Consider the following 57,027-nt stretch of genomic DNA (forward strand, 5'->3'; position numbering starts at 1 on the left):
GACGGACAATGCTCAGACCGAGCGTCATCGCGTTGTTGCTCCACAGTCCCTCGCCCGCGAGGACATCCCTCCACGATCCGTCGCCGAGCATCACCTCGCGCTTCTCGGCCTCCGGGCCGGGGCCCGAGTGGGGGAACAGGCCGCTGCCGGAACGGGGCGTGCGCAGATGGTCGGTGTGCAGATCACGGCGCCGGGGCAGGCCGCCCCGTTCGACCACGAGCACGCTGCGGCCCGACTCGGCGAGGGCCTGCGCCGCGATGCCGCCGCCGGCGCCCGAACCGATCACGATCGCGTCGTACTGCGCGGCGAGCGTCTCCGGCGCGGCGAACGAGGCATGGTCCAGCAGGAGCGGCTCCTGACGCTCGGGATCGGGGGCGGACCAGGCCTCGACGTACGGGGCGAGGTCGGGGCCGGCGACGTCGGCGGTGAGGCCCCGGGCGTAGAGGAGGTCGCCGACGACCGCCCGTAGGGCCTGCTCCGAGGCCGGATCCCCGGGGGAGCTGTGCAGGACGGCGTCGCGCCAGCCCACAGGCGCCGACGCATCGAGCTCGACGAGTCGCGCGGCGAGCGCGTCCAGGAGGTCGGGTCTGACCAGGGAGGGGTCCAGAGCGGTCGGGATGCGCGAGGTCAGAGCTGCGGGCGTGGAGCGGCGGAGGTCCATGGAGATCAGACTAGGTGCTGCGGGACATGCGCTTGCCGTGCCGAGCAGCCGGTGGGGCTGCCGGGCCGGCTGCTCCCGCACCACGCACGCGACGACGCGCTGCCAGCATGCGCTGCCACTTCGCGCTGCCAGCATGCGCTGCGCCGTCGCGCCGACACCGGGGGAGCTCGGGAACGCGACTACGATGGCGCGATGACCGTCTGCCACCACCCTCGTCGTGCTCACTGATCCGATGACGCCGAGAGGGCTGACGGCCGATGAGCAGTTCTACCGCTGGCCACCGGTCAAGGGCGTCCTGTCGGTGGCGCTCCTGCTGGGGGCGGGCTTCCTCGCCCGCGAGATCGACGATCTGACGCTGGTCCTGGCGGTGGAGTGCGTGCTGCTGGTCGGGGCGGTCTACGTCTGGGCGACGACACTGTCGGGCTTCGTCCGGGATCTTCGACCGCCCGTCGGGCCCGGCAGGGTGATCACCGTGGCCTCGCGGCCTCGTCGCGCGGCCATAGCGCTCTCGTGGACGGGCCTCGTCCTCACGGCCCTCGCCATGCCGGCGGCCGGGGCGGCCCTCGCCGGCCCCGCGCCCGCCACCGTGATCGCCCCGCTGCTCGCGGTGGCCCTGTCAGGTCTGGGCGTCGCCACGGCGTTCCCCGGCCTCAGCCGACGCCGTTCGGCGCAGGCGGGCGGGATCGGCGTCTCGACGCGGGGCGTGCACGCGCTCTCCGTGGAGCACCATCATGCGGCAGCGCTGGCGCTGCCCGCGCGCGCCGAGGAGCGCCGCAGCGAGCAGGAGATCGCCAGGCAGCTCGAGCGCCTCGACGCGTCGCTCGGGCCGGGCGTGCACTGGCATCCCGGGGCGCGGGAGGCTGTCACGCGGTGGATGGTCGACGGGTTCCTGCCGAGCGTCGAGGAGACCCGCACCCTGCACCTGGATCCCGCGTGGTCGCCGGATCCGCGCAGCCACGAACCCACTCGGGTCCAGCGGTGGAGCCGTTTCGCGATCAACGTCTGGGCCGCGGCCGTCGTGGCCGGGTTCGGCGCCATCCTCTACGGGGCGCTGATCCAGGAGGGGACGCTGCGGGACGGCAACTGGTTCGTGCTGGTGGTGTTCGGCTGGATGCCGGTGGTGGGAGTCCCGATCTTCGTGGTCCAGGCGGTCCGTGCCGTGCGTCGGGTGCGGCACGACGCCGGGCTGAGCGCGAAGGGATGGTTCGACGTGCTGCACGGCCGCGGGCTCATCCCCTTCGATCAGATCACGGGCCTCCGGGCGACCACGGACGGGCTGGACGTGCGGCTGCTGACAGGCACGCTGACGTATCCGCCGCGCGAGGACACCCTCGCGTGCGCCCGTCGTGCGTCGCGCACGTACGGCGTGGACTACGAGCGGCGCCATCCGGTCGCGTGAGCGCAGTCGCGGCGCTCGCCGACCATCTCGCGCGGGGAATGCCGCACGGGCGAGGGTCTGGACGGATCACGCGGGCGCGGACGGCTCCGGCGTGTGCTTGCGCGCCACGCGCACGGTCTCGGTGATCCGTGCCAGGGGGATGAACCCGACCAGGCAGATCGCCGCGAGGATCAGGTAGTGCCAGGTGAAGCCGAGCTGCGTGATCACGATCCCGGAGACGGCTGAGGCGAAGATGCCGGAGACGCCCAGGGCGACCCCGATCATGATCCCCAGCGCCGTCCCCGCCGCCTTCGGCACGGAGTCCACCAGCAGGGCGTACACGACGGGGAAGGGCGCATTGCGGAACAGTCCCCACACGAGCAGGATGATCCATGCCGTGGTCAGGTCGTGGATGAAGATCATCGCCAGCAGGCTCCCGACCCATCCGATGATGAGGAAGGCGATGGCGAACTTCCGCCCGAGCCGGTCCGAGAGGGTGCCCCACACCACCTGGCCGATCCACCCGGTCAGCCCCGACGCACCGGAGACCAGGATCGCGTCGGAGACGTCCATGCCGAGGCCCCGCAGCTGAGTGGTCAAGAAGGTGACGACTCCGGCCTCGCCCCAGAGGAAGAGGAAGCACAGCACGACGGCCCAGCGGACGTTCTTGTGCCTCAGCGCCTCCTTCACCGGTGCCCAGAAGCTGCCGTCGCTGCGCGTGGACAGCTCCTCCAGCGGCGGCGTCAGGTCCATCTCCTCGATCTTGCGGTACACGGTGGCCTGGTGCTTCTTCCGTCCCAGGAACGCTTGGCCGATGATGATCGGGATCCCGAGCATCGGGATCACCAGGAAGGCGGCGCTCCAGTGCGCCGAGCCGAGCACGATGGCGATGAGGGCACCGGCCAGGAACTGTCCGATCGGGAATCCGGTGTGGTGGACGCCCACCGCGAAGCCGCGGTGCTCCTTGGGCCACCATTCGGCGACCATGGCCACGTTCACCGGTTCGGAGCCGCCGCGGCTGACGCCCATGGGGATGCGCAGCAGCAGGAAGGCGATGAAGCTCCCGGCCAGTCCGAAGGTCAGTGCGCCGCCGATGATCGCGAAGAGCATCGCGACGTTCCAGGTCCAGGAGCGGCGGTACCCCGTGCCGATGCGGTCCGAGATGTATCCGAAGATGATCCCTCCGGCGACCAGGCCGGCGAAGTAGACCGAGTTGATGAGCCCGGCTTCCTGCGCGGTGAGCCCGAACTGCTCGGAGACCTGCGGCAGCACGGCCGGAAGGATCTGATGGTCGACCGACGTCATGAGAATCGCGGTGGTGGTCAGGAGCAGCATCCACCAGGAGATCGCCGGGGCCCGGGGAACCAGACGGTGCGTGCCGGGGTTCACCCCGGCCTCAGGGGGCACGTCCCGCGCGGCGGACGGCGATGGAGACGAGGTCGACGGGGAGGAAGAATCCGGGCGGGACGATTCTGGGCGGGACATGGGAGCTCCTTCGCTGCCTGTGTCGAGCACAGCGGACGATCGCGCTGCTCTGCTCTGAGCAGTCTGACGTGCGCCGGAGAGGTCTTCAACGGGCGACCGCAGGATGATCGGAAGCCAGGGATCCTATAGGCGACTGCCTGCTCGGGCGGTCGGTGATCGGTCTCGCGGAGGAGCCGGATGCCGCGTGAAGGCACGTGTCGTCTGCATGGATGGTGCGGTCGACCTATCGAAAGCTCGCGCGGTGCGCTTGACATCACACGCCGTCCCTATAGGATCCATGAGTCGTGTCGTGGGGCACAGCGACACCACAGCGTGATCACGGGGCCGAAGACGGCCTCCGACCCTCCACGGCGCGCCCTCGACCACTGCAGTCCGGGAACGGACCGCGTCCGCGGCGCAGCACTGCACCGCGGCACCCTGTCTACGAAGGAGTATTCGGCCGATGACGTCCACCACCCGCGCGACCCGCCCCGCGCGGAAGTACCGCGCAGTGCGCAACATGCGCTACCTGATCCTGGGATGGCTGCTCCTCGCAGGTCTCCTGAACTACCTCGACCGCAGCTCCATCTCCATCGCGGCGCCGTTCATGATGGAGGAGCTGGGGCTCACCAACACCGACATCGGTCTGATGGGTGCGGTGTTCTCCTGGACCTACGCGTTCTGCCAGCTGCCGGCCGGATATCTGATCGACAAGGTCGGCCCGCGGCGCATGTACTTCATCGCGATGGGCATGTGGTCGGTCGCCACCGCGCTCATGGCGTTCGGCCACACCATGGCCCACTTCCTGACCTTCCGCGTGCTGCTGGGCATCGGCGAGTCCCCGAACTCGCCGAACTCCAGCAAGATCACCACGCAGTGGTTCCCCCGCGAGGAGCGGGGCCAGGCCGCCGGCATCTGGGACTCCGGCTCGAAGTGGGGATCGGCGATCGCACCGCCGGTGCTCACCCTGCTCACGCTGACGTTCGGCTGGCGCGCGATGTTCCTGATCATCGGCGCGGCGGGCGTCCTCCTCGCGGTCGCGTTCTGGGCGTTCTACCGGGCGCCGGAGGATTCCAAGCACCTCTCGGACGACGAGTACCGGCACATCCTCGCCGGGCGGGACGATGCCACCGACGAGCCCGTGAAGATTCCCTGGCTGACGTTCTTCACCTATCCCCAGACCTGGGGCCTGATGCTCGGGTTCTTCAGCACGATCTGGATCTGGAACATCTTCCTGACCTTCCTGCCCCTGTTCCTCCAGAACACCCTGGGGGTCTCGATCGCGAGCACGGGCTGGGTCGCTGCGGTGCCCTACCTCGCCGCAGCGCTCGGTGCGATCTTCGCCGGCCGCGTCACGGTGGTGCTGGCCCGGAAGTACAAGCTCAGCTCCATGCTCTCCAAGAAGGTGATCCTGGTGGGCGGCTGCGTGGCGCTCGGCGTGCTTCTGTGCATCGTGCCCTTCGTCCACAACCTCGCCCTCGCCCTGATCGTGCTGAGCCTCGCCCTCGCGATCGTGGCGGCCGCTCAGGCGCAGTCCTGGGCGATCTCCTCGGACATCGTGCCGGACTCCCATGCGGCACGCTTCGGCGGCATCATGAACTTCGGCGGGTACTTCGGCGGTGCCCTGGCTCCCATCGTCACCGGCGTGGTCGTCGATGCGACCGGTTCATACACCCCGTCGTTCCTGGTCGCCGGCGTCATCGCCGCCCTCGGAGGTGTCTGCTACGGGCTGCTGGTGCGCAAGCCCATCGCGTAGTCAGCGTGCGGTGCGCCAGGGCGTACCGTATCGACGTGCAGCTCTCCCTCGCCCTCGGCGCGGTGCCGTTCGCGGACGGCGACAGGGGAGTCGGCGTCCGCCTCGCCGCCGCCCTCGGGGTGCTGATGCTGGGGGCGATCATCTGGGCCAGCACCCTCGCGGGGTTCCACCGGGATCTGCGGGATCCCCGCCGGCTGGACGACGCGGTGATCGTCGCGCACCGTCCTCGTCAGCTCGCGATCATCGTGTCGTGGGTCGCGATGGCGCTGACGGTGATCTCCCTGATCGCCTTCGGCATCAGCGCTTCGGCGCAGGCGCAGGGAGGGCTGGCCGCGTCGTTGCTGCTCACCGTGCTGGTCGCTCTCCCGGTGGCGACCGCACTGCCCGGTCTGAGCCGCCGGTACGCGGAGGGCGCGGGCGTCATCGCCGTCTCGCCGGCGGGGCTCACCATCGCCACTGCTCGCGGCGACGCCCCGGAGCCGGTGCCGTGGTCGCGGGTCGGCACCGTGAGGCCGTCACGATCTGCCGCGTGCTCCCTGGTGAATGTCGGCTGCGGGGTGCGCGACGCGCCCGACGGGCTCGGTGCACGGGTGCGCTGGCGCCCCGGAGCGCAGCGGGCCGTCGCGCGGTGGGCAGCGGAGGGCTTCGTCCCCACGGCGGCGGAGGTCCGTGCGCTGGACCTCGAGTCGAGCTGGTCCCGGACCCGGACGCGCTCCCGCGCTCGCGCGGCGGCCGGCGGGCCGGCCTTGCGGCGCTGGCCTGGGCGCTGCTCGCCTGCCTGCTGATGGTGGTCGGCTTCCTGGCCGTGATCGTGCAGGGGGACGAGTCGTGGTGGGTGGGCCTGCTGCTGGTGTGGGCCCCGGTGCTCGGTGCGGTGATCCTCGCCCCGCGGCTGTGGCGGGAGCTGCGCACCGGCCAGAGGCGCTGCGCGACGATCACCTCGCAGGGCTGGTTCGACCTGCTGCACGGTCAGGGCCTGGTGCGCTGGGAGCACATCGAGAGGATCGAGCTGCACCAGCGGCACACGGTCGTGCTCACCCGGGGCAGTGCTCCGCCCTTCCGGGACCGCGACCTCGGCAACCGACTGAACCACCGCCTCGAGGACGCGATGCGCAGCTCCCCTCGACCACTCCCGAGCGCCGGCCCGCTGTTCCGTGAGATCGGACCGCACCACCTCCCGTACCGACCCGAGTCCAGAGCGTTCGACCTGGTGGATCACGCTGCGGAGGTCGGAGGCATCGACGTCCGGCGCCCGCCGACATTCGAGGAGATGCGCGGCCCACGGCGCTGACGGACACCGACCTGGAGCTCCGCGACCGGGGCTGATCGCGCGGTCACGGGCGGGGGCAGGGCGTCAAGCGATGCCGAGTGCGGCCTCGGTGCACGGGTCAGCATCGACCGTCGCGCCCTCGATGTGGATATCGCCCTCGGCGGTGATCCGCAGCGTCGCGCCGTGCTCGTCCACGGTCTCCAGGACGGTGCTCGAGTCGTGCTCCGTGACGCCGTCGATCTGCTCGAAGCCGTAGCCGAGGATCGTCGAGTTCACGGTCGCGATCCGGGAGTCCCAGCCGGCGTCATCCGACGGGACCGGCAGCGCGGTCTCCGGCGCCCAGGTGCCCGGAGCGAAGAGGCAGGCATCCTCCGAGGAGGCCACCGTGCGCGTCTCCTCCACCAGCTCCCAGGACGTGCCATCCACTGCCAGGATGCTCGCGAGCTCGGTGGCCAGGTCGTCGTAGTGCGAGGCGGCGCCCTCGGCCGGAAGCGGGACGGAGCCGCCGCATGCGGTCAACGGCAGCAGCACCCCGAGGAGGGCCATGGCGGGGGAGAGTCGGCGGCCGGCGCGACGGAGCACGGGTCCTCCTGGAGGGTGGGTCCTGCCCCATGGCCGATCGCCCCGGGTGCTGTGCGCCCCACGGTATCCCGCGCCCGTGCGGTTCCTGGAGGAGGGGTGCACGGGGCGCCGGCTCGGAGCGGAACCCCGGACGTCCTGACCTCTGGCCCGCAGGTCCTCAGAGCGTCAGTTGCAGGTGTCGCACACGCCGGTGTAGGGCAGCGCGTAGAAGCAGTCCGGGCAGATCGTGAGCTGCTCCTCGCCCTTGGCGGGGACACGCTCGGTGGTCTGCACCGTGGAGAGGTTGAAGCCCTGGACCTTCGGATCCTCACGATCCTCCGGAGCCAGGCCCTCACGGAAGGTCACGTAGCCGGGATGGATGTACATCAGCGGCCGACCGCCCTTGTCCTGCACGGTGAGGCTGCCGTTGGACTGCGTGCGGTAGAAGGTGTGGGCACCGACGCGGTCGAAGCTCTCCCCGAGGATGCTGACGTCGGCGGCGGACCAGTCGGAGTTCCAGGCGAGCGCCTCGTCACGGGTCATCCGGCGACGGGTCGAGGAGAGAGTGTTCATGCCTCCAGTAGAGCACGCGTGTAAACCCCGGCCCGTCGACCTGAGACCGACGAATTGACGGAACGCGATCGGCGTGCCGCCCAGAATTGCCTGGTCAGACCGTTGCGGCGAGCTGGGCGGCGAGGAGCGTCACGAGCAGGGTCGTGACGTGGAGGACCCCGCGGGGACGACGCTCGGCCACCGTGACCCGCAGCGACGGAACAGCAGGCCGGAGGCGAGTCCCGCCACGGAGACCGTCGGCGTCACCGGGCTGTTCCCAGGGTCAGGGTGACGAGCGCTGCACCGAGGAGAGGCCTGATCCACGGCCGGGCCCTTCCGAGCAGCGCAGTGGTGAACGCCCGGGGCAGAAGGCCTCTACCTCCGGCGATGTGATGATCGCCCCGGCGGCAAGCGCGGCAAGCGCGGCAAGCGCGGCAAGCGCGAAAGGGCGTTGCGGCACGGGCCGACGGACGGACGCCGCAGCGGCCCGCCCGGGGGCGAACAACGTCACGACCGAGTGCAGGGCGTAACGCACTAAAAAGGGTGTACATAGGTGTGTGTGCAGAAAGGGTGCGCTCAGAAAGGGGTGTGCGCTCAGAGAGGGGTGTACAGACACCTGGTCCACGACCCGCGATCCGGGTGGGGTGCCTCGCGAGCATCGGTGGCGGGGAGCGGCTCTGCGCGCTCAACGGCCCGCGTAGGTCGCTGTCACCACGGAAGTGTCCTCCGGCTCGCTTCCGCAGCGTCGCAGGAAGGTGGCTGCGCGGCACGAACGACTGAGGCGTGCACCACTCGTGCAGTCATCCCTCAGGTCGTCTGTCGGACCGTGCTCGTATCTTTCTTCTACAGGCCCCACGCGGTAGTTGTTCCCCGTTCCGATCACGGAGCGGACGCCGACGCTCATTGCCGAACTTCGGCGGTTCCAGAGCACACGCAGCTGCACAAGGCCTCTCTTTCCCGCAATAGCCCTGGCACGCCTGTGTCCACGGGTCTTCGTCCCCTCTCCAGAATGGAGTGCAGCTGTGAACAGCAATGCGCCGTCACCCCAGGATCCGGGTTCTCCGGACCAAAATTTTGCGCCGAGCTTCGGTGGTGCGCCCTATGGGCAGCCGGATCAGGGCATCCCGGGGGCCCCGCCGGTCCCGCCCGCCGGTAAGCGCGGGAAGAAGAAGTTCATCGCGGCCGGCTGCGGCTGCCTCGCCTTGCTCGCGATCGGCCTGGCCAGCTGCAGTGCAGTGGTCCTCTCCGCCAGCGGTGGCTCCGATGACGACGAGCCGGCCCCGACCGTCTCGGTCGAGGCGGAACCCGCCGTCGAGCAGGTGGAGGAAACCTCCGAGGAGGTCGTCGAGGAGGATGACCCCGCAGAGGACGCCGCGGCAGAGGACGCGCCTGCAGAGGAGCAGCCGGCCGACGACGCCCCCGCGAAGGACGAGCAGGCCGAGGAGGAGGCTCCCGCGGAGGGCGACGTGCCTGCGGAGCACACCTCCGCGCTGAACAGCGCCCAGAGCTACTCCGACCTGATGCACATGTCGAAGGCGGGCCTGTTCGACCAGCTCACCTCGGAGTACGCCGACAAGTTCTCCGACGAGGCCGCGCAGTACGCCGTGGACAACGTCGACGCGGACTGGAACGCGAATGCCCTGGCATCGGCCGAGAGCTACTCGGAGACCCTGTACATGTCCAAGCAGGGCGTCTACGACCAGCTCACATCGGAGTACGGCGAGCAGTTCCTGCCCGAGGAGGCGCAGTACGCGATCGACACGATCGAGGCGGACTGGAACGAGAATGCTCTGCAGAGCGCGCGCAACTACCGGGACTCGATGGACATGTCACCGGAGGCGATCCGCGACCAGCTGACCTCCGACTACGGAGAGCAGTTCACGCAGGAGCAGGCCGACTATGCAATCGAGCATCTCGACGACTGATCAGCCGCGCCCGTGAGCGGCGCACCGAGAACGCGGGGTCCGTGCCCAGGCACGGGCCCCGCGTTCTCGGCCGGATGTCAGGCGAAGGAGCTGACGAACTCCTCGACCTCCGTGCTGACCTCCGCGTCCATGTCCTCATCGGAGATGGTCGCGGTGCCGTCGCCGTCCTGCGGGCCGTAATCGCCGAAGCTCGCGTGGCTCGCCCCCTGGATCTCGACCATCGCCGCGTCGTCGGGCAGGAGGCTGCGGGCCTCGGAGATCTTCGTCGGGGTCGACAGGCCGTCCTCGCTGCCGGCGAGGCTCAGCACCGGCAGGCCGTGAGCCGAGAGATCGGTCGCGCAGTAGGAGCCCAGCAGCAGGAGGGCATCGGCCTCCGCGGCGACCTGGCAGGCACGCACACCGCCCAGGGAGTGACCGCCCACGATCCAGGTGCCGACCTCGGGAAGATCCCCGGTGAAGGTGTCGAGGCCGCGCCGATCCAGCAGCGCCAGGTGCAGCCACGGCTTGACGATCACCACGGTCATGCTCTGCTCGGTCACCAGCTCCGCGAGCCGTGCGGCATAGGCGTCGGGCTCGACCTTCGCGCCCGGGTAGAACACGAGGCCGGTCGCGGAGGGCCCGCCCGCCGCGGGCTCAAGGATCAACGAGGAGCTCGACTCGGTCACCTCGACACCGGGATCCCCGAAGACCTCCTCGAGGGGCTCGGGTTCGGCCTCCATGATCCCGGTGCGGCTCCAGACCACGAGTGCGGCGGCGACGAGCACCACGAGCGCGAGTAGCACGATGAGCAGGCGGGACGCCCAGCGGCGGGCCTGACGGGCGGTGATCATGGACCCACGGTAGGGCACCGGTGAGCTGCCGACGCCGCGCTGCCGCCCCGCCCGACGAGTCCCGTCCGCCCTCTCAGCCCTCGTCCCCGGAGCCCACGGGCAGCGACGGGTCCGGCAGGTAGACCGTGCCGCCGGACTCGCGGAACTCGCGGGACTTCGCGTCCATACCCGCCCGGATGAGTTCCGCCTGCGCGATCTCGCTCTGTGCAGCGGCGTCGCCGTAGGTGTCGCGGATGTCCTGCGACAGGCGCATCGAGCAGAACTTCGGGCCGCACATCGAGCAGAAGTGCGCCGTCTTCGCAGGCTCTGCCGGGAGCGTCTCGTCGTGGTACTCCTCGGCGAGCTGCGGGTCCAGGGACAGTCCGAACTGGTCCCGCCACCGGAACTCGAAGCGGGCCTTGGACAGAGCGTTGTCGCGGGCCAGGGCGCCCGGGTGCCCCTTGGCGACGTCGGCCGCATGAGCGGCGATCTTGTAGGTGATCACGCCGGTCTTCACATCGTCGCGGTTCGGCAGCCCGAGGTGCTCCTTCGGAGTGACGTAGCAGAGCATCGCGGTGCCGTAGCGAGCGATCTCCGTCGCCCCGATGGCGGACGTGATGTGGTCGTAGCCCGGCGCGATGTCGGTGACCAGCGGACCGAGCGTGTAGAACGGCGCGCCGTGGCACAGCTCCTGCTGTCGCTCCACGTTCTCCCTCACCAGATGCAGCGGGATGTGTCCGGGGCCCTCGACCATGACCTGCACGTCGTACTCCCACGCGCGGGCCGTGAGCTCGGCGAGCGTGTCGAGCTCGGCGAACTGCGCGGCATCGTTCGCGTCCGCCAGCGACCCCGGGCGCAGTCCGTCGCCGAGGGAGAAGGACACGTCGTAGCGGGCGAAGATCTCGCACAGCTCGTCGAAGTGCTCGTACAGGAAGTTCTCCCGATGGTGAGCCAGGCACCAGCCCGCGAGGATCGAACCGCCCCGGGAGACGATCCCCGTCACCCGGTTCGCGGTCAGCGGCACGTAGCGCAGCAGCACCCCGGCGTGGATCGTCATGTAGTCCACGCCCTGCTCGCACTGCTCGATCACCGTGTCACGGAAGATCTCCCAGGTCAGCGCGTTCGCCTCGCCGTCGACCTTCTCGAGTGCCTGGTAGATCGGCACCGTTCCGATGGGCACGGGCGCGTTGCGCAGCAGCCACTCCCGCGTGGTGTGGATGTCGTCCCCGGTGGACAGATCCATCACCGTGTCCGCGCCCCAGCGGGTCGCCCACTCGAGCTTGGAGACCTCCTCGGCGATGGACGACGTCACCGCCGAGTTGCCGATGTTGGCATTGATCTTCACCAGGAACGCGCGCCCGATGATCATCGGCTCGGCCTCGGGATGGTTCACGTTCGCCGGGATGATCGCGCGGCCCGCAGCGAGCTCGCTGCGCACGAGCTCCACGTCGCAGCCCTCCCGCAGCGCGACGTAGCGCATCTCCGCAGTGATCTCTCCCCGTCGGGCGTAGTGCATCTGCGTGACCCGTGTGCCGGCGGAGGACCGCAGCGGAGCACGCCGGGCACCGCGCCACTCGGCGCTGGCCTCACCGCGGCGCACGGCGCCGCGTCCATCATCGGCGAGGGCGCGGTCGCGCCCGACGTACTGCTCGACGTCGCCGCGCTCGATGATCCAGCCGCCGCGCAGCGACGGCAGCCCGACCTCGGGGTCGCAGCCGGGGCCGGCGGTGCGGTACACCGGGAAGGGCGGGGTGCGGGTGCCGTCGGGGGCGTCGTCCTGGAGGACCTGTGTGATGGGCACACGGATGCCATGATCAGGATCCTCGAGCAGGTCGAGGCGGTGGGTGGAGTAGTTCTCAGGGCGTGCGGACATAGCGCTTCGCTCTCCTTCTTCCTTCGCCGGCACTATCCGGAGCAGGTTCATTCGGTACTCGGACGGCGACAGTCCGATCTCAGCCCGCTGCAGCGGGCACCCGAGGGATCGACGGTGACAATAGCACCTGCGCAGGAGACGGCGGACACTCCGCTCAGCTCGCCTGGCTACGCTGAGCGCACGTGCGCCGCGGAGACGGCGCCGGACCAGGACCTCGCGGAAGGCGGCCTTCATGACCCTCACCGATCTCCTCGACGCTCTCGACAGCGGCGAGACGATCCCGGCGGGCTCCCCGCTGCATGCCGTGATGCACGAGACCAGCCAAGAGGCGCTGCGGATCACCGGAGAGCTCAACGGCGGCTATCACGAGCCGGCCCGTGTGCGCGAGCTGCTCTCCGCGCTGACGGGTCGCGAGATCGCCGAGAGCGTGACGGTGTTCCCTCCGTTCACCTCCGACTTCGGCAAGAATATCCGGCTGGGCGAACGGGTGTTCCTCAACGCCGGCTGCCGTTTCCAGGACCAGGGAGGGCTCGAGATCGGCGACGACTGCCTCATCGGCCACAACACCGTGATCGCCACCTTGAACCATGACCTCTCGCCCCGTCGCCGCGGTGACCTGCACCCCTCCCCGGTGGTGATCGGCCGCAACGTGTGGATCGGTGCGAACGTGACCATCCTGCCCGGCGTCACGATCGGTGAGGACGCGGTGATCGCGGCGGCCTCCGTGGTCACGAAGGACGTGCCCGCGCGGGCACTCGTCGTGGGGTCCCCGGCCCGGGTGATCAGGACGGTGGAGGACTGAGACGAGACGTCCTGGCCGCCCTCGCTGTCCATGACGTAGTCTTCCATGTTCGGACATAGCGCAATCCAATGGAGGACATGTGAAGCTCGGTCTCGTAGGGTTCGGCGTCGGCGGGCGCTTCTTCCACGCCCCGTTCATCGATGCCGCCCGCGGCGTCGAGCTCAGCGGCATCGTGGCGCGTTCCGAGCGGACCACGCGGCGCGTGCGGGAGATCTACCCGGATGTCCCCATCTACGCGAGCCTCACGGAGATGCTCGCGGCGGGCGTCGACGCCGTCACGATCACCACCCCGCCCAGCACGCGCCGCGACCTGGTGCTCGAGGCGATCTCTGCCGGGGTCCACGTGGTCGCCGACAAGCCCTTCGCGCCGTCGGCCGAGGTCGGTCAGGAGCTCACCGATGCCGCGCGCGATGCTGGAGTGGTGCTGTCCGTGTTCCACAACCGGCGCTTCGACGCGGATCTGCGCACGCTGAAGGGAGTGCTCGATACGGGGCGTCTCGGCGACCTGTGGCGGGTCCACTCGCGCTTCGACCTCGACCAGGCCGAGGGGCTCGAGGCCGGCCCTGAGGGCGGGCTGCTGCGCGACCTCGGCACCCATCTGGTCGACCAGCTGATGTGGCTGCTGGGACCGGTCGAGGAGGTCTCGGCCCAGATCGATCATGTGGACCGGCCCGAAGGGCGCACGGACGCGTCGTTCGTGGTGACGCTGCGCCACCGTTCGGGCGTGACCTCCTATGCTTCGTCCAGCAAGCTGAACCACGTGCAGGCTCGTACTCTGCGCGCGTACGGCAGCCTCGGCGCCTACGAGGCCCACGGCACCGACGTCCAGGCCGACGCTGTCCTCGCGGGCGAGAGCCCGGCGGCGGATCGGGCGTCGTGGGGATACGAGCAGCCAGAGCACTGGGGAACGCTCCATACCGCGGAGGGTGACGAGAAGGTCCCCTCGGCCCAGGGTGCCTACTTCGAGTTCTACGAGCAGTTCGCCGCCGCGTGCGGCGGCCGGGGGATGCCGCCCTCGCCGGGGCAGGAGGGCGTGGCGGTGCTTGCCGTGCTGGACGCCGCCCGGCGCAGCGCCCTCACGGGGAGCCCGCAGCAGATCCGCTGAGGGCACCCGGGCGGCGTGCACGGACCTCAGGTGCGTGCACGGCCAGGGCCTCACGCGTCTGTCGGCGGTAGTCGCGCGGCGCCATCCCGCAGGCTGCGCTGACGTGGGCGTAGAAGCTGCTGAGCGAGCCGAATCCGCTGCGCTCGGCGATCTCGGTGGTGGGCAGTGAAGTGGTGATCAGCAAGCGCTGCGCCTCGGCGACGCGGCACATCGTGAGGTAGTCACCGATCGTCGCACCGACGGTGTCTCGGAAGACGGTCATCGCGTGGGAGGGCGTCAGGTGCGCGGCGCGCGCGACGTCCTCCACCCTCACCGGGGAGCGGAAGCGCTCGACCACGCACTGCGCCATGGCCATCGTGTGGCTGATGCGCGCGGTCGGCACTCGGCGGGACCCTCCGGCGCGGAAGGCGGCCTCCGACGGGTCGAGTTCGACGAAGGGCGGCCAGGAGCTGTCGTCGGCCGGGGCGCTGCGCAGGATCCGTCGCAGCAGCGCCTGGATCTCCAGCAGCGCCACGGCGGCTCCCTCCGTGTCCTCGTACTCCTCGAGCCAGGAGGGGATCATCGTCGCCATCCGATCCCGCACCAGCTCCGAGTCAGCGACCAGCGGACGCGGGCGGAGGAGCGCGCTCAGCTCGCGGTCGGGCAGGTTCCAGCCCATGACCGTGGAGACGGGCACGTGCACCCAGCACACGTCCCCGGCACGGGAGTCGACCAGCCCGTGCGGCTGCGCGGCCCAGAACACCGCGATCTGCCCCTCCCGCACCACGAACGGTCTCCCTGCGAACACGTACCGCAGCTCGCCGCGCAGCACCATGTTGATCTCGACGTCGTCGTGCCGGTGCATCGACTGCATGTGCGGCGGATTTCCGCGGCGGCACCAGAGCCCGGGCGCCATCGTCTCCACATCGGGCAGCGAGAGGGAGCGAGGGCGCATGGCGCCACGATAAGCGTCCATCGAAGGATCCTGGAAGAACACCGCAGAATCAGGCGAGACGTCCCTCCATGTCGGCACCTAGCGTGATGGCATGACGTCGAACGCCTTCCTCACCCATCCCAAGATCGCCATCATCGGAGCGGGCGGCTTCGTCTTCCCGTTCCGCCTCATCGGCGACCTCCTCAGCTTCCCGGCCCTGCGCGAGGCGACCCTGACCCTCATGGACGTGCGCCCCGAGAAGCTCGGTCCGGTCGCCGACGCCACCCGCGAGCTGATCGCCCATCACGGCTTCGGAGCCGCCGTCGAGGAGACCACCGACCGCCGCGCGGCGCTGGACAGCGCCGACATCGTCATCATCACCTTCCAGGTGGGCGGTGTGGAGTCCTACGAGCACGACGTGATGATCCCGCGCAAGTACGGCATCGACCAGACCGTGGGCGACACCGTGGGTCCCGGCGGCGTGTTCCGCTTCCTGCGCTCGGTGAGCGCCTACGACGCGATCATCGACGACGCCCTGGAGGTGTGCCCGGATGCCGCCTTCATCAACTACGCCAACCCCATGGCGATGGCCACCAGCTACCTCAACGCGCGCGGCCTGCGCTGCGTGGGCCTGTGCCACAGCGTGCAGGGGACCACCCGAATGCTCGCCCGCACCCTCGATGTGCCCTACGAGGAGGTGCGCTACCGCTGCGCCGGTATCAACCACCAGGCCTGGGTGCTCGAGTTCTCCCGCGGTCAGGAGGACCTCTATCCGCAGCTGCGGGAGGCGATGAACGAGCGCCATCAGCGCGGCCGCGGCGGCTCCGGGCTGGCCGGGGACGACGGCGACCACAGCGAGGCCGCCGAGGACTTCACCGTCTACGAGGGCGGCAACGAGCAGGTGCGCACCACCCTCATGAACGCTTTCGGCTACTTCGAGACCGAGTCCAGCCACCACGCCTCGGAATACCTGCCCTACTTCCGCAAGACGCCCGAGCTCACGCAGGAGTACATCCCTGAGCGCTGGGACTACTTCGAGATCTGCTCGGCGCATGACGACCAGGGCGATATCGACACGCAGCTCGAACAGCTCAAGGCGGAGCTCGCCCCGTCGGTCGAATACGGAGCCACCATCGTCAACTCGATCGTCACCGGTACCCCGAGCGTGGTGCACGGCAATGTGCCCAACAACGGGTCGATCATCACGAACCTCCCGGCCGACGCGTGCGTCGAGGTGCCCTGCCTGGTCGATGCGAACGGGGTCCAGCCCACCGCGATCGGAGAGCTGCCGCTCCAGCTCGCCGCGCTGAACCGCACCAACGTCAATGTGCAGACGCTCGCCGTGCAGGCCGCGCTGACCGGCTGCCGGGAGAACGTCCATCACGCGGTCGCGCTGGACCCGCTGACCGCGGCCCAGGTGACCCTCGAGGACGCCCGTGCCATGACCGACGAGCTGTTCGAGGCCCACGCGGACCTGCTGCCGACGCGGCTGAAGGGCTGACCTCACGGGCGCTCCGCGGAGCCGCGGGGCTATGGTCGGTGCCGTACACATCTCGTCGTGGACGAAGGGGACCGGATGGCTCCGTGGTTGCTCGCCCTGCTCGCCGGACTCGTGGCCGGCGGTGCCCTGCTGCTGGGCAGCGCGGTCGCCTGGTTCCTGAAGGTCCCGGGGGCCGTCGTCGCCGGGATCATGGCGTTCGGTGCCGGGGTGCTGATCTCCGCCCTCACCTTCGAGCTCGTCTCGGACGCGATGGAGCAGGGCGGCCTCGCCGCCACCAGCGGCGGGTTCCTCGCCGGAGCGGTCATCTACGTGGGGCTGAACCTCCTGCTCGCCCGCTATGGCGCCCGTCATCGCAAGCGCTCCGGTGATCAGCAGCCCTCCGAGGCGGACCGGAGCGGCAGCGGGGGAGCGATCGCGATCGGCGCCCTGCTGGACGGGGTGCCCGAATCCATGGTGCTCGGGCTGAGCGTGCTCGCCGGACCGGGATTCAGCGTGCCCATGTTCGCCGCCGTGTTCATCTCCAACGTTCCCGAAGGGCTCTCCAGCAGCGCCGGTTGGAAGGCCGCGGGTCGCAGCCGACTCTATGTGTTCGGGATCTGGGGCGCGATCGCCCTGGCCTCGGGCATCGCGTCCTTGGCCGGCTACGCACTGCTGGACGGAGCGGCGCCGGCCACGCTCGCGGTCGTGAACGCGCTGGCGGCAGGAGCGATCCTCGCGATGATCACCGACACCATGATCCCGGAGGCCTTCGCCGAGGACTCCCTCTACTCGGGACTGCTCGCGACCCTGGGCTTCCTCGCGGCGCTGACGCTGCATGCGATGGGGTGATCGGGTGCGCGACGCACGGACCGCTCGAGGCGACGGCCTCCCGGGCAGGCGCCGATCTCGTCGCCCTGACCCGGGGTGACAGTCGTCGGCCTCCGACCCGGAGCCCGGGCGGAGGCCGACGATCGGTCAGGATCCCATCATGGCGACGCGAGGTCGCCGTTCCTGATCCTGATCAGAAGACCAGGATCAGGATGATGATGACCAGCAGGATCGTGGTGATGCTGACGGGCAGAACTGCCTTGCGCATGAGGACTCCTTCACGGAGAGGACCCCTCGGGGTGTCCCGAGAGGTTCTGAAGCCTAGGCAGAGATGGGCGGAGAAACGATCGAGAGGCGCTCGGACGACCTCGTGTTCGGGTGTCGCCGCAGGTCGTCGCGGAGAGCGACCGGATGGTCAGCCGGCAGTGCAGTGCCGCCGGAAGGAGGACCGCCTCAGCGCTTGTGATATAGCGATTTCCGCTGGAAACGCGGTTCGGACGTGACCGAGATGCCGAGGTTGCGGAAGATGTCCTCGTCCACGGTCCCCAGGATCGTGGTGGTGTGCACGTCGCAGCCGGCGAGACTGCGCAGCTCATCCAGCGCGCGCCGGGCGTGATCGTCCGTCGAGGCGGAGACCGACAGGGCGATGAGCACCTCGTCGGTGTGCAGGCGGGGGTTGCGCGAGCCCAGGTGATCGGTCTTCAGCGTCTGGATCGGTTCGATCGAGCTGGGGGAGAGCAGGTGCGCGGTGTCCTCGATGCCGGCCAGATGCTTGAGCGCGTTCAGCACCATCGCCGCGGAGCACCCCAGCAGCGGTGAGGTCTTGCCGGTGATGATGGTGCCGTCGGCCAGCTGCATCGCCGAGCCCGGCTCGCCGGTGGCCTCCTCGACCGCGAGAGCGGGCCGCACCACGGCGCGGTCCTCGACCCGGCAGCCCGCCTTGCTCATCACCATCGCCACGCGCTGGGAGACGACGTCGTCGAGATCGTTGATCCGCTCGTCCACCGCGGCCTTGTAGTAGCGGCGGATGATCTCCTGGCGGGCGGCCTCGCGGCATACCGCGTCGTCCACGATGCAGTGCCCGGCCATGTTCACGCCCATGTCGGTGGGGGACGCGTAGGGCGACGCACCGGTGAGCTTCTCCAGCAGGGTGCGCAGCAGCGGGAAGACCTCGACGTCGCGGTTGTAGCTGGTGGCCTGCGTGCCGTAGGCGGCCAGGTGGTACGGGTCGATGAGGTTGATGTCGTCCAGGTCGGCGGTCGCGGACTCGTAGGCGAGGTTCACCGGGTGCTCGAGCGGCAGGTTCCAGATCGGGAAGGTCTCGAACTTCGCGTAGCCCGCGGGGATGCCTCGCGCGTGCTCGTGGTAGACCTGCGAGAGACACGTGGCGAGCTTGCCGGAGCCCGGGCCCGGCGCGGTGACGACGATCAGGTCGCGCTGGGTGGTCGAGTACTCGTTGGCACCGAACCCGCGCTCCGAGACGATCCGGTCGGTGTCCTGCGGATAGCCGGGGATCACGCCGTGGCGGGCGACCTTCAGGCCCAGTCGCTCCAGGCGCTCGACGAAAGCGAGCGCCACATGGTTGGACGGCTCGAGCTGGGTGAGCACCACGTTCTCGACCAGGAAACCGTGCTCGCGGAACACATCGATCAGGCGCAGAACGTCGTCTTCGTACGAGATGCCGAGGTCCGCACGCACCTTCTGTCGCTGGAGGTCCTTCGCGCTCAGGCACACCATGATCTCCAGCTCGTCCTTGAGCCGCTCCAGCATGGCGATCTTGTTGTCCGGCGTGAAGCCCGGCAGCACCCGCGCGGCGTGGTGGTCGTCGAACAGCTTGCCGCCCATCTCGAGGTAGAGCTTTCCGCCGATCTGGTCGCGGCGCTCCTGGATGTGACGGGACTGCATCTCGATGTAGCGCTCACGATCGAAGCCGACGACGCCGCTCCCGCGGGCCTCCACGGAGGAGGTGGTGGACGATGCGGGGGAACGGGGATCCGAAGCAGTCACCCCGGCACGCTAGCACCGAAGACCCTCTGTCGAGCGGCGGCGCGGCTGGCCTGTGAGAGGTGACGCCCGCAGCGGAGGATCCGGGGTGCGGGGGGTGCTGGACGCCCCGATCCGCCGCTGTCTCAGTAACTGTTGATTGGTATCGATAGCGGTTGACCAGGTGTGCCGATGAGCAGGCGTGACAGCTGGGTGGCCGGGGGTCGCGACGGCTCGCCGGATGCTGAACCCTTGCGTCGTGCTTCTGTGTGGGGCAGGATGTGCGGCATCGCTGCGAGCGGCCCGACTCCACGGTGGAGCGCGAGGCAGCTGCCGCGGCTGATCCCACCCTTCGCCACCGCCGACGAATCTCCCGAGTGTCGATACGAATCGATGCCTAGTCGGGAGTCCAGAGGAAGCAGGACGACGATGCCTTCGACCCCGACCCCGACCCCGACCCCGACCCGGAACACCGCGCCGTGCCCTCCCGGTCCGGCCGGCCATCCCCGTGACCGTGGCGCTGGTGTCGAGCCGACGCGGCGGGCCCTCGCGCTCGGCGCGCTGTCGGTGCCCGGCCTCCTGGCACTGGCCGGATGCGCCTCCGACGGAGGGGGGTCGGACCCCACAGCGATCAGGATCGTGGACTACTACAACACCCCGGCCGACGACGTCGCGATCAACGGGACCTTCGAGAAGTGCGCCGCCGACCTGGGCCTGACCTTCTCCCGCGAGAGGGTTCCCGGCGACCAGCTCGTGGCGAAGGTGCTGCAGATGGGATCCTCACGCACCATGCCGGACCTCCTGATGCTCGACAATCCCAACGTGCAGCAGGTCGCGGACTCCGGAGCCCTGGCGCCCCTGGGGCAGTACGGGATCAGCGCTGAGGGGCTCACGCCGGCCGTCGCCGACCTGGGCATGTACCAGGGAGAGCTCTACGGGATCGCCCCCACCGTCAACACGATCGCCCTGTTCTACGACGTGACGGCTCTCGAGGAGGCCGGCGTGGAGCCTCCGACCACCTGGGACGAGCTGCGGGAGGCCGCGGCGGCGCTCACCACCGAGGACCGCTACGGCCTCGCCTTCTCGGCGATCGCCAGCTACGAGGGAACCTTCCAGCTCATGCCGTTCATGTGGTCCAACGGAGGCGAGGAGACCGACCTCGACGGAGAGGGAGTCCTCGGCGCGAGCGGGCTCTGGGCTGACCTCATCCGCGAAGGCAGCGTGTCCCGTTCCGTCGTGAACTGGGGTCAGGGCGACGCGATGGACCAGTTCAAGGCCGGCAACGCCGCGATGGTCGTCAACGGGCCCTGGAACATCGCCGGTCTGGAGGCGGACACCCCCGATCTCGAATGGGACGTGACCACGATCCCCGTTCCGGCCCTCGGAGAGGACTCGGTGGCGCCGCTGGGCGGCGAGGTGTGGACCGTGCCCGCGACCGGGAACGAGGAGAGGCAGGCGAACGCCGCTGCCCTGCTGAAGGCGTTCGTCGCCCCGGAGAACCAGCTCTACATGGCCGGTGAGCGGTCGACGATCCCCGGCGATGTCGAGGCCGCCGAGCAGTTCGCGAGCGAGAACCCGGACCTGAGCACCTTCGTCGAACAGGTCTCCACCGCCCGGTCCCGCACCGCGCAGCTGGGACCCGACTGGCCGCGCACCGCGAAGGCCATCTACACCGCCAACCAGCGCGTGCTCGTGGACGACACCGACCCGGCCGAGGCGTTCGACGAGGCCGCCCGGACCGTGAGCTGAGCGAGGGAGAGACATGACTGCCATCCAGACCCGCCGCCGGTCACGCAACCGTTCGGACCTCCTGGTCCGCTATGCGTTCGTGCTGCCCGCGGCCCTCTACATGATCGCGTTCTTCGGGTACCCGATCCTCAAGAACGTCGTGATGAGCTTCCAGGCCTACGACTTCGCGACCTTCTTCAACGGTCACGCCCCCTTCGTCGGCGTCGACAACTACGCAGCCACCTTCAGCGACCCGATCTTCCTCCGAGCGCTGTCCAACACCGGGCTGTTCACCGTCGGCTCGATCATCGGGCAGTTCGTGCTCGGCATGGGGCTGGCGCTGTACTTCCGCAAGAGGTTCCCGCTGTCGGGCTTCCTGCGCTCCCTGCTCCTGCTGCCGTGGCTGCTGCCGATGATCGTCTCGGCCGCGGTGTGGCGCTGGATCCTCGAGCAGGACAACGGCGCCCTGAACCAGTTCCTCTCCGGGATCGGACTGATCTCGGACCCGATCCCGTGGCTGAACAGCTCCGACACCGCTCTGATCGCCGTGATCATCGTGAACATCTGGCTGGGCATCCCCTTCAACGTGGTGCTGCTGTACAGCGGGCTGCAGTCCATCCCGGACGAGCTCTACGAGGCAGGTCAGCTCGACGGCGCCACCGGCTGGAAGTCCTTCCTCCACATCACCCTGCCGATGCTGCGCCCGGTGGTCTCGGTGGTGCTGCTGCTCGGCGTGATCTACACGATCAAGGTCCTCGACCTGATCATCGGCCTCACCGGGGGCGGCCCTGCCAACGCCACCCAGACCCTCGCCACCCGCAGCTACGAGATGAGCTTCGTCGAGTTCGACTTCGGCCAGGGCGCGGCGCTGAGCAATGTCCTGATCGTGATCGCCCTGGCCTTCAGCATCGTCTACCTGCGCGCGAATGCCCGCGCCGCGAAGAACGGATGACCGCGATGAGCACCGCCACCCACTCCGCCCCCGTCCTGACCGCGACCCCTCGCCGCCGGCGACCCCGCCGCTCCTGGATCCATACCGTGATCGGCATCGTCCTGGTCGCGATCATGCTGTTCCCCGTCTACTGGATGCTCAACGCCTCTCTGGCCCCGGCGGGCAACAGTCTGAACACGCAGTGGCTGCCGCTGGACCCCGACTTCTCCGGCTACTCCCGCGCGATCGCCGATCAGGGCCAGAACCTGGTCACCTCGGTGATCGTCGCCGTCGGCGCCTGCCTGCTGTCGATCGTGATCGCGGCACCCTGCGCCTACGCGCTCGCCCAGTTCAGGATCAAGGGGACCGCCGCGCTCCTCTTCCTGGTCCTGATCAGCCAGATGATCCCGGGCATCGTGATCGCCAACGCGCTGTACACGGTGTACACCCCGCTGGGCCTGATCAACTCGATCCCGGGGCTGATCCTGGCTGATGCCTCGCAGGGGATCCCCTTCGCGATCCTCATCATGCGCGCCTATCTCGAGACCTTCCCGACCTCGATCGTCGAGGCGGCCCGGGTCGACGGCTGCGGGCATGTGCGGGCCTTCTGGTCGATCGTGCTCCCGGTCTCGAAGAACTCGCTGATCACCGCCGGGATCTTCTCGTTCCTCTTCGCGTGGAGCGACTTCCTCATGGCGCTGACCCTCACCACCGGCGAGACCATCCGACCGGTGACGCTGGGCCTGTACACCTACATCGGCACCAACGACACCGACTGGAGCGCCGTGATGTCCACGGCCGTGCTCTCCTCCCTGCCCGCGGTGATCCTCATGATCGTCGCCCAGAAGTACGTCGCCGCCGGAGCCACCGGCGGAGCCGTCAAGTGACCTCCTCCCTCTCACACGACGAAAGGCCTGATCCCATGACCTCCAGCACGACCCCTGCGCCCCTGCGCGTCACCGTATGGGGCGAGAACCGCCACGAACAGCGCGACCAGCGCGTGCGAGACCTCTACCCCGAGGGCATGCACGCCGCGATCCGCGACGGCATCGTCGAGAACCTCGGCGACGGCGTCGCCACCCGCTTCGCCCTGCTGGATGATCCCGAGCACGGCCTCAGCGAGGAGGTCCTCGCCCGGACGGACGTGCTGACCTGGTGGGGCCACATGGCGCATGACGAGGTCTCCGACGAGGTCGCCGAACGGGTCCAGAAGCACGTCCTCGCGGGCATGGGCCTGGTGGTGCTCCACTCCGGGCACTGGTCCAAGCCGTTCACCCGCCTGATGGGCACCACCTGCACCCTGCGCTGGCGCAACGAGGCCGATCGAGAGCTGGTGTGGACCGTGAACCCCAGCCACCCGATCGCCGAGGGCGTTCCCCATCCGATCGTCATCCCCGAGCAGGAGATGTACGGCGAGCACTTCGACATCCCGGTGCCCGATGAGCTCGTGTTCGTCTCCTCCTTCAGCGGGGGAGAGGTGTTCCGCTCCGGCTGCACCTTCCGCCGCGGCAAGGGCAAGATCTTCTACTTCAGCCCCGGGGACCAGGACTACCCCGTCTACCAGCACCAGGACGTGCGCCGCGTGATCGCCAACGGCGTGGACTGGGCGCGGCCCGCCGCCGGCGACCGCGAGGTGCCGTTCCTGGACCGCTACGAGACCGACTGGTTCCTCACCGGAGCGAGCGGCCAGGGCGTGGGCGACGCCGAGGCGGCGGGGAAGCAGGCATGAGCGCTGCCAGCGAACCCACGGCAGTGCCCGCAGCGGCCGCAGTACCCGCCGTGCCCGCCCCCGGGGAGGGCGCGCTGGTCCCGGTGGTCGTCGTCGGCGCGGGAGGCATGGGGAAGGCGTGGATCTCCACCGTCCTCAGGAGCGACACCGCCCGCCTGGTCGGGGTGGTCGACGTGATCGACGGCGCCGCGGCGAAAGCGGTCGCCGAGGTGGTCCCTACGACGGAGCAGGCCGGCATCGCCACCGGCACGGACACGCTCGACGTCGCGCAGAGGGCGCAGGCCGAAGCGGTCATCGACGTCACGATCCCCGCCGCGCACCATCCGGTGACCGCCGATGCCCTCCACGCCGGGCTGCCCGTGCTCGGGGAGAAGCCCTGCGCGGCGACCCTCGCCGAGGCGGTCTCGCTGGCCGGGCACGCCGAGGCCACGGGGAAGCTGTTCACGGTCTCGCAGTCCCGACGCCACAATCCCCACCTCCACGAGGCGCGACGCCTGGCCGATTCCCTCGGCAGCGCGGGCATCGTGAACACCCGCTTCTCCAAGGCACCTCGCTTCGGCGGGTTCCGCGAGGAGATGGCGCACCCCCTGATCATCGACATGGCGATCCACGCCTTCGATGCCGGACGGGTGCTGATCGACGGCACGCCGGTCTCGGTCACCGCCACCTCCTACAACCCGTCCTGGAGCTGGTACGCCGGGGACGCCGCGGCGACCGTCGTCATCACGTACGACAGCGGCGCCGTGCACACGTTCTCGGGCTCCTGGTGCTCTCCCGGAGTTGAGACCAGCTGGAACGGCGAGTGGACCCTCAGCTGCGGCGGCGGCTCCGTGGCCTGGGACGGCGAGACGCCGCCGACGGCGTGTCCCGCGGACGGCGAGCAGATCGTCGGCCGTGCCCCCGCGGCGGACGCCCGCTGGGAGCTCGACGCCTCTCTGGCCGAGTTCTGCGCCGCGCTGCGGGGAGGCCCGACTCCCGCCTCCGAGGTGCACGGCAACGTGTGGACCCAGGCGATCGTCGAGGCGGCGGTGCGCTCCGTGGACAGCGGGCAGCGCGTGCAGCTGGCCGATCTGCTGGACGAAGCCCTCGAGGGGGCCCGGGCACTCGATTCCGTTGACGGGCGCAGCCGGGCGCTGCAGGCGTGGAAGACTGGACGTGCGGGTCTGAGCATCGGGTGACCAGGGGAGAGGTGGGAGTCGTGACGGGGAGGAAGAAGCCGCCGACGAGCCAGGACGTGGCGCGGCTGGCGGGTGTCTCGCAGTCCACCGTGAGCTACGTGCTCACGGGCTCCCGCCCCATCTCCGACGGCACCCGTGCTCGCGTCGAGGACGCCATCGACAAGCTCGGCTATCACCCCAACTCCGGAGCCCGCACCCTGCGCTCCCAGCGCAGTGGAGTGATCGGGCTGATGGTTCCCGAGGCGGAGGCCGACGACGGCGTGCTGATGGTCTTCATCGGCGAGATCGCCCGCGAGGCCCGACGGCACGGCTACGACATCCTGCTGGTCACGGCTCAGGAGGGCGCCGGAGGCATCCGCCGAGTGGTGCGCACCGGCGTGTGCGAGGCACTGATCCTCATGGAGCTGGGCAGGTTCGATGAACGGGTGGGCCCGGTGCTCGACTCGGGCCTTCCCTTCGTCACCCTCGGCAAACCGGAGGAGTTCCCGCAGGGCTCCGTCGTGGACCTCGACTTCGAGATGCTCGGACGGATGATCGTCGAGCGCGCGATCGAGGAGCGGTGCGATCGCCTGCTGCTGTTCGGGGCGCCGAGCCGTAAGCGCGAGCGCAATGACGTCTCCCGGTTCCTCGACGGGATCGAGGACGCCGCGGGCGAGGAGGAGCTCGAGGTGGTCCTCGACACGGGCCCCCTCGCCGAGGTGCCCGACCGGGCGCTGCGCCTCACCGCACCGAACGAGCGCACCGCCCTGTTCGGGATCAACGGAGTGCGGCAGGTGCTGTTCGCGATGGCCGCGACCGGTGCACTGGTGGACGACACCCGCCTGTTCATCGCGCTGAGCGGGGAGGATCTCGTGGACGTCAGCCCGCTGCTCGCCTCGGTCCCGCAGGTCGATCCGCGCCGGGTCGAGATCAGCGAGCTCGCGGTCCGCGAGCTGGTGCGGCTGCTGCAGGTCGACGGTGCGGGACCGAGGATCACGCTGGTCGAGCCACGCTGGGTGGAGGGCTGACCTGTCGTGCGAGCCCCTCCGCTGCACGACCGGGACGACACCCCGATCGGCGCCCCGCAGGGTGACCGGAGGCACGCACGGCTCGCCTCAACCGCGCTTTGGGGACGCATAAGATGTGCGTATGTCAGAAGAGCTCAGCGACTCCGATGCCCACCAGATCCTCGCCGCGGTCCTCACGGACTCCCCTGAAGCGTGCGATCTGCTCACGGTGCTGCGTCCGGAGGTCCTGACCCACACCCGCGAGGCCTATGACGCGCTCTATCGCACCGAGCAGCAGCTGCCCGCGCCGGTGCTGCACGCCCTCGCCGCAGTGACGGCCGATTGGCAGGGCAGCGCACCTCTCGCCCAATGGCATCGCTCGCACGGGGCCGACCCGCAGCTCACTGCCGCGGACCCGATCACCTCTGCTCTCCACGGTCTGGACGCCGACGCGCTGAACGCGCTGCGCGCTCACGTCGACCTGCTGTCGACCTCCCCGGCGCTCGCCACCGGCGAGGAGCAGGAACGACTCCGCGCCGCCGGCATCGAGGCCCCCGTCGCCGTGCTGATCAGCCAGCTGGTCTCCTTCGAGAGCTACCTCCAGCGGCTCGTCGCCGGCCTCGCCGCGCTGGCTGGACAGGCAGCATCCACCGCCGATGCCCCTGCGCGCGCCCCGCGCACCCGGGGTCGCGTGGCCGAGCACGGGGGCCGCACCGTCACCGGCCGGGCACGTCCCACCCGCTTCACCCGCGACATCCTGCAATGGGAGCCGTGGATCGCCGTCCCCACCGAGGAGGAGCTCACGGAGATCCAGCGCAGCTCCTTCGCCTCCAAGGCCTCGACGAACAGCGTCTACTTCCGGATGCTGTCGCTGACCCCCGGCATCACCACGGCGCGCAGCGCCCTGGACAACGCGATCTTCCTGCCACGGGACGGTGCACCCAAGGCGGAGCGCGAGCTGGCCGCCGCCGTGGCCAGCAAGGTCAACGACTGCATCTATTGCGCCTCCGTGCATGCGCGGAAGTCCGCCGGATTCTCCAAGCGCCCCGAGGACGTCGACGCCCTGCTCGCCGTCGTCCTCGAGCGCGACGGCGACTGGATCGCCGCGGACCTCTCCCCGCTCAGCGCCGGGCTGGAGGAGCGCTGGGCCGCCGTGGTGACCGTGGCCGCCGAGCTCTCCCGCCCTCGCCCCACGCTGAGCACGGAGGCCGTGCAGCGTCTGCGCGCCCTGGAGATCACCGACACCGAGATCGCCGACCTCCTCACCGCGGCCGCCTTCTTCGCCTGGGCGAACCGCCTCATGCTCAGCCTCGGTGAGCCCTCGCTGCCCGACGCCGAGCAGGCCGCCGCCTGACCCGGCGCCGCCCGACCAGCCATCCCCGCCCCGCCCGCACGACCTCGAGGAACCATGAACACACCACTACGCCGTCGCACCGTGCTCGGCGCCGCCGTCGCCAGCCTGCCCGTCCTGGCCCTCGCAGCCTGCGGCGAGGTCACCGTGGAGGGCAGCGAGAAGGACGCGTCCGCGCAGCTCTCGATCACCGATGACCAGGGGCGCGAGGTCGTCCTTGCCGGCGCCGTGCAGCGCGCCGTCGTGGTGAACAGCTACACCAACGAGTTCGTGCGCGCCATCGGCGCGGGGGACAGGGTGGTGGGGGTGGATCGGGCCTCCCTGGACCGCCTGCCCTACCTCGCCCTCGAGGACGACCAGGTGATCGCCGAGGGTCTGGACCAGCTGAACTACGAAGCGATCGCGAAGCTCGAGCCCGACGTGGTGATCCTCCCGCGCAACGCCGTCTGGCAGGAGGCCGAGGAGCAGCTGGAGCCCTTCGGCATCCCCCTGGTCGTCGCGACCGCCTGGGACACCGAGGTCACCGATGACACGATCAGCCTGCTGGGGCAGGTCTTCGGAGCCGAGGCCGCCGCGACCGAGGTGCTCGACTTCCGCGCCGAGATCTCCGACGTGCTCGAGGAACGCCTCGAGGGCGTCGACCCCGTGCCGGTCTACTTCGAGACCGTCGAGCCGTATCTGACCACCCTGCCCGGCTCCGGGTTCCACGCCATGATCGAAGCCGGAGGCGGTGCCAACATCTTCGACGACGCCTCCGGAGGCGATGCCCAGGAGGAGCTCACCGTCGATCCCAGCGAGGTCGTGCTGCGCGATCCGCAGTTCGTGATCCACGAGTTCGAGCCCTCCGCAGAACCGGTCGACCGCTTCGGGGACATCCGTGACGACCTCGCCGCACGTCCCGGCTGGTCCGGGATGACCGCCCTGGCCGCGGGCGACGTCGCGATCGCCAACGGCTGGGCCACCAGTGCGCTGGGCAAGTCGATCGGCGCGCTCTACCTGGCCAGCTGGCTGCACCCCGACGAGCTCGACGGGGTGGACCCCGGCGCGTACCTCACCCGCTGGGTCACCGAGTTCCAGGACACCGAGCTCTCCGCGCCCGCCGACTACGTGCAGGGGCCCCAGGCATGACCACCACCCTGCAGCGGCGCCGCGCCGAATCCGCTCCCGCGCCGGCCCCGGTCCGCCGGCACGAGCTGCGCACGTCGATCATCCTCGTAGCCGGGCTGGTCGTCTCCGTGCTCGCCCTCCTCGTCTCGGTCACCATCGGCACCGCCGGAGTGGGTCTCGGCGACGTGGTCCATTCGATCCGGGTGAGCATCATCGGCGGCACCATCAGCGCTGATTTCGCCTCCTCCTATGCCGTGATCACCCAGCTGCGCCTGCCGCGGGTGCTGCTCGCGTTCGCGGCCGGGGCCGCGCTGTCCGTCTCCGGCGTGCTCATGCAGGGCCTGCTGCGCAACCCGCTGGTCAGCCCCTTCACCCTCGGCGTCTCCCCAGCGGCCGCCTTCGGCGCCGCGCTCGTGATCACCGTCGCCGGCACCAACCAGCTGCCGGCCTGGGCGACCATCGCCGGTGCCATGGTGATGGCGCTGGCCGTCTCCGCCCTCGTGCTCGGCATCGCCACCGCCCGCCGCATGGCCGTCGCGACGCTGCTGCTGCTCGGCATCGCGATGACCCAGATCTTCGAGGCGCTCACCTCGGCGCTCCAGTTCACCGCGAACGAGAACACCCTGCAGGCGATCATCCGCTGGACCTTCGGCTCGGTGAACGACGCCGCCTGGCGCGACGTGCTCATCGTCGGGATCGTCACCGCGGTCGCGCTGCCCGTGACCCTCTGGTTCTCCAAGGACCTCAATGCGATCGCCTTCGCAGGGGACGACGCCGCCCGCAGCTTCGGCGTGAACGTCGGCCCCGTGCGGGTGGGCCTGATCGCCCTGTCCGTCGCCCTCGCCGCCATCGTGGTCAGCTTCTGCGGCATCATCGGCTTCGTGGGTCTCGTCGGCCCGCACATCGCCCGCCTCGCGATCGGGGCCGATCACCGACACCTGCTGCCCTTCGCAGCGCTGTCCGGCGGTCTGCTCCTGCTGGTCGCCGACGCCGTGGGCCGCACGGTCATCGCCCCGGCCGTGGTGCCCGTCGGCATCGTGGTCGCCTTCATCGGCGGCCCCGTGTTCATCTACCTCATCCTCACGCGAAGGAACACCCTGAAGTGAGCCTCACCGTCGACCACCTGTCCTTCTCCTACGGCACGCGGAAGATCCTCGATGACCTCTCCTTCGAGGTCGCCCCCGGTGCTTTCTGCGCCCTGCTGGGCCCCAACGGGTCGGGCAAGTCCACCCTGGTCAAGGCCATCGCCGGCGTGCACCGAGCCCGTTCCGGCCGGGTGGCGGTCGAGGGGCGCGAGACCGCTGGGATGGGGCGGCGCGAGCTGGCCAAAGTGGTCGGCTACGTGCCGCAGGCCGGGGACGCTCCCTTCGACCTCAGCGTGCGCGAGGCCGTCATGCTGGGGCGCACCCCGCACTTCGGCCTCGCCCCGCGGGCGGAGGATCGCGCGAGGGTCGAGGAGTCGATCGTCCGCATGGGGCTGGAGGAGCTGGCCGAGCGCAGCATGTCCGAGCTCTCGGGCGGCCAGGCCCAGCGAGCGCTGATCGCCCGGGCACTCGCGCAGGACACCCGCGTGCTGCTGCTGGACGAGCCCACCAGCGCCCTGGACCTGCGCTACCAGATCGAGACCCTGCAGCTGGTCCGCCAGATCACCCGCGAGGAGGGCATCAGCGCGCTGATCGCCATCCACGACCTCAACCACGCCGCCCGGTACTGCGACCAGGTGATCGTGCTGCACGACGGTCGGATCACGGCGGACGGCGCTCCCGCCGAGGCCCTCAGCGCCCCGGTGCTGCGCACCGTCTACGAGGTGGACGTCGAGGTCGCCGTGGGCGAGGAGGGCGTCGAGGTGCGGCCTCGGGTGGACGCCGAGGGCTTCACGCGCACCGGCTCCCGTCTCGACGAGCTCGAGGCCGACGGCACCGTGCGCGCCGGGCGGATCGTGGGCGCGGGGCAGACCGTGCACTCAGGGCAGACCGCGCGGTCCGTGCGCACGGAGCAGCCTGCGGCGACGTCCACGGCGGCCGCTCGATGACCGACCCCGACCTGAGCATCGTCGACGCGATCATCGTCGGCGGCGGGCCCCGCGGTGTGGCCACCGTGCTGCGCACCGCCGCACGCGTCGCCGCCGACGGGGGCCCTGCGGCGCGACTGGTGGTGATCGACGCCCTCGAGGTGGGCGCCGGTGCCACCTGGCTGACCGGCCAGCCCGCCCAGTACCTCAACAACACGCAGGCCGACGCCACGACCGTGCACCCCGATGAGTCCACGCCGATGAGCGGGCCGGCAGCCCCCGGGCCGGACCTCGTGCAGTGGGCGCGGAGCGTCGCGGACCGCGGCGTGCATCACCACGCCCCGTGGGTGCTCGAGGAGGCCCGCGACCTCGTCGGCGCGAGCTTCCCCAGCCGTCGCCTGCAGGGCGTCTACTTCCGGGACCAGCTCGACGCGGCGATCAGCTCCGGCCATGTCGAGGTCGAGGAGGTCCGGGGCATCGTCGTCGACCTCGCTTCGAGCGTCGACGATCAGGGTGAGCGGTCGCTCACCGGGGTCGTGCTCGCCGATGGCCGCCGGTTCGGCGCGCCCACCGTCGTGCTCGCGCAGGGCATGGTCCAGGCGCGCCGCTCGGTCGAGGTGGACCACCTCGTCGACGTCGCCGAGCGCTTCGGCCTGCGCTATGCGGAGCCCGGGATGCCCGCCGAGCGGGAGTACACCGGCCTTCCCCATGGCGAGACCGTGCTGGTGCGCGGTCTGGGTGCGAACTTCTTCGACGTGATCGGCGAGCTCGTCGCGGAGTGGGGCGGCCGGGTCGAACCCGTCGCCGGTGATCCGGGCGGACGCCTGCACTATGCGCCCTCGGGGCGCGAGCCCCGTCTCGTGGTGGGCTCCCGCCGTGGAGTGCCCTATCGCTCCAAGCCGGACGGCGGACGGCCCGTGCGTCCCTTCACCGCGCGCTGGGCCACTGCCGACTGGTTCGAGCAGCTCGCAGCCCGCACCGACGTCGACCTCGCCGCCGAGGTGTGGCCCGTGGTCGCTCGCGAGTTCGCCCGCGTCTATCTCGAGGCTCTCACCGCCTACGCGCCCGGCGCGGTGACCGGGCTGTGGATGTCGGCGCTGGACGAGGCCACCTCGCAGGAGGAGGTCGACGGGGTGCTCGAGGCCGCGATCGGCGATGCCCGCTGGACGTGGACGATCGACGAGCTGCACCGTCCCACCGCCGGCGAGCAGGTCGACGCCGAGGAATGGCGTGCCCTGGTCTCGCGCCTGATCGAGGACGAGCTCGGGTCGATGTCCGATCCTGCCCGCCATCCGCGCGCCGCGGTCAACGGCGCGATGGGCGCCCTGCGCCGGCAGATCGGACGCCTCACCCGGAAGGGCGCCTTCAGCGGCGTTTCCCTGGCGCGGGACGTCCTGGGATGGTTCGACGGCGACTCGCTCGCCCTGGCCTCCGGCCCGCCTGCGGACCGGGTGCGCCTGGTGCTGAGCCTGATCGAGGCGGGCGTGATCGAGCTGCTCGGCCCGGGCATGGTGCTCGAGGCGGACGAGCACGAGGGGCGGTTCCGTGCCGCGTCGCCGCTCACCGGGAAGGTCGCGACCGCCCGTGTGCTGCTGGAGACGCGGATGTCCAAGGGGAAGATCCCGGACACCGACGACCCCCTGCTGCGCTCCCTGCTGGACAGCGGCCGCGCCCGCATCCACTGCGTCGGCGGCATCGCCACCCACAGCCTCGAGGCGACCGGTGCCGAGATCTCCGAGAGCGTGCCCGGCGGCCATCATCTCGTCGCGGCCGACGGCACGGTGGATCGCTCCGTCGTGGTGCTCGGCATCCCGGCCTCGAGCACGCAGCCCGGCAGCGCGATCGGCGCGAGCCCGACAGTGCCCTCGCCGCTGCTGGCCGGCGCCGATATCGCCGCGAAGCAGATCATGGCGGGCAGGATGGCGACGCTCGACGCGTGAGCCCCGGTCTCCGTGCGCTTCGGAACGGTCGGGGGCGCCGGCTAGATCCTGCTCGGCTCGAGCCTGCGCGTCTCAATCCTGCTCGTCGTCGTAGGAGTCCTCGCCGCTGGCGCGCAGCGCGACCCGTTCGACGCCCTCGAGCTCGATGAACTGGGGGATCAGGTCACGCATCGGGGGCCGGCCGTGGAAGCGGATGTCCATGATCACGAACCGCCGTCCCTGTTCGGTGGTGCGGCGTGAATGCTCGATCGAGCTGGTGAAGCCCATCGCCGTCGCGACCTCCAGGACGTCGCGCAGCACCCCGGCGCCGTCGGCGTAGGTGATCCGCAGCAGCCGCTTGGAGTCGGGGGAGGGGAGCCGGCGCACCAGCGGGGCGACCAGGAACAGGGTCACCAGATGCAGGCCGGTCAGCAGCACGCCGAGCGACAGCATGCCGGCGCCGCAGGCCATGCCCACCGCCGCGGCGACCCAGATGGTGGCCGCGGTGGTCAGGCCGCGCACGACGTTGCGCCCCTTGAAGATGACGCCGGCGCCGAGGAACCCGATCCCGGAGACGATCTGCGCGGCGATGCGCGAGGGGTCCAGGACGACGTCGTCCCCGAGGACCGCGGAGAATCCGAAGACGGACACCAGGGTGAAGGCGCACGAGCCCATCCCCACCAGCACATGGGTGCGGAACCCAGCGGCCTTCTGCCGCAGCTGGCGCTCCAGACCGATGAGCGAGCACAGCACGAACGCGACCAGGAGCAGCTCGAACTCCACGGCGGTGGTGTCGGTGATGAGACCGACCAGTGGCTCCATGCGGACAGGACCTCCTCACGTCCCGGCGCGGCCGGATAGTGCGCGGGAAGCGGATCCAGCACCCTCGGCTGCGCCCTCGCCAACGTAGCAGAGGCCTTTCCGCGTCCCGTCCCGCAAGGGGGACGCCGCGCCCTGAGGGATGCCACGGCGACACCGCCCGAGCCCAAACGATTCACGCTGTGACGTGGAGCATATCGTTATCGGAACGTAACGCCTACCAGTGGAGGTTTCCGGTCCGGGACGGGTTGAATCTGTCTCACGGATCAACGGTGACCCGAGCCCCGATGGCGGGGCGCACACGGAGAGGCAGGCCCCTCATGACCGCACAGGATTCACCCCGGCACCTCGGAGGCACATCACGACGTCGCTTCCTGGCGACCACCGGAGCACTCGGGTCCGTCGCAGCGCTCGCAGCGTGCGGCGGAGCCACCGGCGGCGGCAGTGGAGGGGGCGGCGAGGAACTCGTCGGCGTCGGCAACAACGGAAAGGCGGGAAGCGGTCGCTCCGGCGATGGCGCCGATCAGCTCTTCATCGCCGGGTTCCAGTGGAGCCCGCCCACCAACTTCAACACCTTCGCGGGATCGCCGGCGTGGCCGGCCTCCGGCAACGTGGCCCAGTACATCTACGAGACCCTCCTGCGCTTCCACATCGTCTCCGGCGAGCTGCTGCCCGGACTGGCGGCCTCGCACGAGGTGAACGGGAACGAGTCCATCTCCCTCACGCTCCAGGACGGCATCACCTGGCACGACGGGTCCGAGCTCACGGTCGACGATGTGCTCTACACCTTCGAGCTCGGCAAGATCGACCCCGGACTGGGCATCGCATCCTTCTGGACCGAGGTCGACGAGATGACCGCCGAGGGCAACACCCTCAACGTCGCGATCAATGCGGAGCGCAAGAACGTCGGCGCCGTGCTCGCGACCCTCGCCCAGCAGTACATCGTGCCCAAGGCCGTGTTCGAGAAGGCCGCCGAGGAGACCGGCAACAAGGTCGCGAGCTGGGAGACCGACGAGGCCATGGGCACCGGTCCCTTCACGCTGGAGCTCGCGGATCAGACGCAGATCATCCTCGCCCGTCATGACGACTACTGGGGCAAGGACTTCTACGGCGGCCTGCCGGCGATGTCGAAGATCATCCACCCGATCTTCAAGTCCAACGAGGACGGGAACATCAAGTTCCAGAACGGCGAGCTCGACGTCATGCAGCAGTTCGTCCCCCAGATCTCGAAGATGTGGGAAGCGGGCAAACCGGTGGGCACCTACCTGCGGGAGGAGCCCTACTTCGTGCCCAGTTCGATGCCGATGTTCCTGATGAATACCACCAAGCCGGGTCTGGACGATCCCGCGGTGCGCAAGGCGCTGGCCTACGCCGTGGACTATGCGTCCATCGCCGAGACCGCCATGTCGGGCTACTCCTCCCAGGTGCTCGCCTCGCTGGTGATCCCGGACGGCGCCGAGGACCAGTGGCTGGATCGTGACAAGGCCGAGGCCGACGGCTGGGCCTTCGACGCCGTCAAGGCCGCCGAGCTCCTGGAGGAGGCCGGCTACGAGAAGGGGTCCGACGGCTTCTACGCCAAGGACGGCGAGAAGCTCGGCCCGTGGAAGCTGATCACCCCGCAGGGGTGGACCGACTGGAACGCCGCCCTCGAGATCGTGGCGAAGAACTTCCAGGACATCGGTGTCGACGCCACCACGAACTTCCCGCAGGAGGCCCAGACGACGTCCGCCATCCAGAACGGCGACTTCGACATGGCCTGCTGGTACGTCGCCGGGACCAACCCTGCGGCGCCGTGGCAGCGCTTCAGCGATGTGATGAGCAACGTCGACATGGCCCCGCTCGGCGAGACGGCGTACCGCAACTTCTCCCGCTGGGAGAACGGCGAGATCAACGATCTGCTGGAGACCGCCGCCGCGGCACCGGATGACGAGAGCAAGAAGGAGGCGATCGCGGCGCTGGATGATCTGTACCGGTCCGAGGTGCCCGCCTTCCCGTTGATGTACCGGCCCGACGAGTTCTTCGAGTTCAACGCATCGAACTGGTCCAACTGGCCCACCGAGGACAACGACTATGCGCCGCCGATGTTCCGCGGCGCCGGCAACGAGTGGATCTTCCAGCTCAAGAAGATCGGCGACTGAGGCACCTTCGTGAAACTCGGCCGCTACATCGCTCAGAAGACGGTGTGGTACCTGGTCGCGCTGGTGGCAGCAGTGAGCCTGAACTTCCTGCTGCCCCGGCTCGTCCCGGGCAACCCCGTCGACGTCATCGTCTCGAATCTCTCCCGCGGAGGGAGCGTCACCAGCGAGCAGCAGAAGCAGGTGTACGAGAGCTATGTCCAGGAATTCGGCCTGGACCAGTCCCTGGGGCAGCAGTTCCTCACCTACCTCGCCAAGGTCTTCACCGGAGACCTCGGCACGTCCTTCGCGTACTACCCGGCCGCGGTCAACGATCTCGTCGGCCAGGCGCTTCCCTGGTCGATCGCCGTACAGCTGCCGGCGATCCTCATCGGATGGATCCTCGGCAACGTCATCGGGGCCATCGCCGCGTTCCGCGGCGGCAACTGGGACCGCTCGGTCTTCACCACCTCGCTGTTCCTCTCCGCAATGCCCTACTACTGCCTGTCGATCCTGCTGCTGTACGTGCTGGCCGTGGTCGCCGGGGTCTTCCCCGTGGGCGGGGCGTATTCGCTGGGCCTGTCACCGGAGTTCAGCGTCGCCTTCCTCTGGGATGCGCTGAGCTACTACTGGCTGCCCTTCCTGTCCCTGGTGGTCGTCTTCATCGGAGGGCAGGCCGTGGGCATGCGCTCCATGGCCATCTACGAGCTCGGCGGCGACTACGTCAGCTACGCGCGAGCGATGGGCATCCGGGACAACAAGATCACCCAGTACATCTTCCGCAATGCGATGCTCCCCCAGATCACCGGGCTCGCGCTGGCCATCGGCACGCTGGTCGGGGGCGCACTGATCACCGAACTCGTCTTCAGCTATCCGGGGGTGGGGACGCTGCTGTTCAACGCCATCGCCGCGAACGACTATCCCGTCATCCAGGCCGTCACCCTGATCATCACCGTGGCCGTCCTGCTGGCGAACTTCGCGGTGGAGATCGCCTACGGCATCATCGACCCGCGCATCCGCGCGGCCAAGTCCGGGGAGAAGTGACATGTCCACGGTGAACACGCCCATGGCGGAGGAGACCGCCGCTCCCCGGGCCAATACGCTGCGCTCCTTCAACTTCTCCGGCCGGTTCTGGGTCTCCCTGGTCCTGGTGGTCTTCGTGATCGTCCTGGGTCTGGCGGGGCTGGTCTATCCGACGGGTCCCGGGGAGAAGGTCGGCTCGCTCTACGACGCGCCGGGCGGCGGTCTGCCGCTGGGCACGGACAACTTCGGTCACGACGTGCTCGCCGTGCTCATGGCCGGCACCCGCACCTCCCTGATCATCGGGCTGGTCGCCGGGGTCGTCGCCACCACCATCGGCGTGACGGTCGGACTGCTGGCCGGCTACGTCGGAGGCTGGTTCGAGGAGCTCCTGATGGGCGTCACCAACGTGGTGCTGGCCATCCCCGCCATCGTCGTGCTGATCCTCATCTCGATGTCCCTGCCCAACAGCACCATCTGGTCGCTCGCGCTGGTCATCGGCATCACCTCCTGGCCCTGGACGGCCAGGGCCGTGCGCGCCCAGGCCTCGTCGGTCGCCACCCGGGAGCACATCGACGTGGCCCGGCTCTCCGGGGCGAGGCTGCCCGGGATCCTGCTCAAGGACGTCCTGCCGTACATCCTGTCGTACACCGTCATGGCGTTCGTGTTGCAGGTCTCCGGCGCGATCCTGGCAGAAGCGGCGCTGTCGATGCTGGGCCTGGGTCCCTCCGGGGCCGATTCCCTGGGCTCCCAGCTGCACTGGTCGCTCGCGTTCCAGGCCGTGGCCAGCGGCGCCTGGTGGGCGTTCCTGCCGCCGACGATCGTGCTGACCCTGGTCTCTTTCGGCTTCCTGCTCCTGCAGGCCAGCCTCGACGAGGTGTTCAATCCGCGCCTGCGCCGCGGCAAGCGCAAGCAGATGAAGCAGGCCGCGGCGCGCCGCGCCGCGGAAGCCCGTCAGCTGCTCGAGCGGAACGACGAGGCGAGCGACGAGACCGGTGCCGCCGACGAGGCGAGCGACGAGACCGGTGCCGCCGACGAGGCGAGCGACGAGGCAGGGCCTGCCCCCGACCATTCCGAACGATCGAGAGCAGGTGAGCCGTCATGAGCACCGAGCGTCCGCAGCACGCGCCGTCGTCCACGGGAGTCCTTGCCCGTGCCCAGAACATCCGCTGCGTCTACGGCGGTGGCGAGGAGGACTTCACCGCCGTCGACGGGGTCTCGATCGCACTCGGCGAGGGCGAGGTCCTGGGCCTCGCCGGGGAATCCGGCTGCGGGAAGACCACGCTGGGCAACGCGCTCGCGATGATCGCCGCGCCTCCGCTGTACGTCCTGTCCGGCACCCTCGAGATCGACGACGGGACGATCGACCTGTCGACCCTCTCGCACGACGACGTCAAGCGTCACCGCCCCTATCGGGGTCGGACCGTGTCGATGCTCCCGCAGGGCGCGATGAACTCCATCAGCCCGACACTGCGCATCAGCAGCCTGATCAAGGACGTGATGCGTGCTCATGACCCGAGGATCACCAAGGACGAGGCGCTGGACCTGGCGCGCGAGCGGCTGAAGATGCTCGAGATGCCGGTGCGAGTGCTGGACTCCTACGCCCACCAGCTCTCCGGCGGGATGAAGCAGCGCATGATCACCGTGATCTCCACGCTGCAGAACCCCCGCCTGCTCATCGCCGATGAACCCACCTCCGCGCTCGACGTCTCCAGCCAGCGCATGCTGGTGGAGATGCTGCTGGAGATGGTCGAGCAGCGGATCATGTCCGGGGTCGTCTTCGTGACGCATGACCTCCCGGTGCTGTCGCAGGTCTCGGACCGGCTCGCGATCATGCACGCGGGCCGGATCGTCGAATCCGGGCCCACCCGTCAGCTCGTCGAGGACGCCCAGCATCCCTATACCCGCAAGCTGCTCGGCTCCGTGCTCGACCCCAGCCAGGAGACCAGGGCGCGCGGCATCGCCCGCCGGTCCGCACCCGTCACTCCCGAGGAGGTGGGCGAGCGATGAGCGAGTCCCGCGCCGACGACATGATCACCCGCAGTGCGACGTCCGGAGAGATCCTGCTGTCCTGCCAGAACGTCACCAAGGAGTTCTCCGTCGCCGGGAGCACGATCACGGCGGTGGACGACGTCAGCCTCGAGTTCCCCGAAGCCAGCGTGCTGGCCGTGGTGGGGGAGTCCGGCTCCGGGAAATCGACCCTGGCCCGGATGCTGCTGCGGCTGATGCCGGTCACCTCCGGCACGATCACCTTCCGCGACCAGGACGTGACCCATCTGAAAGGGCGCGACCTGAGGGAGTACTGGACCGAGGTGCAGGCGGTCTTCCAGGACCCCTTCGCCTCGTTCAACCAGTTCTTCACGGTGGGGTCGCTGCTCCGTCGCAGCCTGGCCCTGGCCAAGATCTCGAAGGACGAGGCGGATTCCCTCATCGAGGAGTGCCTCGGCTATGTCGACCTGCGTCCGAAGGAGGTGCTGCACAAGTTCCCCCACCAGATGTCCGGCGGGCAGCGCCAGCGGGTGATGGTCGCCCGGGCGCTCATGATGCGGCCCAAGGTGCTCCTCGCCGATGAGGCCACCAGCATGCTGGACGCGACACTGCGGGTGAACGTGCTCAACGTGCTGCACGATCTGCGCAACGAGCTCGGGCTGACGGTCCTGTTCATCACCCACGACATCGGGCAGGCCTGCTACCTCGCGGACCGGGTCGCGGTGATGGAGCACGGCAGGGTCGTCGAGCGGGGCACCACCGAGGAGGTCATCTTCTCCCCGCAGGGCGATTACACGCGGCGCCTGCTCTCCGACGTCCCGGACCTGCGGGGCAGCCTCAAGCCCTGAGAACCATCAGGGCCGCGGGGCGAACAGCACCGCGAAGGTCTCCAAGGTGCGCTCGAGCTCGATCGACGGCTCGAGCAGCCACTGGATCTGGAGACCGTCGGAGGCCGCGATGATGAGGGCCGCCATGTCGGAGGCGTCCACGTCGTCGCGGATCCGTCCTTCGGCCTGCTCGCTCTGGAGACGCTCGGTGAGCTCCGCGCGGATGCGGGCGAAGCGCGCGCTGAAGAACTCGTTGGCGGGGGAGCCCTCCGTCGCCAGCGACGAGGCGACCAGCGTCGTGTAGAGCTCCACCATCCCCGGGACGCCGACGTTGATCATCGCGGCCTTGACCAGCACCTCGAGCGCGGAGATCGAATCGCCGTACGTCTTGGCGGTGTCCCGTTTGGATTCCGCGTATTCGTAGACCGCGACCAGGAGCTGCTCACGAGAATCGAAGTAGTGCAGGAGAGCGGCATGGGAGACGCCGATCGCGGTGGCGATGCGCCGCAGCGAGGTGCCGTCGGCGCCGCGATCGCGGAACACCTCGATCGCGCGCTCGAGGATCTCCTGACGGCGGGCCACGCCCTTGGAGTAGGAGCCGGCACGGCCGATGACGGGTAGTGCGGCGGGGGCGGGGGATTCCTCGGGGGACATGTCCGAATGCTACCGGGACAAAACCTCCGGGTGGAGGATTTGCGTGCTAGCGTTTCCCACGACGCCCCCACCGTGACGTGCGGCATGGCGGGCGATAGACGCCAGAAAGAAGGTTCGCCGTGGCCCTGCCCATCGCTTCCATCCAGCTGTATTCGCTGGCCGCCGAGTTCTCGGCGGACATGAACGGATCCCTCGACAAGCTCGCCGCCATCGGACTGCGCACCGTCGAGGCGTTCGACTTCGTGCGCCGCCCGAAGGAGATCCGCTCCGCTCTCGACAAGGCCGGCCTGACCTCGCCGACCGGTCACGCCCCGCTGCTCTCCGACGAGCTGTGGACCCCGGACGGCTCGATCCCCACCCCGGCCAACGAGGTCGTGTTCGAGGCCGCCGCCGAGATCGGCATGAAGACCGTCATCGAGCCGATGGTCGCCGCAGACCGCTGGCTCACCGAGGACGGCGTGAAGGACATCGCCGATCGACTCAACGCCGCCTCCGAGAAGGCCGCGGAGTTCGGCCTGAGCGTCGGCTATCACAACCACGCCCAGGAATTCGTGGCCTCGTTCGACGGGCAGACCGCCTACGAGCGCTTCCTGGACCTCGTCGACCCCTCCGTCGTGATCGAGCTGGACCTGTTCTGGGCGCTGGCCGGCCAGCAGGACGCCGTGGGCCTCGTGAAGAAGCTCGGCGACCGCCTCGTCGCGATCCACGTCAAGGACGGCGTCGCCCCGGCCTCGAACCCCTTCGCGCCCGATGCCCCCAAGTTCGACTCCTCGAGCCTGGACCAGCGTCACGCCGGCGACGGCGACGTGCCCACCATCGAGGCGCTCCAGGCCGCGAGCGCCCTCCAGTACGCCGTCATCGAGTACGACAACGCTCCCGGCGACGTCTTCGAGGACATCGCGGACAGCTACCGCTTCCTCATCGAGAAGGGCCTCGCAGCATGAGCGCCCCCACCGGTCCCGTCGGCGTCGGCCTCATCGGCGTCGGCGTCATCTCCGACACCTATCTGGAGCACCTGAACTCCTTCCCGGATGTCACGGTGCTGGCCGTCGGCGACCTCGACCTCGAGCGCGCCCGCACGCAGGCCGAGAAGTACGACGTCCCCACCTGGGGCGACGCACAGGTCGTGCTGGACCACCCGGAGATCCAGGTCGTCGTGAACCTGACCGTCCCCGCCGTCCACGCGGAGATCTCCTCCGCCGCGATCGCGGCCGGCAAGCACGTGTGGACCGAGAAGCCGCTGGGCCTGGACCGCGAGTCCACGTCGGCGCTGCTGTCGGCGGCCGACGAGGCCGGCCTGCGGGTGGGCTGCGCGCCCGACACCGTGCTCGGCCCGGGCGTGCAGACCGCCAAGCGCGAGATCGCCAAGGGCACCATCGGCCGCCCGCTGTTCGCGCAGACCTCCATGCAGTGGCAGGGCCCCGAGGTGTTCCACCCGAACCCCGGCTTCCTGTTCGCCAAGGGTGCGGGGCCGCTGCTGGACATCGGCCCGTACTACTTCACCACGCTCGTGAGCCTGTTCGGCACGGTCGAGAAGGTCGCTGCGATGGGCCTGCGCGCCCAGACCGAGCGCGCCATCCAGGTGGGCCCGAAGGCGGGGGACACCTTCCCCGTCGAGGTGCCCTCCACCATCTCCGTGCTCACGCAGTTCGAGGGCGGCCAGCAGGGCAACTCGCTGGTCAGCTTCGACTCGCCGCTCGCCCGTCAGGGCATCGTGGAGATCCACGGCACCGAGGGCTCGCTGGTGGTGCCCGATCCGAACATGTTCGAGGGGCGCATCGCGTACGTGAAGCCGTTCGAGTCCTTCGGAGAGGCTCCGCCGGAGCAGGAGTGGATCGAGGTGCCGCAGCAGGGCGTCGTCGCCGGTCGCGGCACGGGCCTGCTGGACATGGTCCGCGCGATCGCCGAGGACCGTCCCCATGTCGCCAGCGGCGAGGTGGGCTATCACGTGCTCGACGTGATGCTCTCGGCCGAGGAGTCCGCGGCCTCCGGCGAGTTCGTCGCCGTCAACAGCTCGGTCTCCGAGGTGCCCCTGGTGGCCGAGGACTTCGACCCCTTCGCCAGCACCCTGTGAGCTGACCGGCGAGGTGCACTCGACCTCGCCGTGGACAGGCCCCTGTCACCCCCGTCGTCGGCGGGAGGAGGCAGGGGCCTCGTCGTCTGCGGACTGCGGACTGCGGACTGCGGACTGTGCACAGCGGACAGTGCTGACGGCCATGCGGCGATACGGCGGAGCGCCCTCAGAGGACGGCGAGAACGCCGCGCCCCAGAGCGAGGAGGGCTCCAGCCATCGCGATGAAGACGACGACGCGCATCGCGGAGGCGCCGTCGATGCGACGCGAGAGACGATCTCCCACCAGGAGGCCGACGAGCAGCGCGACCAGCAGTGCGATCCAGCCCGAGGGCTCGAAGGACGGCAGAGCACGCTTGGCGGCGAGCGAGACGATGCCGAGCACCAACCCGTGCAGCTGCGCGGTGGCGGCGAAATGGCGATGCTCCCAACCCGTGGCGCGGGCATAGACCACCACGCCGGGCCCGGCCACACCCGCGGTGACGCCCATGAAGCCCGAGGCGAAGCCGCCCGACGCTCCCAGCGCGGCCGACGGAGGCACCGTGCGGCCCCGCAGCAGGATCGTGACGCCGAGCCCGAGCACGACCAGGAGGCTGACCACGATGGTCAGCGGCGCCTCCGGCAGCAGCTCGACGGCGACGGCGCCGGGCAGGACGCCCACCACCCCCATCGGGACCAGCAGCTTCGCGCGCGGCCAGTCCACGTCCCTCCACACCTGCACCAGGATCAGCGAATTGGCGAGGACCGAGGCGGCGTTGACCGCGAGGATGCCCTGCAGCGGACCCAGCACGAGCACGAGGAACGGGGCGGACAGCAGCGCGAAGCCCATCCCGGTGGCGCGCTGGGAGACAGCACCGATGCATACGCTCAGCGCCATGCCGAGAGTGAGGAGCAGGCCGGGGTCGTCCACTCCGCACCTCGCTCTCCGATGTCACGGATGCGTCGCTGGTCGGCGGCACCGCCGACCAGGCTCGCACACCGCGCATCGCTCTGCACGGCGGCTCGCGGGACTGCCCGCTGTCGGGCGGGTGCCGCGTACCGGATGGCCGGACGGTTCCCAGCGCACGAATTCCGAGACCGATCGATGGTCCATTCGGAGAACTCCGCACCTAGGGGGAGCGCTCCCCCTAGTGTGGATCTCCCATGACGACAACCTTCAGGAGAAGACCATGGACATGTCGATCGCCCGCCGCACCTTCGCGACCGGAATCGGGGCAGCCGCCCTCGGAGGAGCTGCCGCAGCGATTGCCGCTCCCGCCTCGGCTGCACCCGTGAGAGCCGACGGCGACAGTGCTCGACCGCTGATCGGCAGGGCAGGCCGCGACCGCCTGCATGTAATGTCGTTCAACATCCGCCAGGACACCACCCCCGAGACAGAACCAGGGGACCCGGATCATTGGCCGGACCGTGAACCGGTGCTGATCGATCTGCTGGCCCGTGAGGAGCCGACCCTTCTGGGCGTGCAGGAGGCGCAGTACACCCAGATGAGCGCGATCGACTCCGCCCTGCCCCGGCATCGGATGATCGGCTACGGGCGCAAGGGCGGCAGCAAGGACGAGCACTCGGCGATCTTCTACGACACGACCCGCCTCGAGGTCCTGGCCTGGGACCAGTTCTGGCTCTCGGACACCCCGGAGGTCATCGGCTCCGCGACCTGGGGGAACCGCATCACCCGCATCGTGGTGTGGGCGCGGCTGCGGGACCTCGCCAGCGGGGCCGAGTTCGCGATGATCAACACCCATTTCGACCACGAGTCCGAGCAGGCACGGATCAAGAGCGGCCAGGCGATGATCGACCTCTTCGACGGTGGTGAGCTCGACCAGCTCCCCACCATCGTCACCGGCGACTACAACTCACCCGCCCACGACTCCGGCGCCTACACGACCCTCGTCACGGACGGCCCCACCGTGGATTCCTGGGATGCCGCGGCCGAGCAGCTCACCCCGGCCTGGGAGACCTGCCCCGGATATGCAGAGGCAGTCGAGGGCGGCGACCGGATCGACTGGGTGCTGACCACGGAAGACATCACCACGCATCAGGCCGCGATCAACGACTACCGCGATCCCAGCGGTGCCTTCGCGTCCGATCATCTGCCGATGCAGGCGTTGCTCTCCCTGCCCTGAGAGTCCTCGCGCAGGCACGGCCCGCCGCCCCGGGGGAACCGGGGAGGCGGGCCGTGCCGTGCCGGGGTCCGACCGAGTGAGCTCAGCCGTCGGCGCGCAGATCGGTCCCGTACGTCGCGCCCGGATCGGCGACCGCGACGGCGAGCGTGGTGTCGGACTGGCCGTAGTAGGCGAACCACGTCCCGCGGAACTTCACGAGCCCCTCCACGAAGGTCACGTTCGAGACCAGCCCGTGCGTGTCCTCGAAGGTCTGCGGGCGCAGCCACGGCTCCTGGAGGCGGGCGAGGACCGTCGTCGGGTTCGCGGGGTCGATGACGATCTGGCCGCAGCGGTAGTCGACCTCCCGCGTGCCGTCCTTCAGGTAGCGCCGGGTGGCGCCGTTGGTGAGCATCAGCAGGAGCCCGTCGTCCGTCAGCACCGGAGAGGTGCCGATCTCCACGAGGGCCTCGTCCCAGGTGCCCGGGGTGGGGGAGTACATCGGCTCCTCGTCGCTCGTGCCGGGGGTCCAGTGGATGAGGTCGTCGCTGGTCGCCCAGTAGATCCCGCCCTCTCCGAAGTACATCCACCACTTCCCGTCGATCTGCTGAGGGACGATCACGCCAGCCTTGGACCAGTTGAAGCCGCGCGGGTCCATGGTCTTGAAGGTGTCGAAGTCCTCGAAGAGCGGGCCGTGCTTGGTCCACGTGCGCAGGTCGGGAGAGGTCGCCAGGCACAGCTGCGCGGAGCGTCGGTCCCAGCCCGTGTAGGTGAGGTAGTAGGTGCCCTCGATGTATGCGATGCGCGGGTCCTCGCAGCCGAAGCGCTCGTAGTCGTGCTCGGGCGAGAGGATCGGAGCGTTCTCCCGCTCGAAGTGGTAGCCGTCGTCGCTGAACGCGATGCCGACGTGGGAGACGATGTCCTCCGCGTGGGCCCGATACAGCAGCACCACCTGGTCATCGACGACCAGCGCCGCCGGGTTGTAGAGGTTCGAGGACTCCCAGGAGTCGCCCTTGGGCCGCAGGATCGGGTTGTTCTCGTAGGGGGTGAAGGGGCCCAGCGGGAAGCGGGCGTCGCCGAAGAGGCTGGTGGTGGTCATGGGGAGGTCCTTTGCAGTGGGGGTCGAGGAGGAGAGCAGCGGCGGCTCGGCGCGGTGGCGCCGATCGCCTCCGCTGCTGCGGTCGCTTCAGCTGCGGCCGTATCAGTCGTATCGGTGGCGTCAGATGCGTCGGTCGTGTCGGCCGATCACCCCTTCACCCCGGCGCCGATGTCGGAGGCCGTGAAGTACTTCTGGAACAGGCAGAACAGGATCACGACGGGCAGCGCGAGGGCGCAGGCTCCGGCGAGGATCGCGCCATTGGGGTTCGCGACGGTCTGGGCGATGTTGGCGATGTAGTTCGCCAGCGCCACCGCGAGGGGCTGCATCGAGGCGTCCTTCGTGATGAGGAACGGCCAGAGGAATTCGTTCCACGGGCCGATGAAGGTGATCAGCACGACCGTCGCGATCGCCGGGCGCACCAGCGGGATCGCGATGGCCCACAGCACCCTCAGCTCGCTCGCCCCGTCGATCCTCGCCGCCTCGAACATCTCCTCGGGCAGGGCCAGGAAGAACTGCCGGAAGATGAACACCGCGGTGGTGTTGATGAAGAACGGCAGGATCATCCCGGCGTAGGTGTCCCCGAGCCCGTACGAGCCGGCGACCTGCACGTACAGGGGGATCATGAGCAGCTGGAAGGGGACCATCTGCACCCCGAGCATGACCACGAACAGTACTCCGCGGCCACGCCAATGCAGCCGGGACATGGCGTAGCCGGCGCTGAGGCCGAAGGTCAGGGTGCCCAGCAGGACACCGGCGGTGAACACCACCGAGTTCAGCAGCGCACGCAGCAGCGGGAGCCGCTCGTTGATGCTGGCGAAGTTCTCCAGGGTCCAGCCCCCGGTGGGGAACATGCCCGCCGGGGTGGTGGTCGGGTTTTCCTGCAGGGCACCGACGATCATGAAGTAGAAGGGGAAGATGAACACCAGCGCCGCGAGCGCGAGGATCACGTACAGCGCGATCCGGGTGGGGGTGCGGGACCTCATGTCAGCTCTCCTTCGTCAGGCGGGTGGAGGCCAGGGACAGCAGGCCGACGCCGATCACGAGCAGCACGCCGATCGCAGAGGCGACATCCGGGTTCCCCTGCTGGATGCCCTTCTGGTAGATCATCAGCACCGGTGAGGTGGAGGCGCCATCCGGTCCGCCGCCGCTGGTCAGCAGATATGGCTCGGTGAACAGGTTCGCGCCGGTGATGATCGAGAGGATCAGCACGAGCATCGTGGTGGCGCGCAGGCCCGGCACCGTGATGTGTCGGAAGCGCTGCAGGATCCCGGCCCCGTCGGTCGAGGCGGATTCGTACAGCTCTTTCGGCACGTTCTGCAGCGCGGCGAGATACAGCAGGATGTAGAACCCCAGCTGCTTCCACGTCACGTACAGGGCGATCGACGGCATCGCGAGGGCGTCGTTGACCAGCCACGAAGGATCCGGGGCGAGCGGCCCGAGGATCGTGTTGACCAGGCCATCCTGCGAGAACAGCAGCATCCACACGCCGATCAGCGACACGCTCGCCGTCACGTACGGGACGTAGAACGCCACGCGGAAAGCACCGGCCCAGCGGGTGACCGCGTTCAGGGCCGAGGCGAACCCCATCGACAGGATGACCGTGAGAGGCACATTGATCACGAGGAACACCGCGATGTTGCCGAAGGACTGCAGCACGCGGGGATCGGTCAGGGCGGTGCGGTAGTTCTCCAGCCCCACGAACGGATGGTCCATGTCCATGCCGGGGGCGGTGAAGACGTAGTCGAAGAACGAGATGTACACGGCGTAGGCCAGGGGATATGCCATCACCGCGGCGAGGAACACGATGTACGGCAACGAGAGTCCCAGACCGAGGGGCTGCTTCCCGAGCAGCCGACGCAGCGGGCTCGTCGGAGGGCGTAGGGGCGGGGCGGTATCGGGGGTGATCATCGTGCTCCCTTCTGCACCAGTTGGTCGATCTGCTCGGCGGCATCGTGCAGGCCGTCCGCGACCGACTTCTTCCCGAAGATCGCGGAGGCGGAGAACTCGTCGCGGAATCGCTGCCAGATCTCGATGGCACCGGACAGGTAGGGCACATCGGCCACTCGATCGGCCTGATCGGCGAAGCTCGTGTAGTCGGGATGCTCGGCGAAGTAGTCCGGGTAGGTGGCGAGCAGGTCGGTGCGCAGGGGCATCTGACCGGAGAGCTCGAGCAGCTTGCCGTCCCACTCCTCGCTGGTGGCGAAGGACAGGAACTCCCAGGCCGTGAGCCGATTTCGGCTCGAGCTGAACATCGCGACGTTCTTGGAGTCCGCGAAGGTAATGGTCTCCTCGGGGGCGATGCCGTCCGCACTGGGAACCGGCATGAATCCGTAGTCGAGCTGATCCTTGTAGGTGGCGATCGCCCAGGGCCCTGCCAGCTGCATCGCGGTGGTGCCCATCGTCATCGCGTCGTCCGTGGACTCCTCCCGTGGGGCGAGCCCTTCCTCGTACATCGCGCGCCACAGCTCGGCGACCGCTAGGCCGTCGGGGGAGTCGAACGTGGTCGCCTCATCCTCCACGAGGAGCGTGCCGTGGGTCTGGGCGAGGTACATCGGGTAGAAGTCGAACCACGGCTGGTAGAAGTCGCTGGTGGGCGCAGGCCAGACGGCTGATGCCGAGGCACCTGAGCTGACGATCTGCCGTGAGCCCTCGAGGAAGGTCCCGAAGGTGTCCATTTCCGGGGACTCCGGGTCGATCCCGGCGGCCGCGAAGATCTCCTTGTTGAACATGACCATCACCGGGTTGGACTTCCAGGGCAGCTGGTAATAGCCGCCCTGGCCGCCGTCCTCGGCGTAGTCGCGGGCGCGCTGTCCGGTGCGGCTCTCGATGTGCTCCCGGCCGCCCTCGAACGTGGTCAGATCGACCAGGCCGCCGGCGCGCACCCAATCGGGCAGCGCCGCCGGGGACGCGTTGAAGACGAGGTCTGCGGTGGTGCCGGCCACGATCGCGGCGGAGATGGCCTCCTCCGAGCTGGCCCCGGCAGGGACCTCCTGAAGTGTGACCTGCTCATCGGGATGTTCGGCGTTCCAGGCGGCGGTGACTGCCTCGCCCCAGGCGAGCTCCTGCTCGTTGTTGGAGACCCAGACCCGGATGGGGCCGCGAGTTGTCGCCGCCTGCGCAGCGTCGACCGCGCTGCGTGAGCAGGCTCCTGCGGCGAGGGTCAGAGGAACTGCGAGTGCTGTGGCGCCGAGAGCGCGCCGGGTGAGGGTCATCGTCGATCTCCTCGGTGGTGGGTGGATGGTCAGTGTCGAGAGGGCGGGGCGATGCTGCCTCGGCGCACGACGACGGTGCCGTCGACGAGGACGGGGCGGCGGGCATCGCCGCCGAGCGCCGCCAGCAGCGTGCGGGCCGCGACGGCGCCGCGTACGTCGGCCCCGGTGGAGACGCTGGTCAGCCCGGGGGAGAGGTGCGCGGAGAGCTCGCTGTCGTCGAAGCCCGTGACGGAGAGGTCCTCCGGGACGCGCAGTCCGGAGCTGCGCGCGTAGGAGAGCCCGGCGATCGCCATCACGTCGTTCGCGTAGACGATGGCCGACGGACGATCCGCGCGGTCGACCAGGGCAGCGGTCGCATCGCGACCGGACGCGGCGGTGAAGTCGCCCTCGACGATGCGATCCGGACGGAGGCCGTGATGGGTCATCGCGTCCACGAAGGCGTCCCGGCGCGCCGCGGCGTGGACGTAGCGCAGGGGCCCGGAGACGTGCGCGATGGAGGTGTGGCCGGCACCCACGAGCAGGTCCACGAGCTCGCCGACGGCGGCGGCGTCCTCGGTGTAGACCACGGGGGTGTCGACGGGATCATCCTCGTGCGGCGCTTCGGCCGTGAGCATCACAGCGGTCAGTCCCAGCTCGCGGACGAGGTCAGGACGGCGGTCGCCCTGCTTCACATCGAGCAGGATCACGCCATCGACGCGTCCCGCGGCGTATCGCTCGTAAGCCGCCGTCTCGGCGTCTTCATCAGTGACGACGTTGAGCATCAGGCCCATCCCGGCCTCGGCGAGGACGGCCTCGCAGCCGGCGATGAAGCGTGGGAAGAAGGTGTCGGTGGCGATGATCTCCGGCCGCCGTGCGATGACGAGACCGATCGTGCTGGTGCGAGAGGTCGCGAGCGCCTGGGCGCTCGAGCTCGCGGTCCACCGCAGCGATTCAGCCGCTGCGAAGACACGGCGACGAGTCTCCTCCGCCACCGGGCGCTTGCCGGAGTAGGCGAGGGAGACGGTGCCCTTGGAGACGCCGGCAGCCCGCGCGACGTCCCCGATGGTGGGTCGTGCACCGTGCATGGGCTTCCTCCTCCGTGCGGGGTGAGAGCGGTCGGATCGGTCCTGTCGGCGGTCGGTCCCGCCGGGTCGGGCATCCTCAGCAGAGGTGCTGGCGCTGACGCCTGATTCGATGCGCAAACCGGTTTGAACAGTGAGCAGTCAAACCGGTTTGCTGTGACGTGTCAAGTCGTTCGGGAATGAGGGGTCTCCGTGTGTGGCACGCGATCGCGCCGCCACTCGTGGCCACTTGTGCATTCTTGCGAGCATCGTTTAGTGTTGCTGATCACGTACAGGGGGAGCGCTCCCCCACTGTTCGGTCAGAGTTCACATGGCGATGCCTTCGGCGTTGCGTCGGATCCACTTTCGATGACGAGAGTTCCTACCGGTGGGGGAGCGCTCCCCCTGGCGCGGCCTCGACGTGACGCCCGTCCGCAGTCGTCCGCACCTCCGCCCTCCGGAGGGCCTCACCCCTTCGTGCACAGAAAGCGTTCCCATGCGACAGCTCCTGAAAGCCTCCGCAGTCCTCGCGACCGCAGCCCTTGCCCTGACCGCCTGCGGAAGCGCCGACAGCGGCGCCGACTCCGGCGACACGCTCATCGTCTACACGAACTCCAACGGCGATGGCCGTGGGGACTGGCTCACCGAGCAGGCTGCCGAGGCCGGCTTCGACATCGAGGTCGTCGGCCAGGGTGGCGGGGACACCACCAACAAGATCCTCGCCGAGGCGGGCAATCCCGTCGCCGACGTCGTGTTCGGGCTCAACAACGTCTACTTCAACCAGCTCGTGGACGCCGAGACGATCGAGCCGTACACCCCGGTGTGGGCCGACGAGGTCGACGCCGAGCTGGGCGACGCCTCCGGGGACGGGAACTACTGGCCCGTCGTGCAGCAGGCGGTCCTGCTCGCCTACGACGCCGACAGGATCGATGCGGCCGACGCCCCGAGCGACTGGCTCGACCTCTGGAACGACCCCGCCTTCGAGGGCCGCTACCAGTCCGAGACCAGCATGGGCAACGCCACCATCCAGATCGTCATGTCCGGCATCCTCACCCGCTATGCCGATCCTGAGGGCGAGATGGGCATCTCCGAGGAGGGCTGGGCCGAGGTCGGGAAGTACTTCAGCACCGGCAGCCCCGCCGTCGAGGACGTCGACATCTTCCAGCGGATCGTGGACGGGGAGGTCGACTACGGGCAGCTGCCGTCCTCCGGCCTGCCCGGCCGTGAGGCGAGCTACGACATCACAGCCGGTGTGGTGGAGCCCGAGGTGGGCGTGCCATTCGTGGTCGAGCAGGCCGCGATCATCAAGGGCACCGACCAGCTCGAGGAGTCCCAGGAGTTCATCGACTGGTTCGGCGGCGCCAATCTGCAGGCCGCCTGGTCCGCGGAGTTCGACTCCATGCCTGTGAACCAGGGCGCGATCGACCAGGCCGAGCCGTCGATCGTCGAGTTCCACGAAGGTCTCGTGCGGCAGGACATCGACTGGGAGTTCGTCACCGAGAACCTCAACGGCTGGGTCGAGAAGATCGAGCTCGAATACGTCGTCTGACCGGCCTCGCACCACCACCGCACCCTCTTCCGGAAGGCACCGAGATGATCCGCTACGACGGGATCCGCGTGGACTACGGCGATTTCACGGCGATCCACGACCTCGACCTGCACGTGCGCGAAGGCGAATTCTTCACCTTGCTGGGCCCCTCGGGCTGCGGCAAGACCACTGCTCTGCGCACGCTGGCAGGCTTCGTGAGCCCCTCGGCCGGGGACGTCCACGTCGCAGGCCGGCGCGTCACGCGCCTGCCCAGCGACAAGCGCCAGATCGGCATGGTGTTCCAGAACTACGCCCTGTTCCCGTCGTTGAACGTGCGGGAGAACATCGCTTTCGGGCTCAAGGTCCGCAAGGAGTCCCGAGCCGAGGTGGAGCGCAAGGTCCGGGAGATCGCCGAACAGGTCGATCTGTCCCCCACCCAGCTCGAGAAGAACCTTGCCGATCTCTCCGGGGGGCAGCAGCAGCGCGTGGCGATCGCGCGCGCGCTGGTGCTGCGCCCCAAGATCCTGCTGCTGGACGAACCGTTGTCGAACCTCGACGCGAAGCTCCGCGCCCAGCTGCGAGTGCAGCTCAAGGACCTCCAGGAGCAGTTCGGCATCACCACCGTCTACGTCACCCACGATCAGGACGAGGCGCTGAGCATGAGCGATCGCATCGCCGTCTTCCACGACGGCCGGGTGGAGCAGATCGGCACCCCCGAAGAGATCTACGACGCCTCCGCCACCGAGTTCGTGTGCCACTTCATCGGCGATGCGAGTCGCCTGTCGCCCGCTCTCGTCACCGAGGTCGCGGCCCGGTCGGGCACGGCCCTCGACCCCACGCGCGCCTCGTACGTGCGCGAGGAGAAGGTGCGGCTCGGCCCCGGGACGGCCAGCGGCGGATCGGTCGCGCTTCCCGGCACCGTGGTGCGCCGTCGGTACCACGGAGTGCGCTCGAGCTACGAGATCAGCACGCACGGCGCGATCGTCAAGGTCATGCAGCCCGAGGACGGCTCCGCCCGCCCCCAGGCCGGCGACGCGGTCACCGTGCACATCGACCCCGCCACGATCCTCCAGTACGAGGGCAGGGCCGCCTCTGGCGCCGACGAGGACGGGGCGCCCGCGACCGCCGTGACGTCCGTGGCCGCGCGATGAACGGCGCGAGCAGCATCTCGAGGATGATCCGCTCGCCGTTCGTGATCGTCACCGGCGTGATCGTGGGCTGGTTCATCGTCGCGTTCCTGATCTGGCCCAATGCGAATCTGCTGGTGCAGACCTTCGTCCCGGACGGCGAGCCCACCCTGCGGGCGGTCGAGAAGCTCGCCTCGTCGGAACGGGCCATGACGTCCCTCAGCAACTCGTTCCTGCTGGCGTTCGTCCTCTCGGTCACCGTGAACGTCGTCGGCATCTTCGTCGTGCTGGTCACGCGGTACTACGACATCAGGGGCGGCAGGATCCTGTGGCTGGGATACGCCACCACCCTGATCTACGGCGGTATCGTGCTGGCCGCCGGGTACAAGTTCGTCTATGGCGCCGACGGGATCATCACCGGGTTCCTGCTGCGACTGTTCCCCGAGATGGACGCCGACTGGTTCAGCGGCTTCTTCGCCGTCGTCGTCGTGATGACCCTGGCCACCACGACGAACCACCTGCTGTTCGTCTCCAGCGCCCTGTCCAAGGTGGACCATCAGACCATCGAGGCGGCACGGAGCATGGGTGCTTCGGAGTGGACGATCCTGCGCCGAGTGGTCCTGCCGATGCTGAAGCCGGTGCTCTTCGCCGTCACGATCCTCACGTTCCTGGGCGGGCTCGGGGCGCTGTCGGCCCCGCAGGTGCTCGGCGGGCGCGACTTCCAGACCATCACCCCGATGATCCTGACGTTCGCCGCGACTCCCAGCTCGCGGGACATCGCCGCGCTCCTCGCGCTGGTGCTCGGCATCGCCACGGTGCTCCTCCTGATCGTTCTGACCCGGATCGAGAAGGGCGGCACCTATTTCTCGATCGCCAAGGTCTCCTCGCAGTTGGTCAAGCAGAAGATCCGCAATCCGGTGCTGAACGTCGCGGTGCACGTGGTCGCCTACGCACTGTTCGCGGCCTATCTGCTGCCCGTCATCCTCATCGTCCTGTACTCCTTCCAGGACTCCCGCGCGATCGAGTCCGGGCAGTTCCGCTTCTCGACCATGTCCCTGGACAACTATGTGCGCGTGCTCGGGGAGTCCGCGAGCCTGCGGCCCTTCGTCATCAGCATCGTCTACGCGGGCCTCGCCTCCCTGATCAGCGTGCTCGGGCTGCTGTTCGTCGCCCGCATCATCGCGAAGCACCGCAACGCGATCACGCTCGCCGCCGAATACCTGCTCCACATCCCGTGGATCCTGCCGACCACCTTGATCGCGCTGGGCCTGATCATCAGCTACGACCATCCGAGCCCTCTGGTGGGTGGCCGCGTACTCACCGGGACCACCGTGATCCTGCTGATCGCCTACGTGATCGGCAAGATCCCCTTCACCCTGCGCCTGCTGAAGGCTGCCTTCTCGGGGATCAATGACAACCTCGAGGAAGCCGCCTCGCTGATGGGCGCGAGGACACTGTACGTCTTCCGCAGGATCCTGCTGCCCGCGGTGCTGCCGACGGTTCTGGCGATCGGGGCGCTGAACTTCAACAGCCTGCTGGACGACTACGACACCTCCGTATTTCTCGCGCACCCGCTGTTCCAACCGCTGGGCCTGGTCATCAAGGCGAGCACCGAGGGTGATGCCAACCTCGATGCGCGCGCGAACACCTTCGTCTATACGGTGCTGCTCATGATCATCACCGGCGCGACGATGTACCTGGTCTACGGGCGGGGTGCCCGGGATCGCAGCGGCCGGCGCGCCCGAGCACGCCGTCAGCGCGATCGCGTCGGGGCCGAGCGATGAGCGCCGCCTTCCGGCACCCGCAGCGGGGCGGCACCGACCGGCTCCTGCACCGGCGCCTCGCCGAGCTGGGGACCCTCGTGGTGGCGCATCGCGGCACGGCCGTCGGCAGCATCGCCGAGAACACCCGCGTGGCGGCGATGGCCGCTCTCGTCTCCGGGGCCGATGTGGTCGAGATCGACGTCTCGACCTCCGCGGACGGAGAATTCTACGCCTTCCACGACGGGACCGAGCAGCGGCTGCTCGGGATCGGCGCGAACCTCACCACGCTCACGGCGCGGCAGATCGACGAGCTGCGATACGTGCACGTGGACCGCCCGGGCCGTCCGGCTGGTGTGGAACGCCTGCTCGACCTCCTGGCCGCGCTGCGTCCCACTGAGCTGGGTGTGGAGGACGAGGCGGCGCCCCTGGTGAACGTGGACCGGTCCTGGGGGTCATGGGCCACGCTCCTCCCCGCCCTGGACGGTCTCGGGATGACCGAGCAGCTGCTGCTGAAGAGCCCGGCCGCTCTGCCCGGACCGCTCGACGTCCTGCGGCGCCACGAGGTGAAGTACCCCTACCTGCCGATCTGCACGGATCTCGCGCAGATCGAGGACCTCGTCGAGGACGATGACCTCGACGTCGTGGGCGTCGAGCTGCTGGCCGATGGCCCGGACCACCAGCTCGCGGACCCCGACCTGTTCGTCGAGCTGCACGCCCGCGGACTGTTCGTGCTGGTCAACGCCGAGGTGCTGACCAACGGGATCCCGCTGTTCGCGGGCTATGACGACGAGGCGGCGCTGCTGCACGGGCCCGGTGCCGGGTGGGGACCGCTGTTCGACCTCGGCGCCGATCTGATCCAGACAGACTGGCCCTGGCTGCTGCGTGCCTATCGTGGGACCCGAGCAGCCCGCGGCACCGCCGGGGCGACAGCCGTCGACCAGGAAGTCCGTTCATGAGCACCTCCGCCTCCGCCCCTCCCGAGCCACGTCCCCCCGGTCGCGTCCGGCTGGAGGACGTCGCCGCCGCCGCCGGGGTCTCCCGCACCTCCGCCTCCCGCGTCATGCTCGGCCAGGGAAAGGTCTCCGACCGGACCCGGCGCCGAGTGCTCGCGGTCGCCGACGAGCTCGGATATGTCACCAACGTCGCCGCGAGCGAGCTCGCCTCCGGAGGCTCGTCCACCGTCGGCCTCCTGCTGCGCGACGCCTCCAACCCTGCCTACGGTCTGCTGTTCAGCGAGCTGCAGAAGGCGGGCCACGCCGCCGGCGTCACGCTGCTGTCGATGACCATCAAGCATGACGACCAGGGCCGGCAGCAGGTGGCCAGCCTGCACCGCCTGATGGGCATGCGCGTGGCCGGTCTGATCGTCGCCACGGGCGGAGTGACCAGCGACCAGCTCGAGCCCTTCCGCGACCGGCTTCCCATCATCCGGGCCGGACGCCCGGAGAGCAGCGGGCGGATCCACGCCGTCTCCTACGACGAGGAGGACGCGGCCCGTCGCCTCGCCGAGCACATTCTGGAACTAGGCCACACGGATGTGGCCGTGCAGACCGCCCGCGCCGAGGACTCCTACCCCGAGTTCGTGCGCAGCACTGTCATGACCCAGCTGCTCGAGAGCCGCGGAGCCACGGTGCACCGGCTCGAGTACCGACGAGGTCACGACGCGATGGACGAGTCCGTGGACCTGGCCCGTCGCGGCCGCGTCAGCGCCGTCATGGTCCCCTCCGACCTGCGGCAGCTGACCCTGATCCGTCGTCTCCACGAGGCGGGCCTGCGGACCCCCGAGGACGTCGCCACCACCGGCTGCGACGGGATCCTTCCCGGGATCGACCTGCTGGGCTTGACCACCATGCGCATCGCCGTCGAGGACGTCGCCGAACGGACCATCGCGAACATCGCCCGGATGATCGGGGCGACCGGCATCGGGGACGATGCGGGGTCGGGCGGATCCGCGGAGGCCGGGCCTGGAGATCCCGCAGGAGGCAGGGTCGTGCACGAGCGGCTGCCCGGACGATTCATCCAGGGGCGCACCGCCGGGCCGCCCCGCACCACCGGAAGGACACCCGCATGAACGCACTGCGCGCCGCCGAATATCCGAGGGCGAACCACACCCTGGTCCACCTCTCGGACACCCATTTCGTGCCCCCGGGCGAGCTGCTGTCCGGGGTCGCCCCGGTCCGTGAGCATCTCGAGGGGCTGCTCGAGGACCTGGTCGCCACCAACCTGCGACCCGAGGCACTGATCTTCACCGGCGACCTCGCCGATCGCGGGGAGGCACCCGCCTATCGGCAGCTGCGCGAGCTGGTCGAGCCGCTCGCCGAGCACCTCGGCGCCAAGCTCATCTGGGTGATGGGCAATCACGACGATCGCGCCACGATGCGCACCGAGCTGCTCGATGCGGAGGCCGACGACGCCCCGTACGACCGGGTGGTCATGCTCGGAGGCCTGCGGATCATCGTGCTCGACTCGACCGTGCCCCGCAGGGCCTACGGCGAGATCCGTCCGGCCCAGTACGCCTGGCTGCGAGAGGTGCTCTCCGAGCCTGCCCCGGAGGGAACGATCCTCGCCCTGCACCATCCCCCGGTCCCGTGCGTCCAGGACCTCGCTATCACCGTCGAGCTGCGCGACCAGGACGCCCTGGCTCAGGTGCTGGCCGGCAGCGATGTGCGCGCGATCATCGGGGGTCACTTCCACTACTCGACCTCCGCGACCTTCGCGGGCATCCCGGTCTCCGTCGCCTCGGCCACCTGCTACACCCAGGACCTGCAGACGCCCGACCGCGGCACGCGGGGCCGGGACGGCGCGCAGGCCTTCAACCTCGTCCATGTGTACAACTCCACGATCATGCACTCCGTGGTGCCCCAGGGCGGCGGCGCGAGTGTGAGCCGCCATGTCGATGGTGCTGCCACCGCCCGCAAGCTCGCCGAGCAGGGCCTGTACATCCCCGACGCCCCGGCGATCGCGAGCTGGACGGGGGCCCGGTGATCCTGGACCCCGGACGCCGCATCGTCTTCCTCGACGTCGACGGCACGATCATCGCCCACGACGGAATCCTCCCCACCTCGACGGTCGACGCGATCCGCTCCGCCCGCGCCGCGGGGCACCGCGTACTGCTGGCCACCGGCCGTTCCCCGAGCGAGCTGGACCCTCGTCTCGCGGAGATCGGGTTCGACGGAGCCGTCCTCGGCGCCGGCGCCTTCGTACACCTCGGCGAGGACTGGGTGGTCCAGCACGCCATGCCCGTCGCGAAGGCGAGACGCATGATCGAGGTCTTCGGACAGCTCGATCTGGACTACGTGCTCCAGGCTCGCGACGGCGTCTATCCCGTCGCCTCGCGTCGGGAGGAGATGCGCAGGATGCTCGGTATC

Annotated in this window: 51 protein-coding genes and 1 riboswitch (1 of these 52 only partly in view); of the genes, 35 read left to right on the top strand and 16 right to left on the bottom strand. The window is 69.4% G+C overall.

Annotation, left to right across the window (positions count from 1 at the left end; genetic code table 11):
* Window positions 1–661 (bottom strand): NAD(P)-binding protein (locus tag CIK71_RS12445; RefSeq protein ID WP_141393725.1); only part of this gene is annotated, 661 nt, incomplete at its 3' end.
* Between the two features lie 232 nt (window positions 662–893).
* Between CIK71_RS12445 and CIK71_RS12450 the strand changes: the two genes are divergently transcribed.
* On the top strand, window positions 894–2,060 hold the full coding sequence (locus CIK71_RS12450; protein WP_114382426.1) for a hypothetical protein: 1,167 nt from the start codon (window positions 894–896) through the stop codon (window positions 2,058–2,060).
* Window positions 2,061–2,126: 66 nt separating this feature from the next.
* Here the strand turns inward: CIK71_RS12450 and CIK71_RS12455 are convergent, their stop codons facing one another.
* Window positions 2,127–3,524: an MFS transporter gene (locus CIK71_RS12455; protein WP_096166005.1), complete on the bottom strand. Its 1,398-nt coding sequence runs from the start codon at window positions 3,522–3,524 to the stop codon at window positions 2,127–2,129.
* A gap of 442 nt (window positions 3,525–3,966) precedes the next feature.
* Between CIK71_RS12455 and CIK71_RS12460 the strand changes: the two genes are divergently transcribed.
* From CIK71_RS12460 to CIK71_RS12470, 3 genes are read left to right on the top strand one after another with little or no spacing between them, the layout of a single operon-like run.
* Window positions 3,967–5,259 carry an MFS transporter gene (locus CIK71_RS12460; protein ID WP_096166006.1) on the top strand — a complete coding sequence of 431 codons (1,293 nt, stop codon included), beginning with the start codon at window positions 3,967–3,969 and terminating at the stop codon, window positions 5,257–5,259.
* Window positions 5,260–5,294: 35 nt separating this feature from the next.
* Complete coding sequence (locus CIK71_RS12465; protein WP_096166007.1) at window positions 5,295–6,044, top strand: hypothetical protein; 750 nt, start codon at window positions 5,295–5,297, stop codon at window positions 6,042–6,044.
* Complete coding sequence (locus CIK71_RS12470) at window positions 6,044–6,550, top strand: hypothetical protein (protein ID WP_141393726.1); 507 nt, start codon at window positions 6,044–6,046, stop codon at window positions 6,548–6,550. Before CIK71_RS12465 ends, CIK71_RS12470 begins: the two co-directional genes overlap by 1 nt.
* A 63-nt stretch (window positions 6,551–6,613) precedes the next feature.
* Here the strand turns inward: CIK71_RS12470 and CIK71_RS12475 are convergent, their stop codons facing one another.
* Together CIK71_RS12475 and CIK71_RS12480 are read right to left on the bottom strand one after the other, a co-directional pair.
* Complete coding sequence (locus CIK71_RS12475; RefSeq protein WP_096166009.1) at window positions 6,614–7,111, bottom strand: hypothetical protein; 498 nt, start codon at window positions 7,109–7,111, stop codon at window positions 6,614–6,616.
* Window positions 7,112–7,276: 165 nt separating this feature from the next.
* Window positions 7,277–7,663, bottom strand: coding sequence for a hypothetical protein (locus tag CIK71_RS12480; protein ID WP_096166010.1), 387 nt, complete (start codon window positions 7,661–7,663; stop codon window positions 7,277–7,279).
* 1,001 nt (window positions 7,664–8,664) lie between these two features.
* Here CIK71_RS12480 and CIK71_RS12485 point away from each other — a divergent pair.
* On the top strand, window positions 8,665–9,567 hold the full coding sequence (locus CIK71_RS12485; RefSeq protein WP_096166011.1) for an Ltp family lipoprotein: 903 nt from the start codon (window positions 8,665–8,667) through the stop codon (window positions 9,565–9,567).
* A 77-nt stretch (window positions 9,568–9,644) separates the two neighbouring features.
* Here the strand turns inward: CIK71_RS12485 and CIK71_RS12490 are convergent, their stop codons facing one another.
* Together CIK71_RS12490 and thiC are read right to left on the bottom strand one after the other, a co-directional pair.
* Window positions 9,645–10,397, bottom strand: a complete 753-nt coding sequence (locus tag CIK71_RS12490; RefSeq protein WP_096166012.1) for an alpha/beta hydrolase — start codon at window positions 10,395–10,397, stop codon at window positions 9,645–9,647.
* A gap of 73 nt (window positions 10,398–10,470) precedes the next feature.
* Window positions 10,471–12,249 (bottom strand): phosphomethylpyrimidine synthase ThiC, encoded by a 1,779-nt coding sequence (gene thiC, locus CIK71_RS12495; protein WP_096166013.1) that lies wholly within the window; start codon window positions 12,247–12,249, stop codon window positions 10,471–10,473.
* Window position 12,250: 1 nt separating this feature from the next.
* A riboswitch (TPP riboswitch) is annotated at window positions 12,251–12,361 on the bottom strand.
* Window positions 12,362–12,481: 120 nt separating this feature from the next.
* On the opposite strand from thiC, the gene CIK71_RS12500 reads away from it, so the two are divergent.
* Both CIK71_RS12500 and CIK71_RS12505 read left to right on the top strand, forming a co-directional pair.
* Window positions 12,482–13,051 (top strand): DapH/DapD/GlmU-related protein, encoded by a 570-nt coding sequence (locus CIK71_RS12500; protein ID WP_096166014.1) that lies wholly within the window; start codon window positions 12,482–12,484, stop codon window positions 13,049–13,051.
* Window positions 13,052–13,130: 79 nt separating this feature from the next.
* Window positions 13,131–14,156: a Gfo/Idh/MocA family protein gene (locus CIK71_RS12505; RefSeq protein ID WP_096166015.1), complete on the top strand. Its 1,026-nt coding sequence runs from the start codon at window positions 13,131–13,133 to the stop codon at window positions 14,154–14,156.
* Here CIK71_RS12505 and CIK71_RS12510 read toward each other — a convergent pair.
* The gene (locus tag CIK71_RS12510; protein ID WP_096166218.1) at window positions 14,128–15,090 is read right to left on the bottom strand and encodes a helix-turn-helix domain-containing protein; all 963 of its coding nucleotides are present in this window, start codon (window positions 15,088–15,090) and stop codon (window positions 14,128–14,130) included. The two genes, CIK71_RS12505 and CIK71_RS12510, sit on opposite strands and share 29 nt — an antisense overlap.
* A gap of 91 nt (window positions 15,091–15,181) precedes the next feature.
* Between CIK71_RS12510 and melA the strand changes: the two genes are divergently transcribed.
* Together melA and CIK71_RS12520 are read left to right on the top strand one after the other, a co-directional pair.
* Window positions 15,182–16,570: an alpha-galactosidase gene (melA, locus tag CIK71_RS12515; RefSeq protein WP_096166016.1), complete on the top strand. Its 1,389-nt coding sequence runs from the start codon at window positions 15,182–15,184 to the stop codon at window positions 16,568–16,570.
* Between the two features lie 75 nt (window positions 16,571–16,645).
* Window positions 16,646–17,398, top strand: coding sequence for a ZIP family metal transporter (locus CIK71_RS12520; RefSeq protein ID WP_096166017.1), 753 nt, complete (start codon window positions 16,646–16,648; stop codon window positions 17,396–17,398).
* Between the two features lie 432 nt (window positions 17,399–17,830).
* Here CIK71_RS12520 and CIK71_RS12525 read toward each other — a convergent pair whose 3' ends face one another.
* Window positions 17,831–19,384, bottom strand: a complete 1,554-nt coding sequence (locus tag CIK71_RS12525) for a DUF1846 domain-containing protein (RefSeq protein WP_096166018.1) — start codon at window positions 19,382–19,384, stop codon at window positions 17,831–17,833.
* A 405-nt stretch (window positions 19,385–19,789) separates the two neighbouring features.
* Here CIK71_RS12525 and CIK71_RS12530 point away from each other — a divergent pair, with 405 nt between their 5' ends.
* From CIK71_RS12530 to CIK71_RS12580, 11 genes are all read left to right on the top strand, one after another.
* Entirely contained in the window at window positions 19,790–21,109 is a 1,320-nt protein-coding gene (locus CIK71_RS12530) for a sugar ABC transporter substrate-binding protein (protein WP_096166019.1), read from the top strand.
* A 13-nt stretch (window positions 21,110–21,122) separates the two neighbouring features.
* Window positions 21,123–22,040, top strand: coding sequence for a carbohydrate ABC transporter permease (locus CIK71_RS12535; protein WP_096166020.1), 918 nt, complete (start codon window positions 21,123–21,125; stop codon window positions 22,038–22,040).
* Between the two features lie 5 nt (window positions 22,041–22,045).
* Window positions 22,046–22,906, top strand: a complete 861-nt coding sequence (locus tag CIK71_RS12540; protein WP_176485642.1) for a carbohydrate ABC transporter permease — start codon at window positions 22,046–22,048, stop codon at window positions 22,904–22,906.
* Window positions 22,907–22,941: 35 nt separating this feature from the next.
* A complete protein-coding gene (locus tag CIK71_RS12545; RefSeq protein ID WP_096166022.1) occupies window positions 22,942–23,748 on the top strand; it encodes a ThuA domain-containing protein in 807 nt (268 codons plus the stop codon).
* Window positions 23,745–24,926, top strand: coding sequence for a Gfo/Idh/MocA family protein (locus tag CIK71_RS12550; RefSeq protein ID WP_096166023.1), 1,182 nt, complete (start codon window positions 23,745–23,747; stop codon window positions 24,924–24,926). The genes CIK71_RS12545 and CIK71_RS12550 overlap by 4 nt, the downstream gene beginning before the upstream one ends.
* 20 nt (window positions 24,927–24,946) lie before the next feature.
* The gene (locus CIK71_RS12555; protein WP_176485643.1) at window positions 24,947–25,933 is read left to right on the top strand and encodes a LacI family DNA-binding transcriptional regulator; all 987 of its coding nucleotides are present in this window, start codon (window positions 24,947–24,949) and stop codon (window positions 25,931–25,933) included.
* A gap of 121 nt (window positions 25,934–26,054) precedes the next feature.
* Window positions 26,055–27,266 carry a peroxidase-related enzyme gene (locus tag CIK71_RS12560; RefSeq protein WP_096166025.1) on the top strand — a complete coding sequence of 404 codons (1,212 nt, stop codon included), beginning with the start codon at window positions 26,055–26,057 and terminating at the stop codon, window positions 27,264–27,266.
* A 54-nt stretch (window positions 27,267–27,320) separates the two neighbouring features.
* Window positions 27,321–28,391, top strand: a complete 1,071-nt coding sequence (locus tag CIK71_RS12565) for an ABC transporter substrate-binding protein (protein ID WP_096166026.1) — start codon at window positions 27,321–27,323, stop codon at window positions 28,389–28,391.
* Window positions 28,388–29,476, top strand: a complete 1,089-nt coding sequence (locus CIK71_RS12570; RefSeq protein WP_096166027.1) for a FecCD family ABC transporter permease — start codon at window positions 28,388–28,390, stop codon at window positions 29,474–29,476. Before CIK71_RS12565 ends, CIK71_RS12570 begins: the two co-directional genes overlap by 4 nt.
* Window positions 29,473–30,402, top strand: coding sequence for an ABC transporter ATP-binding protein (locus CIK71_RS12575; RefSeq protein WP_096166028.1), 930 nt, complete (start codon window positions 29,473–29,475; stop codon window positions 30,400–30,402). The genes CIK71_RS12570 and CIK71_RS12575 overlap by 4 nt, the downstream gene beginning before the upstream one ends.
* The gene (locus tag CIK71_RS12580; RefSeq protein WP_096166029.1) at window positions 30,399–32,321 is read left to right on the top strand and encodes an FAD/NAD(P)-binding protein; all 1,923 of its coding nucleotides are present in this window, start codon (window positions 30,399–30,401) and stop codon (window positions 32,319–32,321) included. Before CIK71_RS12575 ends, CIK71_RS12580 begins: the two co-directional genes overlap by 4 nt.
* Window positions 32,322–32,393: 72 nt before the next feature.
* On the opposite strand, the gene CIK71_RS12585 is transcribed toward CIK71_RS12580, so the two are convergent.
* Window positions 32,394–33,122 carry an MgtC/SapB family protein gene (locus tag CIK71_RS12585; RefSeq protein ID WP_096166030.1) on the bottom strand — a complete coding sequence of 243 codons (729 nt, stop codon included), beginning with the start codon at window positions 33,120–33,122 and terminating at the stop codon, window positions 32,394–32,396.
* 317 nt (window positions 33,123–33,439) lie between these two features.
* On the opposite strand from CIK71_RS12585, the gene CIK71_RS12590 reads away from it, so the two are divergent.
* From CIK71_RS12590 to CIK71_RS12610, 5 genes are read left to right on the top strand one after another with little or no spacing between them, the layout of a single operon-like run.
* Window positions 33,440–35,257 carry an ABC transporter substrate-binding protein gene (locus tag CIK71_RS12590; protein ID WP_096166031.1) on the top strand — a complete coding sequence of 606 codons (1,818 nt, stop codon included), beginning with the start codon at window positions 33,440–33,442 and terminating at the stop codon, window positions 35,255–35,257.
* A 9-nt stretch (window positions 35,258–35,266) separates the two neighbouring features.
* On the top strand, window positions 35,267–36,277 hold the full coding sequence (locus CIK71_RS12595) for an ABC transporter permease (protein ID WP_096166032.1): 1,011 nt from the start codon (window positions 35,267–35,269) through the stop codon (window positions 36,275–36,277).
* 1 nt (window position 36,278) lies between these two features.
* Window positions 36,279–37,358, top strand: a complete 1,080-nt coding sequence (locus CIK71_RS12600; protein WP_096166033.1) for an ABC transporter permease — start codon at window positions 36,279–36,281, stop codon at window positions 37,356–37,358.
* On the top strand, window positions 37,355–38,263 hold the full coding sequence (locus CIK71_RS12605) for an ATP-binding cassette domain-containing protein (RefSeq protein ID WP_096166034.1): 909 nt from the start codon (window positions 37,355–37,357) through the stop codon (window positions 38,261–38,263). The genes CIK71_RS12600 and CIK71_RS12605 overlap by 4 nt, the downstream gene beginning before the upstream one ends.
* Window positions 38,260–39,090 carry an ABC transporter ATP-binding protein gene (locus CIK71_RS12610; protein ID WP_096166035.1) on the top strand — a complete coding sequence of 277 codons (831 nt, stop codon included), beginning with the start codon at window positions 38,260–38,262 and terminating at the stop codon, window positions 39,088–39,090. Before CIK71_RS12605 ends, CIK71_RS12610 begins: the two co-directional genes overlap by 4 nt.
* A gap of 6 nt (window positions 39,091–39,096) precedes the next feature.
* Here CIK71_RS12610 and CIK71_RS12615 read toward each other — a convergent pair whose 3' ends face one another.
* Complete coding sequence (locus CIK71_RS12615; RefSeq protein ID WP_096166036.1) at window positions 39,097–39,723, bottom strand: TetR/AcrR family transcriptional regulator; 627 nt, start codon at window positions 39,721–39,723, stop codon at window positions 39,097–39,099.
* A 119-nt stretch (window positions 39,724–39,842) separates the two neighbouring features.
* On the opposite strand from CIK71_RS12615, the gene CIK71_RS12620 reads away from it, so the two are divergent.
* Together CIK71_RS12620 and CIK71_RS12625 are read left to right on the top strand one after the other, a co-directional pair.
* A complete protein-coding gene (locus CIK71_RS12620; protein ID WP_096166037.1) occupies window positions 39,843–40,667 on the top strand; it encodes a sugar phosphate isomerase/epimerase family protein in 825 nt (274 codons plus the stop codon).
* Window positions 40,664–41,797, top strand: coding sequence for a Gfo/Idh/MocA family protein (locus tag CIK71_RS12625; RefSeq protein ID WP_096166038.1), 1,134 nt, complete (start codon window positions 40,664–40,666; stop codon window positions 41,795–41,797). Before CIK71_RS12620 ends, CIK71_RS12625 begins: the two co-directional genes overlap by 4 nt.
* A 166-nt stretch (window positions 41,798–41,963) precedes the next feature.
* Here CIK71_RS12625 and CIK71_RS12630 read toward each other — a convergent pair whose 3' ends face one another.
* Window positions 41,964–42,704: a sulfite exporter TauE/SafE family protein gene (locus CIK71_RS12630; RefSeq protein WP_158541993.1), complete on the bottom strand. Its 741-nt coding sequence runs from the start codon at window positions 42,702–42,704 to the stop codon at window positions 41,964–41,966.
* A gap of 259 nt (window positions 42,705–42,963) precedes the next feature.
* Between CIK71_RS12630 and CIK71_RS12635 the strand changes: the two genes are divergently transcribed.
* Entirely contained in the window at window positions 42,964–43,917 is a 954-nt protein-coding gene (locus CIK71_RS12635; RefSeq protein ID WP_096166220.1) for an endonuclease/exonuclease/phosphatase family protein, read from the top strand.
* 82 nt (window positions 43,918–43,999) lie between these two features.
* Here CIK71_RS12635 and CIK71_RS12640 read toward each other — a convergent pair whose 3' ends face one another.
* From CIK71_RS12640 to CIK71_RS12660, 5 genes are all read right to left on the bottom strand, one after another.
* On the bottom strand, window positions 44,000–44,992 hold the full coding sequence (locus CIK71_RS12640) for a glycoside hydrolase family 130 protein (RefSeq protein WP_096166039.1): 993 nt from the start codon (window positions 44,990–44,992) through the stop codon (window positions 44,000–44,002).
* Between the two features lie 146 nt (window positions 44,993–45,138).
* Window positions 45,139–45,975, bottom strand: coding sequence for a carbohydrate ABC transporter permease (locus CIK71_RS12645; RefSeq protein WP_096166040.1), 837 nt, complete (start codon window positions 45,973–45,975; stop codon window positions 45,139–45,141).
* A gap of 1 nt (window position 45,976) precedes the next feature.
* Window positions 45,977–46,900, bottom strand: a complete 924-nt coding sequence (locus CIK71_RS12650) for a carbohydrate ABC transporter permease (protein WP_096166041.1) — start codon at window positions 46,898–46,900, stop codon at window positions 45,977–45,979.
* Entirely contained in the window at window positions 46,897–48,204 is a 1,308-nt protein-coding gene (locus CIK71_RS12655; RefSeq protein WP_096166042.1) for an extracellular solute-binding protein, read from the bottom strand. The genes CIK71_RS12650 and CIK71_RS12655 overlap by 4 nt, the downstream gene beginning before the upstream one ends.
* A gap of 29 nt (window positions 48,205–48,233) precedes the next feature.
* Complete coding sequence (locus CIK71_RS12660; RefSeq protein WP_096166043.1) at window positions 48,234–49,268, bottom strand: LacI family DNA-binding transcriptional regulator; 1,035 nt, start codon at window positions 49,266–49,268, stop codon at window positions 48,234–48,236.
* Window positions 49,269–49,740: 472 nt separating this feature from the next.
* Here CIK71_RS12660 and CIK71_RS12665 point away from each other — a divergent pair, with 472 nt between their 5' ends.
* The 7 genes in view from CIK71_RS12665 to CIK71_RS17775 are tightly spaced (at most 44 nt apart) and all read left to right on the top strand, a layout consistent with a single transcriptional unit that may run on beyond the window.
* A complete protein-coding gene (locus CIK71_RS12665) occupies window positions 49,741–50,793 on the top strand; it encodes an extracellular solute-binding protein (protein ID WP_096166044.1) in 1,053 nt (350 codons plus the stop codon).
* Window positions 50,794–50,837: 44 nt separating this feature from the next.
* Complete coding sequence (locus CIK71_RS12670) at window positions 50,838–51,923, top strand: ABC transporter ATP-binding protein (protein ID WP_096166045.1); 1,086 nt, start codon at window positions 50,838–50,840, stop codon at window positions 51,921–51,923.
* 23 nt (window positions 51,924–51,946) lie between these two features.
* Entirely contained in the window at window positions 51,947–53,683 is a 1,737-nt protein-coding gene (locus CIK71_RS12675; protein ID WP_338022877.1) for an ABC transporter permease, read from the top strand.
* Complete coding sequence (locus tag CIK71_RS12680) at window positions 53,680–54,618, top strand: glycerophosphodiester phosphodiesterase family protein (RefSeq protein WP_096166047.1); 939 nt, start codon at window positions 53,680–53,682, stop codon at window positions 54,616–54,618. Before CIK71_RS12675 ends, CIK71_RS12680 begins: the two co-directional genes overlap by 4 nt.
* Window positions 54,615–55,730, top strand: a complete 1,116-nt coding sequence (locus CIK71_RS12685; RefSeq protein ID WP_096166048.1) for a LacI family DNA-binding transcriptional regulator — start codon at window positions 54,615–54,617, stop codon at window positions 55,728–55,730. Before CIK71_RS12680 ends, CIK71_RS12685 begins: the two co-directional genes overlap by 4 nt.
* Entirely contained in the window at window positions 55,727–56,644 is a 918-nt protein-coding gene (locus CIK71_RS17770) for a phosphodiesterase (protein ID WP_096166049.1), read from the top strand. Before CIK71_RS12685 ends, CIK71_RS17770 begins: the two co-directional genes overlap by 4 nt.
* A protein-coding gene (locus CIK71_RS17775; RefSeq protein WP_158541994.1) for an HAD family hydrolase crosses the window boundary here: on the top strand, window positions 56,641–57,027 show its 5' end (the start). The gene runs 501 nt beyond the window's last position; only the first 387 of its 888 coding nucleotides appear in the window; its start codon is at window positions 56,641–56,643; its stop codon lies off the right edge, out of view. Before CIK71_RS17770 ends, CIK71_RS17775 begins: the two co-directional genes overlap by 4 nt.

Source organism: Brachybacterium alimentarium, assembly GCF_002332425.1.
Classification (GTDB): Bacteria; Actinomycetota; Actinomycetes; order Actinomycetales; family Dermabacteraceae; genus Brachybacterium; species Brachybacterium alimentarium.

Excerpts from the sequence above, each read along its gene's own strand:
- CIK71_RS12535 (WP_096166020.1), top strand. The coding sequence starts at position 21,123 with ATGACTGCCATCCAGACCCGCCGCCGGTCACGCAACCGTTCGGACCTC.
- CIK71_RS12470 (WP_141393726.1), top strand. The coding sequence starts at position 6,044 with ATGGTGGTCGGCTTCCTGGCCGTGATCGTGCAGGGGGACGAGTCGTGG.
- CIK71_RS12645 (WP_096166040.1), bottom strand. The coding sequence starts at position 45,975 with ATGAGGTCCCGCACCCCCACCCGGATCGCGCTGTACGTGATCCTCGCG.
- CIK71_RS12560 (WP_096166025.1), top strand. The coding sequence starts at position 26,055 with ATGTCAGAAGAGCTCAGCGACTCCGATGCCCACCAGATCCTCGCCGCG.
- CIK71_RS12615 (WP_096166036.1), bottom strand. The coding sequence starts at position 39,723 with ATGTCCCCCGAGGAATCCCCCGCCCCCGCCGCACTACCCGTCATCGGC.
- CIK71_RS12640 (WP_096166039.1), bottom strand. The coding sequence starts at position 44,992 with ATGACCACCACCAGCCTCTTCGGCGACGCCCGCTTCCCGCTGGGCCCC.
- CIK71_RS12500 (WP_096166014.1), top strand. The coding sequence starts at position 12,482 with ATGACCCTCACCGATCTCCTCGACGCTCTCGACAGCGGCGAGACGATC.
- CIK71_RS12580 (WP_096166029.1), top strand. The coding sequence starts at position 30,399 with ATGACCGACCCCGACCTGAGCATCGTCGACGCGATCATCGTCGGCGGC.
- CIK71_RS12655 (WP_096166042.1), bottom strand. The coding sequence starts at position 48,204 with ATGACCCTCACCCGGCGCGCTCTCGGCGCCACAGCACTCGCAGTTCCT.
- CIK71_RS12635 (WP_096166220.1), top strand. The coding sequence starts at position 42,964 with ATGGACATGTCGATCGCCCGCCGCACCTTCGCGACCGGAATCGGGGCA.
- CIK71_RS12450 (WP_114382426.1), top strand. The coding sequence starts at position 894 with ATGACGCCGAGAGGGCTGACGGCCGATGAGCAGTTCTACCGCTGGCCA.
- CIK71_RS12680 (WP_096166047.1), top strand. The coding sequence starts at position 53,680 with ATGAGCGCCGCCTTCCGGCACCCGCAGCGGGGCGGCACCGACCGGCTC.
- CIK71_RS12605 (WP_096166034.1), top strand. The coding sequence starts at position 37,355 with ATGAGCACCGAGCGTCCGCAGCACGCGCCGTCGTCCACGGGAGTCCTT.
- thiC (WP_096166013.1), bottom strand. The coding sequence starts at position 12,249 with ATGTCCGCACGCCCTGAGAACTACTCCACCCACCGCCTCGACCTGCTC.
- CIK71_RS12665 (WP_096166044.1), top strand. The coding sequence starts at position 49,741 with ATGCGACAGCTCCTGAAAGCCTCCGCAGTCCTCGCGACCGCAGCCCTT.
- CIK71_RS17770 (WP_096166049.1), top strand. The coding sequence starts at position 55,727 with ATGAACGCACTGCGCGCCGCCGAATATCCGAGGGCGAACCACACCCTG.
- CIK71_RS12550 (WP_096166023.1), top strand. The coding sequence starts at position 23,745 with ATGAGCGCTGCCAGCGAACCCACGGCAGTGCCCGCAGCGGCCGCAGTA.
- CIK71_RS12530 (WP_096166019.1), top strand. The coding sequence starts at position 19,790 with ATGCCTTCGACCCCGACCCCGACCCCGACCCCGACCCGGAACACCGCG.
- CIK71_RS12650 (WP_096166041.1), bottom strand. The coding sequence starts at position 46,900 with ATGATCACCCCCGATACCGCCCCGCCCCTACGCCCTCCGACGAGCCCG.
- CIK71_RS12480 (WP_096166010.1), bottom strand. The coding sequence starts at position 7,663 with ATGAACACTCTCTCCTCGACCCGTCGCCGGATGACCCGTGACGAGGCG.
- CIK71_RS12610 (WP_096166035.1), top strand. The coding sequence starts at position 38,260 with ATGAGCGAGTCCCGCGCCGACGACATGATCACCCGCAGTGCGACGTCC.
- CIK71_RS12565 (WP_096166026.1), top strand. The coding sequence starts at position 27,321 with ATGAACACACCACTACGCCGTCGCACCGTGCTCGGCGCCGCCGTCGCC.
- CIK71_RS12600 (WP_096166033.1), top strand. The coding sequence starts at position 36,279 with ATGTCCACGGTGAACACGCCCATGGCGGAGGAGACCGCCGCTCCCCGG.
- CIK71_RS12660 (WP_096166043.1), bottom strand. The coding sequence starts at position 49,268 with ATGCACGGTGCACGACCCACCATCGGGGACGTCGCGCGGGCTGCCGGC.
- CIK71_RS12570 (WP_096166027.1), top strand. The coding sequence starts at position 28,388 with ATGACCACCACCCTGCAGCGGCGCCGCGCCGAATCCGCTCCCGCGCCG.
- CIK71_RS12490 (WP_096166012.1), bottom strand. The coding sequence starts at position 10,397 with ATGATCACCGCCCGTCAGGCCCGCCGCTGGGCGTCCCGCCTGCTCATC.
- CIK71_RS12675 (WP_338022877.1), top strand. The coding sequence starts at position 51,947 with ATGATCCGCTCGCCGTTCGTGATCGTCACCGGCGTGATCGTGGGCTGG.
- CIK71_RS12585 (WP_096166030.1), bottom strand. The coding sequence starts at position 33,122 with ATGGAGCCACTGGTCGGTCTCATCACCGACACCACCGCCGTGGAGTTC.
- CIK71_RS12510 (WP_096166218.1), bottom strand. The coding sequence starts at position 15,090 with ATGCGCCCTCGCTCCCTCTCGCTGCCCGATGTGGAGACGATGGCGCCC.
- CIK71_RS12670 (WP_096166045.1), top strand. The coding sequence starts at position 50,838 with ATGATCCGCTACGACGGGATCCGCGTGGACTACGGCGATTTCACGGCG.
- CIK71_RS12625 (WP_096166038.1), top strand. The coding sequence starts at position 40,664 with ATGAGCGCCCCCACCGGTCCCGTCGGCGTCGGCCTCATCGGCGTCGGC.
- CIK71_RS12590 (WP_096166031.1), top strand. The coding sequence starts at position 33,440 with ATGACCGCACAGGATTCACCCCGGCACCTCGGAGGCACATCACGACGT.
- CIK71_RS12685 (WP_096166048.1), top strand. The coding sequence starts at position 54,615 with ATGAGCACCTCCGCCTCCGCCCCTCCCGAGCCACGTCCCCCCGGTCGC.
- CIK71_RS12460 (WP_096166006.1), top strand. The coding sequence starts at position 3,967 with ATGACGTCCACCACCCGCGCGACCCGCCCCGCGCGGAAGTACCGCGCA.
- CIK71_RS12540 (WP_176485642.1), top strand. The coding sequence starts at position 22,046 with ATGAGCACCGCCACCCACTCCGCCCCCGTCCTGACCGCGACCCCTCGC.
- melA (WP_096166016.1), top strand. The coding sequence starts at position 15,182 with ATGACGTCGAACGCCTTCCTCACCCATCCCAAGATCGCCATCATCGGA.
- CIK71_RS12455 (WP_096166005.1), bottom strand. The coding sequence starts at position 3,524 with ATGTCCCGCCCAGAATCGTCCCGCCCGGATTCTTCCTCCCCGTCGACC.
- CIK71_RS12520 (WP_096166017.1), top strand. The coding sequence starts at position 16,646 with ATGGCTCCGTGGTTGCTCGCCCTGCTCGCCGGACTCGTGGCCGGCGGT.
- CIK71_RS12545 (WP_096166022.1), top strand. The coding sequence starts at position 22,942 with ATGACCTCCAGCACGACCCCTGCGCCCCTGCGCGTCACCGTATGGGGC.